This is a genomic window from Pseudomonas sp. MEJ108 (assembly GCF_030208985.1).
GTDB classification, from domain to species: domain Bacteria; phylum Pseudomonadota; class Gammaproteobacteria; order Pseudomonadales; family Pseudomonadaceae; genus Aquipseudomonas; species Aquipseudomonas fragariae.
In genome coordinates, this window is record NZ_JARVSW010000028.1 from 1 (window position 1) to 56622 (window position 56622).

Annotated in this window: 55 protein-coding genes (1 of these 55 only partly in view); 24 read left to right on the plus strand and 31 right to left on the minus strand. The window is 57.3% G+C overall.

Going from position 1 to position 56622, the window contains the following annotated elements:
• Positions 1-71 precede the first annotated feature (71 nt).
• Positions 72-887 carry an SDR family oxidoreductase gene (locus QRN50_RS14360; RefSeq protein ID WP_096127126.1) on the minus strand — a complete coding sequence of 272 codons (816 nt, stop codon included), beginning with the start codon at positions 885-887 and terminating at the stop codon, positions 72-74.
• 102 nt (positions 888-989) lie between these two features.
• Positions 990-1367 (minus strand): DUF2784 domain-containing protein, encoded by a 378-nt coding sequence (locus tag QRN50_RS14365; protein WP_058398921.1) that lies wholly within the window; start codon positions 1365-1367, stop codon positions 990-992.
• A 316-nt stretch (positions 1368-1683) separates the two neighbouring features.
• Between QRN50_RS14365 and QRN50_RS14370 the strand changes: the two genes are divergently transcribed.
• Positions 1684-1842, plus strand: coding sequence for a DUF3309 family protein (locus tag QRN50_RS14370; protein WP_002552554.1), 159 nt, complete (start codon positions 1684-1686; stop codon positions 1840-1842).
• Positions 1843-1962: 120 nt separating this feature from the next.
• Here QRN50_RS14370 and QRN50_RS14375 read toward each other — a convergent pair whose 3' ends face one another.
• From QRN50_RS14375 to QRN50_RS14385, 3 genes are all read right to left on the minus strand, one after another.
• Complete coding sequence (locus tag QRN50_RS14375) at positions 1963-3621, minus strand: cation acetate symporter (protein ID WP_003402531.1); 1659 nt, start codon at positions 3619-3621, stop codon at positions 1963-1965.
• Positions 3618-3929, minus strand: coding sequence for a DUF485 domain-containing protein (locus QRN50_RS14380; protein WP_003314526.1), 312 nt, complete (start codon positions 3927-3929; stop codon positions 3618-3620). Before QRN50_RS14380 ends, QRN50_RS14375 begins: the two co-directional genes overlap by 4 nt.
• A gap of 234 nt (positions 3930-4163) precedes the next feature.
• Positions 4164-5018 carry a glycine betaine ABC transporter substrate-binding protein gene (locus QRN50_RS14385; protein ID WP_011268630.1) on the minus strand — a complete coding sequence of 285 codons (855 nt, stop codon included), beginning with the start codon at positions 5016-5018 and terminating at the stop codon, positions 4164-4166.
• 40 nt (positions 5019-5058) lie between these two features.
• On the opposite strand from QRN50_RS14385, the gene QRN50_RS14390 reads away from it, so the two are divergent.
• From QRN50_RS14390 to QRN50_RS14415, 6 genes are all read left to right on the plus strand, one after another.
• The gene (locus QRN50_RS14390; RefSeq protein ID WP_003402529.1) at positions 5059-5295 is read left to right on the plus strand and encodes a hypothetical protein; all 237 of its coding nucleotides are present in this window, start codon (positions 5059-5061) and stop codon (positions 5293-5295) included.
• 902 nt (positions 5296-6197) lie between these two features.
• Positions 6198-7496 carry a lipid asymmetry maintenance lipase MlaY gene (gene mlaY, locus QRN50_RS14395; protein WP_011268631.1) on the plus strand — a complete coding sequence of 433 codons (1299 nt, stop codon included), beginning with the start codon at positions 6198-6200 and terminating at the stop codon, positions 7494-7496.
• On the plus strand, positions 7489-8301 hold the full coding sequence (locus tag QRN50_RS14400) for an MlaA family lipoprotein (protein ID WP_003402525.1): 813 nt from the start codon (positions 7489-7491) through the stop codon (positions 8299-8301). The genes mlaY and QRN50_RS14400 overlap by 8 nt, the downstream gene beginning before the upstream one ends.
• Positions 8302-8435: 134 nt before the next feature.
• Positions 8436-9026 (plus strand): DcrB/PsbP domain-containing protein, encoded by a 591-nt coding sequence (locus tag QRN50_RS14405; RefSeq protein WP_024659541.1) that lies wholly within the window; start codon positions 8436-8438, stop codon positions 9024-9026.
• Between the two features lie 203 nt (positions 9027-9229).
• Positions 9230-10432 (plus strand): MFS transporter, encoded by a 1203-nt coding sequence (locus QRN50_RS14410; RefSeq protein ID WP_024650560.1) that lies wholly within the window; start codon positions 9230-9232, stop codon positions 10430-10432.
• Positions 10433-10732: 300 nt separating this feature from the next.
• Positions 10733-11809 (plus strand): diguanylate cyclase, encoded by a 1077-nt coding sequence (locus QRN50_RS14415; protein ID WP_011268632.1) that lies wholly within the window; start codon positions 10733-10735, stop codon positions 11807-11809.
• A gap of 4 nt (positions 11810-11813) precedes the next feature.
• Here QRN50_RS14415 and QRN50_RS14420 read toward each other — a convergent pair whose 3' ends face one another.
• The 5 genes from QRN50_RS14420 to QRN50_RS14440 all read right to left on the minus strand — a co-directional run bounded on the left by QRN50_RS14420 (position 11814) and on the right by QRN50_RS14440 (position 19129).
• Positions 11814-12683, minus strand: a complete 870-nt coding sequence (locus QRN50_RS14420; RefSeq protein WP_011268633.1) for a hypothetical protein — start codon at positions 12681-12683, stop codon at positions 11814-11816.
• A 692-nt stretch (positions 12684-13375) separates the two neighbouring features.
• Positions 13376-14107: a hypothetical protein gene (locus QRN50_RS14425; protein WP_096127127.1), complete on the minus strand. Its 732-nt coding sequence runs from the start codon at positions 14105-14107 to the stop codon at positions 13376-13378.
• Between the two features lie 182 nt (positions 14108-14289).
• A complete protein-coding gene (locus tag QRN50_RS14430; protein ID WP_003402518.1) occupies positions 14290-14559 on the minus strand; it encodes a helix-turn-helix domain-containing protein in 270 nt (89 codons plus the stop codon).
• A 458-nt stretch (positions 14560-15017) separates the two neighbouring features.
• Positions 15018-16334, minus strand: coding sequence for an MFS transporter (locus QRN50_RS14435; RefSeq protein WP_003402517.1), 1317 nt, complete (start codon positions 16332-16334; stop codon positions 15018-15020).
• Positions 16335-16954: 620 nt separating this feature from the next.
• Positions 16955-19129 (minus strand): TonB-dependent siderophore receptor, encoded by a 2175-nt coding sequence (locus tag QRN50_RS14440; RefSeq protein ID WP_096127128.1) that lies wholly within the window; start codon positions 19127-19129, stop codon positions 16955-16957.
• A gap of 302 nt (positions 19130-19431) precedes the next feature.
• Here QRN50_RS14440 and QRN50_RS14445 point away from each other — a divergent pair, with 302 nt between their 5' ends.
• Complete coding sequence (locus QRN50_RS14445; RefSeq protein ID WP_096127129.1) at positions 19432-19740, plus strand: PepSY domain-containing protein; 309 nt, start codon at positions 19432-19434, stop codon at positions 19738-19740.
• 93 nt (positions 19741-19833) lie between these two features.
• Here the strand turns inward: QRN50_RS14445 and QRN50_RS14450 are convergent, their stop codons facing one another.
• The 8 genes from QRN50_RS14450 to QRN50_RS14485 form a co-directional block, all read right to left on the minus strand.
• On the minus strand, positions 19834-20997 hold the full coding sequence (locus tag QRN50_RS14450) for a PQQ-dependent sugar dehydrogenase (protein WP_003402514.1): 1164 nt from the start codon (positions 20995-20997) through the stop codon (positions 19834-19836).
• Between the two features lie 55 nt (positions 20998-21052).
• Complete coding sequence (locus QRN50_RS14455; RefSeq protein ID WP_003402512.1) at positions 21053-21373, minus strand: hypothetical protein; 321 nt, start codon at positions 21371-21373, stop codon at positions 21053-21055.
• A 249-nt stretch (positions 21374-21622) separates the two neighbouring features.
• Positions 21623-22807, minus strand: coding sequence for a GAF domain-containing sensor histidine kinase (locus QRN50_RS14460; RefSeq protein ID WP_024638951.1), 1185 nt, complete (start codon positions 22805-22807; stop codon positions 21623-21625).
• Between the two features lie 113 nt (positions 22808-22920).
• On the minus strand, positions 22921-24108 hold the full coding sequence (locus QRN50_RS14465; protein WP_003402508.1) for a PAS domain-containing sensor histidine kinase: 1188 nt from the start codon (positions 24106-24108) through the stop codon (positions 22921-22923).
• On the minus strand, positions 24098-24919 hold the full coding sequence (locus tag QRN50_RS14470) for an alpha/beta fold hydrolase (RefSeq protein WP_057458046.1): 822 nt from the start codon (positions 24917-24919) through the stop codon (positions 24098-24100). Before QRN50_RS14470 ends, QRN50_RS14465 begins: the two co-directional genes overlap by 11 nt.
• Positions 24920-25211: 292 nt before the next feature.
• On the minus strand, positions 25212-25649 hold the full coding sequence (locus QRN50_RS14475; RefSeq protein WP_024638948.1) for a nucleoside deaminase: 438 nt from the start codon (positions 25647-25649) through the stop codon (positions 25212-25214).
• A gap of 30 nt (positions 25650-25679) precedes the next feature.
• Positions 25680-26180 carry a hypothetical protein gene (locus QRN50_RS14480; protein WP_003402502.1) on the minus strand — a complete coding sequence of 167 codons (501 nt, stop codon included), beginning with the start codon at positions 26178-26180 and terminating at the stop codon, positions 25680-25682.
• A gap of 131 nt (positions 26181-26311) precedes the next feature.
• Positions 26312-27325: an ABC transporter substrate-binding protein gene (locus QRN50_RS14485; RefSeq protein WP_058398712.1), complete on the minus strand. Its 1014-nt coding sequence runs from the start codon at positions 27323-27325 to the stop codon at positions 26312-26314.
• A gap of 122 nt (positions 27326-27447) precedes the next feature.
• On the opposite strand from QRN50_RS14485, the gene QRN50_RS14490 reads away from it, so the two are divergent.
• Positions 27448-27858, plus strand: a complete 411-nt coding sequence (locus QRN50_RS14490; protein WP_024638946.1) for a GNAT family N-acetyltransferase — start codon at positions 27448-27450, stop codon at positions 27856-27858.
• Positions 27859-27882: 24 nt separating this feature from the next.
• On the opposite strand, the gene def is transcribed toward QRN50_RS14490, so the two are convergent.
• The 3 genes from def to QRN50_RS14505 form a co-directional block, all read right to left on the minus strand.
• Positions 27883-28422, minus strand: coding sequence for a peptide deformylase (gene def / locus QRN50_RS14495; RefSeq protein WP_096127130.1), 540 nt, complete (start codon positions 28420-28422; stop codon positions 27883-27885).
• Positions 28423-28472: 50 nt separating this feature from the next.
• Positions 28473-29438 carry a YihY/virulence factor BrkB family protein gene (locus QRN50_RS14500; protein WP_011268643.1) on the minus strand — a complete coding sequence of 322 codons (966 nt, stop codon included), beginning with the start codon at positions 29436-29438 and terminating at the stop codon, positions 28473-28475.
• 223 nt (positions 29439-29661) lie between these two features.
• Complete coding sequence (locus tag QRN50_RS14505; protein ID WP_003402493.1) at positions 29662-29853, minus strand: CsbD family protein; 192 nt, start codon at positions 29851-29853, stop codon at positions 29662-29664.
• A gap of 212 nt (positions 29854-30065) precedes the next feature.
• Between QRN50_RS14505 and QRN50_RS14510 the strand changes: the two genes are divergently transcribed.
• Positions 30066-30446, plus strand: coding sequence for a hypothetical protein (locus QRN50_RS14510; protein WP_003363371.1), 381 nt, complete (start codon positions 30066-30068; stop codon positions 30444-30446).
• A gap of 77 nt (positions 30447-30523) precedes the next feature.
• Here the strand turns inward: QRN50_RS14510 and QRN50_RS14515 are convergent, their stop codons facing one another.
• Complete coding sequence (locus QRN50_RS14515) at positions 30524-30925, minus strand: DUF2177 family protein (protein ID WP_024652792.1); 402 nt, start codon at positions 30923-30925, stop codon at positions 30524-30526.
• Positions 30926-31069: 144 nt separating this feature from the next.
• On the opposite strand from QRN50_RS14515, the gene QRN50_RS14520 reads away from it, so the two are divergent.
• The gene (locus tag QRN50_RS14520) at positions 31070-31702 is read left to right on the plus strand and encodes a DsbA family oxidoreductase (RefSeq protein ID WP_096127131.1); all 633 of its coding nucleotides are present in this window, start codon (positions 31070-31072) and stop codon (positions 31700-31702) included.
• A 69-nt stretch (positions 31703-31771) separates the two neighbouring features.
• On the opposite strand, the gene QRN50_RS14525 is transcribed toward QRN50_RS14520, so the two are convergent.
• A complete protein-coding gene (locus QRN50_RS14525; RefSeq protein WP_011268646.1) occupies positions 31772-32608 on the minus strand; it encodes a CvfB family protein in 837 nt (278 codons plus the stop codon).
• A gap of 306 nt (positions 32609-32914) precedes the next feature.
• On the opposite strand from QRN50_RS14525, the gene QRN50_RS14530 reads away from it, so the two are divergent.
• The 4 genes from QRN50_RS14530 (at position 32915) to QRN50_RS14545 (ending at position 35589) form a co-directional block, all read left to right on the plus strand.
• Positions 32915-33103 carry a PFL_1563 family small protein gene (locus QRN50_RS14530; protein WP_002554403.1) on the plus strand — a complete coding sequence of 63 codons (189 nt, stop codon included), beginning with the start codon at positions 32915-32917 and terminating at the stop codon, positions 33101-33103.
• A 167-nt stretch (positions 33104-33270) separates the two neighbouring features.
• Positions 33271-33783 (plus strand): hypothetical protein, encoded by a 513-nt coding sequence (locus tag QRN50_RS14535; RefSeq protein ID WP_003412760.1) that lies wholly within the window; start codon positions 33271-33273, stop codon positions 33781-33783.
• A gap of 144 nt (positions 33784-33927) precedes the next feature.
• Positions 33928-34656: a TorF family putative porin gene (locus QRN50_RS14540; protein ID WP_011268648.1), complete on the plus strand. Its 729-nt coding sequence runs from the start codon at positions 33928-33930 to the stop codon at positions 34654-34656.
• Positions 34657-34725: 69 nt separating this feature from the next.
• Positions 34726-35589, plus strand: a complete 864-nt coding sequence (locus QRN50_RS14545; RefSeq protein WP_003425465.1) for a DUF6279 family lipoprotein — start codon at positions 34726-34728, stop codon at positions 35587-35589.
• 291 nt (positions 35590-35880) lie between these two features.
• Here QRN50_RS14545 and QRN50_RS14550 read toward each other — a convergent pair whose 3' ends face one another.
• The 4 genes from QRN50_RS14550 to QRN50_RS14565 form a co-directional block, all read right to left on the minus strand.
• Entirely contained in the window at positions 35881-36183 is a 303-nt protein-coding gene (locus QRN50_RS14550) for a hypothetical protein (RefSeq protein WP_003402479.1), read from the minus strand.
• A 184-nt stretch (positions 36184-36367) separates the two neighbouring features.
• A complete protein-coding gene (locus QRN50_RS14555) occupies positions 36368-37705 on the minus strand; it encodes a DEAD/DEAH box helicase (RefSeq protein WP_003402477.1) in 1338 nt (445 codons plus the stop codon).
• Positions 37706-37855: 150 nt separating this feature from the next.
• On the minus strand, positions 37856-39091 hold the full coding sequence (locus QRN50_RS14560) for a HAMP domain-containing sensor histidine kinase (protein WP_192873860.1): 1236 nt from the start codon (positions 39089-39091) through the stop codon (positions 37856-37858).
• Positions 39092-39102: 11 nt separating this feature from the next.
• Positions 39103-39792 (minus strand): response regulator transcription factor, encoded by a 690-nt coding sequence (locus QRN50_RS14565; protein WP_011268650.1) that lies wholly within the window; start codon positions 39790-39792, stop codon positions 39103-39105.
• A 216-nt stretch (positions 39793-40008) separates the two neighbouring features.
• Here QRN50_RS14565 and bamA point away from each other — a divergent pair, with 216 nt between their 5' ends.
• The gene (gene bamA, locus QRN50_RS14570) at positions 40009-42381 is read left to right on the plus strand and encodes an outer membrane protein assembly factor BamA (protein ID WP_096126645.1); all 2373 of its coding nucleotides are present in this window, start codon (positions 40009-40011) and stop codon (positions 42379-42381) included.
• Positions 42382-42500: 119 nt separating this feature from the next.
• A complete protein-coding gene (locus QRN50_RS14575; RefSeq protein WP_011268652.1) occupies positions 42501-42914 on the plus strand; it encodes a hypothetical protein in 414 nt (137 codons plus the stop codon).
• A 19-nt stretch (positions 42915-42933) separates the two neighbouring features.
• Here the strand turns inward: QRN50_RS14575 and QRN50_RS14580 are convergent, their stop codons facing one another.
• A complete protein-coding gene (locus QRN50_RS14580) occupies positions 42934-43833 on the minus strand; it encodes a LysR family transcriptional regulator (protein ID WP_024650581.1) in 900 nt (299 codons plus the stop codon).
• Between the two features lie 88 nt (positions 43834-43921).
• Here QRN50_RS14580 and QRN50_RS14585 point away from each other — a divergent pair, with 88 nt between their 5' ends.
• Entirely contained in the window at positions 43922-44704 is a 783-nt protein-coding gene (locus tag QRN50_RS14585; RefSeq protein WP_096126646.1) for an NAD(P)H-dependent oxidoreductase, read from the plus strand.
• Between the two features lie 60 nt (positions 44705-44764).
• Here the strand turns inward: QRN50_RS14585 and QRN50_RS14590 are convergent, their stop codons facing one another.
• Positions 44765-45793 carry an alpha/beta hydrolase gene (locus tag QRN50_RS14590; RefSeq protein WP_096126647.1) on the minus strand — a complete coding sequence of 343 codons (1029 nt, stop codon included), beginning with the start codon at positions 45791-45793 and terminating at the stop codon, positions 44765-44767.
• Complete coding sequence (locus QRN50_RS14595; RefSeq protein WP_096126648.1) at positions 45790-47052, minus strand: MFS transporter; 1263 nt, start codon at positions 47050-47052, stop codon at positions 45790-45792. Before QRN50_RS14595 ends, QRN50_RS14590 begins: the two co-directional genes overlap by 4 nt.
• Before the next feature lie 106 nt (positions 47053-47158).
• On the opposite strand from QRN50_RS14595, the gene QRN50_RS14600 reads away from it, so the two are divergent.
• Positions 47159-48052 carry a LysR family transcriptional regulator gene (locus QRN50_RS14600; RefSeq protein WP_024650586.1) on the plus strand — a complete coding sequence of 298 codons (894 nt, stop codon included), beginning with the start codon at positions 47159-47161 and terminating at the stop codon, positions 48050-48052.
• A gap of 15 nt (positions 48053-48067) precedes the next feature.
• Here the strand turns inward: QRN50_RS14600 and QRN50_RS14605 are convergent, their stop codons facing one another.
• Positions 48068-49180, minus strand: a complete 1113-nt coding sequence (locus QRN50_RS14605) for an XAC2610-related protein (RefSeq protein WP_096126649.1) — start codon at positions 49178-49180, stop codon at positions 48068-48070.
• A gap of 159 nt (positions 49181-49339) precedes the next feature.
• Between QRN50_RS14605 and QRN50_RS14610 the strand changes: the two genes are divergently transcribed.
• From QRN50_RS14610 to QRN50_RS14630, 5 genes are all read left to right on the plus strand, one after another.
• Positions 49340-50650, plus strand: coding sequence for a mechanosensitive ion channel family protein (locus tag QRN50_RS14610; protein WP_096126650.1), 1311 nt, complete (start codon positions 49340-49342; stop codon positions 50648-50650).
• A 660-nt stretch (positions 50651-51310) separates the two neighbouring features.
• The gene (locus QRN50_RS14615) at positions 51311-52840 is read left to right on the plus strand and encodes an SIR2 family protein (RefSeq protein WP_096126652.1); all 1530 of its coding nucleotides are present in this window, start codon (positions 51311-51313) and stop codon (positions 52838-52840) included.
• A gap of 160 nt (positions 52841-53000) precedes the next feature.
• Positions 53001-54401, plus strand: coding sequence for a hypothetical protein (locus QRN50_RS14620; protein ID WP_141251108.1), 1401 nt, complete (start codon positions 53001-53003; stop codon positions 54399-54401).
• Between the two features lie 58 nt (positions 54402-54459).
• Positions 54460-56025: an ATP-dependent nuclease gene (locus tag QRN50_RS14625; protein WP_096126654.1), complete on the plus strand. Its 1566-nt coding sequence runs from the start codon at positions 54460-54462 to the stop codon at positions 56023-56025.
• Positions 56010-56622, plus strand: partial view of an AAA family ATPase gene (locus QRN50_RS14630; RefSeq protein ID WP_096126655.1) — the 5' portion only. The gene runs 419 nt beyond the window's last position; only the first 613 of its 1032 coding nucleotides appear in the window; it begins with the start codon at positions 56010-56012; its stop codon lies beyond the right edge, outside the window. Before QRN50_RS14625 ends, QRN50_RS14630 begins: the two co-directional genes overlap by 16 nt.

Genomic DNA, 56622 nt, shown 5'->3' on the forward strand with positions numbered 1-56622 from the left:
CTCACGCTCCAGCGTGGGAATGCAGGTCACGACGCTCTGCGTCGCAAGAGGACGCAGCGCTTCCGGGTTAGTCAGGCATGCCCCTTCTGCGCCTTGGCGCGCATCTTGGCGCACATGACGGTCATTTCGTCGTACATCGCCTGCGGTTGCTTGCGCTTCATTTCCCAGGCCATGCGGCCTTCTTCATGAGGCAGGATCATGAACTCGCCTTCGCCAACCTGCCTGAAGATGCAGTCGGCGATATCCCCCGCGGTGATCGGCGACTTCTCCAGCAACCTGCCGATCTGCGCCTTCATCGCGGGCGTGGGGCCGCGGAAGGAATCCAGCAGATTGGTCTGAAAGAACGACGGGCAGACCACATGAACACCAACCCCCTGGTCATGCAGTTCGACCAGCAGGCTCTCGGAAAGCGCGACGACCCCGGCCTTGGCGACGTTGTAATTGCTCATCGCCGGGGCCTGCATCAGCGCTGCCATCGAGGCGATGTTGATGATCCGGCCCTTGCTGGCCAGCAGCATTGGCAGGAACGCCTTGCAGCCCTTGACCACCCCCATCAGGTTGATCGCGATCTGCCAGTCCCAGTCCTCCAGCGACAATTCGTTGAAAAAGCCCCCCGAGGCCACCCCCGCATTGTTGACGATGATGTCGATGCCGCCAAAGCGCTGTTCGCACGCCTGGGCAAACGCGGTGAGCTGGCTGTAATCGCGAACGTCGCAACGCTGCACGAAACCGTCACCGCCCGCCTTGCGTACTTGCACAAGGGTCTCCTGCAAGCCGGCATCGTTGATGTCCGAAAGTGCCAGCCGCCACCCTTCGCGTGCCCAGCGCAGTGCAATTTCACGACCCAGACCTGAGCCGGCGCCAGTAATCATGATGCGGTTTTGCATAGCGAGTGCCTTGTGATGTGCAGGAGTTGCCTGAGTGTAATCACAGTAGAAGCGCCGCAACCCCACCATCAAGACGCTGAATGCCTGGAGCAAACCGCAGCCCTATGAACGCCTGGACCGGGCCACATAGCGCACCAGCAACAGGCCATATACCGACACATTGAGCAGCACGACGATGCCGCCCAGCCAAAGCTGTATGCCCGGCGTAAGCCCGGCCGGGTAAATCAGCGGGAGCAGATAATGCTCAACGAAGCCCCCGCTATAGCCCTGCCCTCCAGCGTTGCTGCGCAGGGTGTTTTCCAGCGGTGTCAGCGGGCAATACAGGTGCAGAAACTCAACCGCAGTCCCCCAGGCCGCCGCTGGAACGTGCAGCAGCGCCAGCCAGGGCCTTCTCAATACCAGCAGTCCGCCGAACAGGACGAACACAATGAACAGTAGATGAAACACGACCACGGCATCTGCCGCCATTCGATAAACCATCATTGCGTCCTCTTGTGGCCCATGCCTCAGGTGGAAAGTTAGAAGCGCGCGGAGACTTTTCAGGGCCTTTAGTTCAATTGTTTTTAAGACCGATTCAAACCCATCAGGTTAAAACGGGCCAAGTTATTGTCAGACAAAAGTACGACAAGATGCTGATTTTCAATGTTTTTTAGAAATGTAAGAAATTATTTAAAATAGATCGAACCTTTCTCCAACCCCCAGAGTCCGATGAGTCAAGCAGGCAAACTTCATACCGTCTGGCGTGACGTTTTAACGGCATCTGTTAATTAACACTAATGTAAAGAGGGAACTCACCATGGGCATCGGCACTATTCTTATCATCGTTCTGATTCTGCTGCTAGTTGGCGGTTTGCCAGTATTCCCGCACTCGCGCAGCTGGGGCTACGGTCCGTCGGGCATCATCGGTACGATCCTGGTGATCCTGCTGATTCTGGTGTTGCTCGGCAAGATATGACCTGCTGCTCCACGCAGCAGCGCATGTAGCCAATAAAAAACCCCGCTTTTTCAAGCGGGGTTTTTTATCGCCCATGAAAAAGCAGCCCGAAGGCTGCTTCTCGTTCACAGCAACCTGGCCTTAGTGCGAAACCGCACCGCTGGCACCCAGCCCCGTCTGCGAGCGGACGAATTGCGGATAGAACAGAGCGCGCTCGCCCTCCGCCGCTTTCGACTTGTCGGTGATGGAGAAGAACCAGATACCTACGAAGGCGATGGCGATGGAAAACAGCGCCGGGTATTCGTAAGGGAAAATGGCTTTCTCGTGGTGCAGGATCTGCACCCAGATGGTCGGACCGAGCACCATCAGCACCACTGCACTGATCAGGCCCATCCAGCCGCCGATCATGGCGCCACGGGTGGTCAGGTTTTTCCAGTACATGGAAAGCAGCAGAATCGGGAAGTTGCAGCTTGCCGCGACCGAGAACGCCAGGCCCACCATGAAGGCGATGTTCTGGCTTTCAAAGGCAATACCCAGAAAGATCGCCACGACCGCCAGGGCAATGGTGGTGATTTTCGAGATACGGATCTCGTCCTTCTCGTTGGCTTTGCCTGCCTTGATGACGCTGGCATACAAGTCGTGGGAAACCGCCGAAGCACCCGCGAGGGTCAGACCGGCAACCACTGCCAGAATGGTGGCGAAAGCGACTGCCGAGATGAAGCCCAGGAACAGACTGCCACCGACCGCATCGGCCAGGTGAACCGCAGCCATGTTGTTACCGCCCAGCAAGGCGCCTGCTGCATCCTTGAACGCCGGATTGGTGCTGACCAGCAGGATCGCGCCGAAACCGATGATGAAGGTCAGGATGTAGAAGTAACCGATAAAGCCGGTTGCGTAGAGCACCGACTTGCGCGCTTCCTTGGCATCGCTCACGGTGAAGAAGCGCATCAGGATGTGTGGCAGGCCCGCGGTACCGAACATCAGGGCCAGACCCAGCGAGAACGCCGAGATAGGGTCTTTCACCAGCCCGCCAGGGCTCATGATCGCTTCACCTTTTGGGTGAACCTTGATCGCTTCGGAGAACAGCATGTTGAAGTCGAAGTTGACGTGCTTCATGACCATCAATGCCATGAACGACGCACCGGACAGCAACATCACCGCCTTGATGATCTGCACCCAGGTGGTAGCGAGCATGCCGCCGAACAGCACATAGAGGCACATCAGGATACCGACCAGCACCACCGCAACGGCGTAGTCCAGACCGAACAGCAACTGGATCAGCTTGCCGGCACCGACCATCTGCGCAATCAGGTAAAACGCCACCACCACCAGCGAGCCGCAGGCAGACAGGGTGCGAATTTCCTTTTGCTTGAGGCGGTACGACGCCACATCGGCAAAGGTGTATTTACCCAGGTTGCGCAGGCGTTCGGCGATCAGGAACAGGATGATCGGCCAGCCTACCAGGAAGCCGATCGAGTAGATCAGGCCATCGTAGCCGGAGGTGTAGACCAGCGCGGAAATACCCAGAAAGGACGCTGCCGACATGTAGTCACCGGCGATCGCCAGACCGTTCTGGAAGCCGGTGATCTTGCCACCTGCCGAGTAATAGTCCGACGCTGTCTTGTTCTTTTTCGATGCCCAGTAGGTGATGTACAGCGTGAAAGCGACGAAGACCACGAACATGACGATCGCGGCGACGTTCAGGGGTTGTTTCTGCACTGCACCCGTCAACGCGTCTGCCGCCCAGAGGGTCGGCGCGAAGGCGGCCAGGCCAAGTGCTGCTGATAGGCGCCGGATCATTGCTGAGCCTCCTTGAGGATCGCGTTGTTCAGGTCATCGAATTCACCGTTGGCACGGCGAACATAGATGGCCGTCAATATGAACGCGGAAAGGATCAGCCCGACGCCTATCGGCATTCCCCAGGTAATGGTCGAAGTGGGACTTAGTTTGGCCCCCAGAATATGGGGTCCGTAAGCGATCAAAAGAATAAAGGCCGCATACAGGCCAAGCATGATCGCCGAGAGAATCCAGGCGAAACGCTCTCTTTTGGAGACCAGCTCCTTGAAACGGGGGCTGTTTTGAATCGAGAGGTAAATGCTGTCGTTCATTGTTTTTGTCCTCGCAGCACAGATGAGATGTCACGTAACGCACTTTAGTCGGGTCCGGCGCGCACTCCAGACGACCTTAGTATTAGAACGACATTAGCTGTAGATACCTCTTCTCGCACGGCCTGGACCCGCCGGCAGTCGGTCGCACGGAAAATACTTCGGAGCGGAAAAACGAAAGGCCGTCTGGCGACAACACCAGACGGCCTTGAGAAGGGCTGTTCAGACACTTTGCGACTATTTGGCAGTCCATGCAGCAACGCGATCCGGGTGCTTGGCGACCCAGTCCTTTGCTGCCGCTTCAGGTTTGGCACCGTCCTGAATCGCCAGCATCACTTCACCGATTTCGTCCTTGGATGCCCACTGGAATTTTTTCAGGAAGGCCACGACCTCAGGCGCTTTTTTCTCCAGCCCCAGGCTGGCAACGTTGTCGACGGTTTCAGCCTCGCCATAGACACCTTTCGGGTCGTCCAGGAAACGCAGTTTCCACTTGGCGAACATCCAGTGCGGCACCCAGCCGGTAACCACGATGGATTTCTTCGCCTTCTCTGCGCGGGTCAGCTCGGCGATCATGCCTGCGCCGGAGCTCGCCTGCAGCTTATAGCCGTCCAGACCGTAGTCCTTGATGGCCTGATCGGTCTTGAGCATCACGCCCGAGCCCGCATCGATCCCGGTGATCTTCTTGTTGAAGGAGGCATCAGTCTTCAGGTCTTCGATGGTTTTGGCCTTGACGTACTCAGGCACGATCAAGCCAATCTTGGCGTCCTTGAAGTTGGGGCCGTAGTTGACGACCTGATCCTTGTACTTGGCGTAGTACTCGCCATGCGTGCCCGGAAGCCACGCAGACAGCATCAGGTCCAGCTTGTCGGTTGCCACCGCCTGCCACATGATCCCTGCAGCGACAGACTGCAACTTGACGTCATAGCCAAGCTTTTGCTTGATCACCTCGGAAGCCACGAAGGTGGTGGCGACACTGTCGGACCAGCCTTCCACATAGCCAATGGTCAGGGTCTTGGTTTCGGCAATCGCCAGCGTGGAGCTGACCGCAAGTACCAGAGCGGCACCCGCCCCCAGTATTTTTCGCATCATCATTGTCGCTTCCCCGGAAGTCTGCACCGACGGTTGTCGGAACATGGTTAACGTTGTTCTCCAGACCGCCCTCGCGCCCGACCTTGGGGCACGCGGCGCCTTGCACGTTTTTATCGCTGCCACGCGCAGTCAAACGCACCGCAACGCCACCCTGATCATCGACCTGCGGAACAGGCAGGCATGCTCTGTCTGCGACACTGGGGCAATGGGAAACGACAACAACGAGCCATCAACGACAACGCGCCCCGAAAAACGCCTTGATCCGGCCATCAACAGCTGAGGACGCTGCTTCATGCCTATGGGCGAGCCCCCTTCCCCATACCAACGTCGTATAGACGGTAGAGAACTGCAGCGCACCACTCTGGCTCATGTTTCGAAGGAAACACGATGTGTTACCGCAGCTTCACGATCACCGACGCGAACGGGTAACACGGAAACATTTTTTCCGGCTCCATGACCACCCAACAATCATCAGAATCCGCAACTTACTGATTTTAAAGGTTTTTAAAAAACTGGCACGGGTCCTGCTATATCTCTGGTACAACAAAAACAACAAATGATGCGGCAAACCAATAAAAACAAGACGTAACGGCTTTGACACAACAAGAACAAAACGGACAGAGGCGCAGCTAACAGATTTTTTTGGAGTGGATCAGCTTTACAGAGCCCTTTCAATGAAAGGCCTCGCGACCGGACCGAGAACAATAAAACTACCGTCAGGTAGCTCCAGAACCGGTGGGATCACGCTGTTGTGCAGGCAGGTGATTAAAGCGAATCAGCGCTCAAAAAAATACGTTTGCTCTTGACCCCGATAGGGGTCGCACAACAACGCTGTAAAGGGACTGGTCGCCAACAACAATAACAGGCCGCCCTATAACAATAAAAAGAGCACGTGAACCACATTGGAGGAGAGCTACGGCTCTCCTTTGTGCTTTCCGCGAGCCGGAAAATCCGCCTCCAGGCCATGGTCCGCCAACCTTTACCAGCAGTGCAAACGTCGCGCCGGGGCAGCAAATACGCTAGTCACGCAAAAATAAACCGCATATCTGCATTGCAAAATCCAAAGAACGTGTATTGTTCCGTCATATTTACAGGATTAACCAGTGGATGGGGCACTTTGGCACTACACCTTGGTCATAGCCTGCGTATTTCATCAGCACTTCTTTCCCAAGGGATTTAGTCATGCTCCGTTTTCTGCGCCTCGCCACTGTTATAGGTGGCTTGTGTTTAAGTGCGTCCGCTCTGGCAACCAACGTCGACTCCGCCACCTATGGCTACCCGCTGACTAATCCGTTCGAAGCGACCATTGCGACCACACCGCCCGCTCTGCGCCCCGACCTGCCTGACGATGAAGATATCGATCAGGATGTCTACACCCTGAACCTGCATCCCGAGCGCGAGTTCACCCTGCCCGACAACTTCTGGGCGGTGAAGAAGTTGCACTATCGCCTGGCCAAGCAGGACCACGCTGCCCCGCTGATCTTCCTGATCGCCGGCACCGGCGCGCCGTATAACAGCACGATCAATGAATTCCTGAAAAAGCTCTATTACGGCGCGGGCTACCACGTCGTACAGCTGTCTTCGCCCACCAGCTATGACTTCATGACCTCGGCCTCGCGCTTTGCGACTCCTGGTGTCTCCACCGACGACGCAGAAGACATTTATCGCGTCATGCAGGCCATTCGGGCTCAGCAGGCGCAACTGCCGGTAACCGACTATTACCTGACCGGTTACAGCCTTGGGGCACTGAATGCTGCATTCGTCAGCAAACTGGATGAAACCCGCCGCAGCTTCAACTTCAAGAAAGTCCTGCTGCTCAACCCGCCGGTCAATCTCTACACCTCAATCAGCAACCTCGACAAACTGGTGCAGACCAACGTCAAGGGTATCAACAACACCACCACGTTCTATGAACTGGTGCTGGCCAAGCTGACCCGCTACTTCCGCCAAAAGGGCTACATCGACCTCAACGATGCACTGCTGTTCGACTTCCAGCAGTCCAAGCAGCACCTGACCAATGAACAGATGGCGATGCTGATCGGTACCTCGTTCCGCTTCTCGTCGGCTGATATCGCGTTCACCTCCGACCTGATCAACCGTCGTGGCCTGATTACACCACCGAAATTCCCGATCACCGAAGGCACCAGCTTGACGCCGTTCCTCAAGCGTGCCCTGCAGTGCGACTTCGATTGCTACCTGACCGAACAGGTCATCCCTATGTGGCGCGCGCGCACCGACGGCGGTAGCCTTCTGCAACTGGTCGACCAGGTCAGCCTCTATGCACTCAAGGACTACCTGCACAGCAACACCAAGATTGCCGTCATGCACAACGCTGACGACGTGATCCTGGGATCGGGGGACCTCGGCTTCCTGCGCAAGACCTTTGGCGATCGCCTGACCGTTTACCCGTACGGCGGGCATTGCGGCAACCTTAATTACCGCGTCAACACCGACGCCATGCTGGAGTTTTTCCGTGGCTAAACGTCTTTTACTTCTTGCCGCTCTGCTCTGTGCCGGCACAGTCCAGGCCGCTGACGCGGATACCAGCAACAAGGCTCAGCACCCGGCCACGGTGGCCCGTCAGACCGATGCTGACGGCTTTACCCAGCCGCTGAAGTCGCTGCAATTCAACCCGGGGCTGGATCAGCGTGAGTTCGAGCGCGCCTCCATCAACGCACTGGAAGTCTATGATCCGCTGGAATCCTGGAACCGCCGGGTCTACCACTTCAACTACCGTTTCGATGAATGGGTATTCCTGCCGGTCGTGGACGGCTACCGCTACATCACCCCTGGCTTCGTGCGCAGCGGTGTGAGCAACTTTTTCAGCAACCTGGGCGACGTCTCCAACCTGCTGAACAGCCTGCTGCAGTTCAAGGGCGAGCGCTCGCTGGACACCACTGGCCGTCTGCTGCTCAACACCACCATCGGCATCGCCGGTCTGTGGGACCCGGCGACCATGATGGGCCTGCCGCGCCAGAGCGAAGACTTCGGCCAGACGCTGGGCTTCTACGGTGTGCCGTCCGGGCCTTATCTGGTGTTGCCATTGTTCGGTCCATCGAACCTGCGTGACACCGGCGGCATGCTGTTCGATTACACGGCTGAAAACCAGATCAACTTCCTCAACGTGGCCGAAGTCAGCAGCGACCATCCGGAAATCACCGTGTTGCGTGCCATTGACCGCCGTTACGTCACCAGCTTCCGTTACGGCCAGCTCAACTCGCCGTTCGAGTATGAAAAAGTGCGCTACGTCTACACCGAGTCGCGCAAGCTGCAGATCGCCGAATAAGCGTAACGCAGTAAAACGACGGCCAGCCGGAGTGATCGGGCTGGTCGTTTTTTTATGGGCACTTTTACCTGCCTGGTTAATCACATGCCTCAGGCGCAAACGCCTGCGTCATTAACAGACAAAAAGGAATTTCCATGCGCTCTTTCGGTTTCAAGACAATCGTTGTGTGTATCGCACTGGCAGCGTGCCAGAGCATGGTCAGCGTTCAGGCTGCCACCAAGCCGCAGGCCGCCGCGCCCGCCGCTGCTGCGGTGCAAAACGCTTCACTGCTGGGCGGCAAACTGGCCTTCACCATTCCTGCGGGCTACGTACAAGGCGAGATGCCCGAGATTGACGCAAAGGCCAAGGCTCAGGGTGTGACGGGGTCGCTTTACACCAATGCGGCTGAAAAGCGCGTGTTGATCGTTACCGAAACGCCGATGCCAATGGGCGTGCAGGCCAGCGATAACGATGGCGCAGTACTTGATGGGCTGGTCACCGGCATCCTTGCCCAGCAGAGTACCGGCTACAAGGATTTCAAAAAGCTGGGTGACAAGAAGATCGTCAAGAAGAACGGTCTTGGTGTGCGCCAGCTGGATACCTCGGCGACCATGAGCGACGCTCAGGTGCTGAGCACGTCGATCATCGCGGCATCGGGTACTCGCGCAGCCGTGCTGAACGTGGTCTCCAATGCAAAGAATCCGAAAGAGCACGCCGCGCTGGTGAAGACCGTTATCGGCCAATGATCTGCGGACCGGTCAGCCGGTCCGATGCGACTCAATCCGCCCGCAACACGCCGGACATTCGCTCGCCCAAGGCCGGACCCTGGACAGGACGCAGACGAAATTCCAATTAGTGAATTCCAGTCCACAATAAAGGGAAAACTTGGCAAAGATACAAGCTCATTTCTGCAATAAGCTGGCGGACTTATTTTTAATGGGTCTGCACTATGCCTTCTCTGGAAACCACTGCCTCCGGCGCTCGCAGCGCAAGCTCGACCGGCGCCGGCTTGTCCATCGCGATTCTGGCCCTGGCCGGCTTCGTGATCGTCACCACTGAATTTCTCATCATCGGTCTGTTGCCTTCGATGGCCCGTGATCTGGGAATCTCCATCTCTACTGCCGGTTTGCTGGTGACGCTGTTCGCCTTCACGGTGATGCTCTTTGGCCCACCGCTGACGGCCATGCTTTCGCACCTGGACCGCAAGCGCACGTTCATCGTCATTCTGCTGATCTTTGCCGCCTCCAACGCACTGGCGGCGGTATCGAGCAATATCTGGGTGCTGGCGCTGGCACGGTTCATTCCGGCACTGGCCTTGCCAGTGTTCTGGGGCACCGCCAGTGAAACGGCAAGCCTGCTGGCCGGACCGAAGCGCGCTGGCAAGGCCGTTGCGCAGGTCTACCTCGGTATCTCGGCTGCCATGCTGTTCGGTATCCCGCTGGGTACGGTATTCGCCGATGCCGTGGGTTGGCGCGGGGCATTCTGGGCTCTGACGTTGCTGTCAGCGTTGATGGCTTTGTTGCTGGCACTGTCGATGCCGCGTATTGAACCTACCGCAAAGGTCGGCCTCGCGGAGCAGGCAAAAATTCTTCGGGATCCGTTTTTCCTCGCCAACCTGCTGCTGTCCATCCTGCTGTTCACGGCCATGTTCGGCGCCTATACCTATCTGGCTGATACGCTGGAACGCATCGCGGGCATCGAATCGGCTCACGTGGGTTGGTGGTTGATGGGCTTCGGCGCGGTAGGCCTGATCGGCAATGCCCTGGGTGGACGTTATGTGGACCGCAGCCCGCTCGGCTCGACCATGGCGTTTGCGCTGCTGCTCGCACTGGGCATGACCGCAAGCGTACCCGCCGCAGGCTCCATGCCGCTGCTTGCCGTGGTACTGGTGATTTGGGGCATTGCGCACACGGCGTTGTTTCCGATCTGCCAGATCAGGGTGATGAAAGCAGCGCCTCAGGCCCAGGCACTGGCCGGGACCTTGAATGTCTCGGCAGCCAATGCCGGCATCGGTCTGGGATCGATCATCGGAGGCCTCACCATCGAGCACCTGGGCCTGGGTGCCGTAGGGTATGTCGCCGCTGTTGTTGCGCTGCTGTCCATCGGCGTTGCATGGATGACCAGCATGCAGAAAAACAGGGCACCGTTGTAACCGCCTGACCGTCGCTTTACTGAATTCGCCGGGCAGTGTGTCTGCCAACAACCAGACACCCTGCCCCCGGTTATTCACGGTGTATTAGATTGTAAGTTTCGTCATATTTTTGAACGGGTTTTAGCACTGCTTATGTCATTTAATTGACTTCTAAACAGTGACCCTTCATTAATATGTGGTTATTTGACACCCCTCGGCAAAATACTCTTCCCTTGCCACTAGTGAACGCTCAAACTCCAGCCTTTCGGTCAAGCGGCGTCGATTTCCGACCGATTCGAAAGTAATGTCCGGTAAGAATCTATGAGCACCTATCACCGCCGAGGGATGGCATTCGCCAAGCGGATCTACGCCCCGAGATGCTTCGGTGTCAGCGTTGGCTTTGTGACGGTCGCTGTTTCTTTGTATTACGTGAACACAGCACACTGGGCGTGGTTGTTGGCACTGCTCTACAGTCTGGTATGGCCACATGTTGCTTATCAGCTCGCAAGAACGTCACGCGAGCCCTACCAGGCTGAATGGCGCAATCTGCTGTTCGATTCGATGATGGGCGGTTTCTGGATTGGCGCGATGGGTTTCAGCGCCGTTCCCGGGGTCACGGTCCTCGCCATGATGGCCATGCATAACATGGCCGCCGCCGGGCCACGGCTGATGCTGCAAGGCCTGTGCATGCAGGCACTGGGCGTGCTGATTTCGCTGGCCGCGCTCGACCCTGTCGTCAATCTGCATGGCAACATGGCGCAGATCTACGCCTGCCTTCCGGTACTGGTGACCTACCCTATCTTCATTGGCTGGCTGAGCCATCAGGTCACACTTAAGCTATGGGAACACCGCAACATCCTGCGCAAGGTCAGCCGCACCGACAGCCTCACCGGCCTGCTCAATCATGGTGCGTGGAAGGACCTGCTTGATCTGGAGTACGCCAGTAGCCAGAACGCGTATCAGGAGTGCGTCATCGCGCTGATCGATATCGATCACTTCAAGGTCATCAACGACACTTATGGCCACCTGATGGGCGACACGGTGCTGCAGAGTATCAGCGAAGCACTGATCGAAAACCTGCGTGATTCCGACCTGATCGGGCGTTGTGGCGGCGATGAGTTCTGCGTCATTCTGCCCGACACCAGCTTGCTTCAGGCAAAGGAAATCCTCGAGCGCCTGCGTCTGGCGATAGATGAAATGACCTATACCCTGCATTGCGATCTCAAGGTCAGTCTCAGTATCGGTATTGCCGCCTATTCTCCTGAAATGCCGGATGCCTCGTCGTGGCTGCATGAAGCAGACAAGGCGCTGTATCTGGCCAAAAGCACAGGCCGCAACCGCGTCGCCAGCCCTCAGGATGCGCCGCCAGAACTCCAGTCGCTTGGCGCACAGGCCTGACCTGTCAACGCCTGTCCTTGAACAGCATGTCGAACAGGGATGAGAGACTCTTGACCCCCATCGCTTTCAGGAACGTCTCGCGCATGTCGTTACGCAGGCTTTCCAGGGTTATTTCCTTGGGTTTGGTGGCTTTTTTTACGGATGGCGTTTCTCGAGAGTCTCCTTCGCCGGGAGTGTACGTTTCCTTGGACAGCGTCCTTATGTAGTCACTCTTCTGGCTTTTATAGGTAGTGAAATCTGCCCCCAGTTGCTCGTCTCTTTCCCCCGCCGTTGAAAACCGGTTGATGACTTTTTCCATGAACTCAAAATTATTGTGCCCTATGGAGCCGTAGTCCTTGTCAGTGATGAAGCGAACAAACCCCTGGTCCAGCCGTGTTGTTTTTAGCCCATCGCTCTCGGTAATACGCTTGGCGGTGGCCGCGTGCGGCTCGGTAAAACTGTAGAAAACCTTGTGGCCTTCGAGGTCATATGTTTTGCCCTGGTTCTGGCGGCCCCATATTCTTCCATCATCTTTCTCTCTATATGAGGCCAGCCCAAAAGCCAGATCATCAACATAGCCCAGATCAGCTCCCTGAGCGCTTGCCCATTCATAAACATCACCCAGCAGTCTGCGATCATCCCGGGTTAAAAAAAACGCCTCGGGCATGGACATTCCACATTCGGCTTTCCCGAGCATGGGCGCAGAACGACCAGAGTCCGCGACCCCAAATACCCTATGTTTCAGGAGGGCCTGGCCGCTGATGGTCACCGCAGAGTCTGGAGAGGTTGATCGAAGGGGGGGATTGGCAATTGAGGATATGGTCTTTGCTGCTCTTTTATCATCAAGTTGTTGCGCGGCTATCAGTGCATCTGCTCCGGAACTTATGACTCGCATGACGTTGGCTCCTGCCCCGAAAGATCCCTGACGGTTATCGCCAGGGATTAACAATCAGTACGTTAAATGAAAGGTGACTGTTTCTGGCCCGGCAGGCTTGCTTTGCCAAGGTCCACTTTCAGCGCTGTGCCTGATCATGACGTCGGAGGCATAGCTAAAACCAAGACTGTTGAATCTCTCAGTACTGCCAGGCACGCCTGGCGTTATAGAGATACAATCAGAATCATGTACACCGCCTCTCCTGAAACAAAGATTTGCGCGTTCGTTCACGCTTTCCGGAAAGGTAGTCGCGGTCCAGGAAATCTTTTGCAACCGAGAGTTGTTAGCCGCGCCGCGGGGGTAATCAGCCAATCTCAACTGGTGTCGGGAAAACGCACTGTGACCAGGCCCATTGATAAACGTCGGGGTTCTGGTAGTCGTCACCGAATAGTCGGCCGCCTGGCTGGCAGCCGACACTAACAAGAAAACCAAAGGTGTTATTTTTTTCATAGGTGTTACTCCAATATTTATAAATAAAATTCATCGGCCGTGCAAAAGCCGCAGGCTTGAAACGTCTGCACGAACTGCTATTTCGTATCATTCGCCGGACGCGCTGACGCGCACTGAGCTTGAACGTGTTTTGTTAGAAAAAAACTGAACCGCTTGTAAAACCCTATCAGCCGAGAGGATCAACACCCGCTTCCAACACCTGCTTAGCCACACGCTTGATCAATGGAAAGTTCAAACGAGGACAGGTTATTCAACAGCCACTCAGGCGTATGCATCTCAAGCAATGTACCGATGGGCTGCTCCATCATCAGTGCTCCATAGAGGGCTTCCTCATTATCGAGGTGCGCTTGCTGGACAGCGCGATAGTTGAGCGGATAGATGCTCTTCTCAATGGGCAGTAATCGGTCGAAGTGTTCGAGCAGACCATGGAAGACGATTCGCCGCTCGACGGTGTTGCGCGTGGTGGCAATGAGTTTGACGAAGTACTCACTGTCCTGAGCCCGCAGCGCTTCGCTGGCGGTATAACGCTCGACCAGCGTGTGCGTTGAGGGGTCATCGAACACGATGCAGCACAGGTCTTCGCGCACCAGGCCTTTGAACGGGTTCTCGACTTCTGGCCGACGGCCGTGCAGGCCCAGTGCGAATTGTACGGCGCGCTTGGCCAGCCATTGACGCTTGCGGCCCTCAAGCCGGGCAATGTCTTCGAGTAAGGGTGACTGACGCCCATGCGAACGAAGCTGCCGACAGAGTTTGGCAAACAGGCCAACGGGGCCGGACAGCTTTGCCTGTTGCTCGGCCAGTTGCGCCACCGAAAGCGCGGACTGCCGGGTTGCCAGATGATGGAAGTTTGTTGTCATATTAAAACCGGGCCGCTGCGGATCCAGCCGCAACGACACGTCGGCACCTGACTCGCCCCGAACAAAACAAACAGTCATGAGTGGCTCCTTTTTTATTGTTTACAGTTCGTCGTGCGAGCAGGCTTCGGATATTCCTTTCTGCAGCCAGCCAGGAAGCAGTGCCTGATGGGCGTCACAGCGCAGCACGGTATTATTGATGGCACTGCCAAACGTCAGCAGTGCTCATTGCATTAACAAGTTACAGGTTGCGACAAGACACATTATGTATGTGCTGGCTCGCTGCGCAACCCGACAGATGTAGGGGGTCGGGTAATGTTTCCCGGAAGCAATAGAGATACGCACCTGGCCATGAGCTCGGCACGCGTCCTTACCTGGTTCTTTCTCAGCAGCGAAGAGACGTGATCGCGAACTGTGTAGTCACTGATACTGAGTTGCCTGGCAATTTCCTTGTTCGTACATCCCTGCAACAACAGGCCAAGAACCTCCTGCTCTCTCATTGTCACCCACATGATACTTCCCCTTGCCAGCATTTTGCCAAACAGGCAAATTTGTAGGATGTTTCTTACATTCGTCTTCCATGACCCAAACAGTAAGTCGGCACAGAAATCATTTTATTTAATCTTGTTTTGCATTAAAACGACACACCCCTCAAAGTCTCGCAACAAAACCGAAGACTGTAAGAAGAATCGCCGATAATTAAATATCGAGGAAAACTCCTACAACAAACTCGGAATAGTTACACCTATCTATTTACAGACGTCATAAGGGATTCACCTGACGAAACATTTCGCGCAGGCACGAGCCAAGAGCACATTAGATAAACAACGTAAACAATATGGAGAGGCGAAAGATAGACTTGAGGAAACGGAATTACAATCACTTGTTACAAATGAACGCGTCTGCCAGCAGGAACTTTCCGGCCATGTTCGAGCTGCCACTCACCCCACAACAGAGGTGAGCAGCGGGCGTTGCGCCACACGGCCCGGAGTTATCCGGCGTTACCGCTTGCCAGGTCATCCACCACCACGCCCCGGCGCAGGCCGAATACCGCTGCGGTAACCAGGCCCGTGGCGCCCATGATCAGGCTATAGAACACGCACACCCAGATATTCCAGGGCATCAGGGTAATCAGCATCAATGGCGTGGTGCTGGCCCAGAAGGCGTAGGCGATGTTGTAAGTGAACGAGATGCCTGACACTCGGATGTTCGCCGGGAACAGGCCGACCATCACCGATGGCACCACACCGACAATCCCGCACGCCAGCCCGGCAATCGCATAGGCGATGCCCAGTGGCATCCATTGCTCGATGAGGCTGGTGTAAAGCACGCCGATGCCTATCGGCATCAGCAGGCTGTAGAACATGATGCCGCGCCAGGCGCCGATGCGGTCGACCAGCATGCCTGCCAGCACACAACCTATATTGAGAAACACGATGCCGACGGCGCTCAGGGCAAAGGTGTCGCTGGCGCTGATACCAAAGCGCTGCTGCATGACCGTCGGGGTAATCACCACCAGTACCACCACGGCGGAGGTCAGCACAAAGGTCAGCAACGCAGCAGGCAGCAAGGATTGGCGGTGATCACGCAGAACCTGGCCAAGTGGCAGCGCCGGCAGATGTTCACGCTGGGCATGCATGGCGATGAACACAGGGGTTTCGTTCAGCCAGCGGCGTAGCCAGACCCCCACCACGCCGAATACGCCACCGAGCAGGAACGGAATACGCCATGCCCACTCAAGGATCTGGTCAGGGCTGAAGACTCGCGCCAGCCATGTCGCGGTCAGTGCGCCAAGCAGGTATCCGAACGTCAGGCCGGCTTGCAGTACGCCCAGTGCATAGCCGCGATGCCCCTTGGGCGCGTGTTCTGCCACGAATACCCAGGCACTTGGCACTTCACCGCCCACGGCGGCTCCTTGCAGGATGCGCAGCGCCAGCAGCACCAGCGGCGCCCAGTAACCGATCTGTGCGTAGGTGGGCATCACGCCGATCAGCAGACAAGGCAGCGCCATCATCAGAATGCTCAGGCTGAACACCCGCTTGCGGCCCAGCCGGTCGGCGAAGTGCGCCATGAGTATCCCGCCCAGCGGGCGTGCCAGATAGCCGGTCACGAAGATCCCGAAACTTTGCAGCAGACGCAGCCATTCAGGCATGTCCGGGGGAAAGAACAACTGGCTGAGGGTCAGCGCAAAGAACACGAAAATGATGAAGTCGTAGATTTCCAGTGCCCCACCCAGCGCCGCAAGGCTCAGGGTCTTGTAGTCGGCTTTGCTGAAGGGCTGGGAGTGGGAACGTACGATGTCCGTCATGAGGCATCCGAAACATGGCTTGAAAGAGCGCCTGGCGCTCACAGGGCGCGAAGAATAGCAAAGCTTGCGGGCGCACTGATACCGAGCTGACGCCTGCAACGGGAACGATCATCTCAACTATCGTGCCACGCTCTGCGTCGCATGCCGTTCCGGTTGACCAGATCAGACGCTCCGCGTCCTCTTGACGACGCGGAGCGTCGAGAACTGCATTCCCACGCTGGAGCGTGCGGAACGATCATCTCAACTATAACTATCGTGCGACGCTCTGCGTCGCATGCCGTTCTGGACGCTTCGCGTCCTCTTGACGACGCAGAGCGTCGAGACCTGCATTCCCACGCTGGAGCGTGCGGAACGATCATCTCAACTATCGTGCCATGCTCTGCGTCGCATGCCTTTCCGGACGCTCCGCGTCCTCTTGACGACGCAGAGCATCGAGACCTGCATTCCACCGCTGGAGCGATCAGTTTAACTATCGTGCGACGCTCTGCGTCGCATGCCGTTCTGGACGCTCCGCGTCCTCTTGACGACGCGGAGCGTCGAGACCTGCATTCCCACGCTGGAGCGGGCGGAACGATGATCTCGACTGTCGTGCCAATACTCCGCGCACTAAAGCCCTCCCGCTAAAAGTTGACGGTAGCCGACAATCTCGCCGTTCTGGGCGCGCCCATGAACAGGTAGTCGTCACCCAGATACTCCCCGGCATCACGCCAGTAGCGTTTGTCGAACAGGTTGTCGACGGTCAGGCGCAGTACCGTGTCGTAACCGCTGATTCGGGTGCTGTAACGGCTGCCGATATTGAACAGTGCGTAGTCATTGACCTGCACGGTGCCTTCACGGTCAGCGTACTTGCTGGCGCTGTACTGCACGCCTCCGAGCAACGCGAGCCCGGGCACCGGCAGGCTGTAGTCGGCTTGCAAGGTGCCACGGTATCTGGGCACATTGAGGGCCTGATGATCATCGTAGGCCTCGGTGCCGCTGTCTTCAACGCGCGCCCGGATGGCCGCCGCACTGGCGGATATCTGCAGGCGGTCAGTCACCCAGCCACTCGCCCCCAGTTCAAGACCGGTGTTTTTCTGCTCGCCTTGCTGCACATAGGTAAACGTACCGTCATCGTTGGGCCTGGAGTACTGGTACGCCTGGCGGGCCTGAAACACCGCGGCGGTCAGGCTCATGCGCTGCCAGTCATACTTGATGCCTGCTTCGAGCTGTCGGGAGACGGTCGGCGCCAGAATTTCACTGGCATTGGTGGTGAACCACGCTGCCGTCCCGCCCAGCGACAGGCCCTTGCTGTAGCTGGTGTAGAGCGAAACATTGTCCACCGGCTTGTAGATCAGCGCCGCCTGGGGCAGAAACACATAGCGCTCGGTGTGTCGCGCATCGCTGCCGTCCTCGTTGAACGCCTGCTCGTCGAGCCGCACCCCGCGTCCGCCCAGCACGGTTTGCCAGTGCTCGTTGAGGCTGATCAGGTCAGTGGCAAACAGCCCGTACTGGCGGCTGTCCAGGCGGCGCTTGGTATGTGGCAGCGCCAGGGTCGAGGGGACCACTTGCTCAGGCGCCTCATCGATAGTGCCCGAGCCGACGAATTCGTTGAAGGTCCCGCGCGTATCAACCGTACGGCGGTAGGCACTGCTGCCGAAGGTCAGCTCGTGCCCAAGCGATCCGGTAGTGAAGGTGCCGGACATGGCCGCTTCGACTTCGTCATTGCGACGCGTGTCGTCCGGGCTGCGGAAATCATAGATGTCATAACCCCCTTCGGCACTGAAGTGGTTGGGCACCGCCTGCCCTGCGCAGCTGGCCGAACCGTAGCAACCCCACGCAAAGGCACTGTAGTCATCAATGACTACGCGACTGCGCGACGCACTGAGGCTGCCCTTCCAGTTGTCATTGAAGCGGTATTCGAAACGTCCGTTGATGTTCAGCGAGTCGATACCGACCGGATTGGACCAGTTCTGGTAACCCAGCAATTTGCGCGGCGAGGCATCGTGAGGCAGCGTGGTGCCGCCCAGAAGCTGATAACCGGGCACCGAGCGCTGCTCTTTGCTCTGGTACTCGACATCGAGTTGCAACAGGGCGCGCTCACTGATGTTCCAGTCGAACGCCAGCGAGGCAAAATCGCGCTGGCCATCGGCGTGTTCGACATACGAACGAATGTCTTCATGGGCAAGGTTGGCGCGCAGGCCGAATTGCTGTTCACTGCCGAACCAGCCACCGACGTCGGTCGCGATGTAGCGCTCGCCGTGTTCGTTGGTAGAGACTGTGACCGACCGGACGTCCTGCGCCCGCTTGGTCTGATAGTTGATTACGCCACCGGGCTCGGCCAAGCCGCTCTGCAGGCCGGAAAGCCCCTTGAGCAACTCGACCTGCTGCTTGTTTTCCAGCGCGACGTTCTGCTCGCCGGCAATGCTGCGACCGTTGATGCGATAACTGTTGGCGGCGTTCAACGAAAACCCGCGCACCACAAAGTTTTCGTAATAGCCCACCGGGGCATAGCCGTCGCCGACCGACGCGTCGTTGCGCAGCACTTCACTCAGCAACTTTGCCTGCCGGTCCTTGATCAACGCAGCGTTGAACACCGACACCGAGGCGGGCGTATCCAGCAGTGAAGCCTGATCGAATCCGAACATCGACGCCCGCTCGGCTTTATAGTCGCCGGTGCTTTCCGGCTCGCTGAACCCAGTGACATTGACCGCATCCAGGCTGAGCACCTCTGCGGCCAGCAACGGCGAGGCAACGACCATGCCCAACGGCAACAATCGCCAGGCGTGGCGCATGGCAGGTCGGTAAGGCGTTCTCATCGATCAGACTCCGCAAGGACAGCTGCCTGGACAGACGCGACGCACCTTCCGGCAGAGGGCCAACCTTTTACGTTCACTGCCGGTTTTTTTCAACCTTTACGTGATGCTTTGCCTGTAAACGAAGTGCAGGGGAAAACTTTACTTACGAATCGGCAGAGCGAGACCGGCTTCAAAACGCTTCGCACACTTGAATAATTAAGCGTGAATTAAGTAAGCGCGGATAATCTGAGTTCAACAAAACCGCTGAACCAATCAGCGTGTGATGAATCAATCAAGACAGATCAATCAAAAAGGAATACCCCATGAAACTTATGCCTGCCGTTTTCGCCGCTGTTGCCCTCACTGCTGTTGCAGGTGCCGCCCAGGCTGACGTTGGTCCCGATGAAGTGATCCGCCTGTACAAGTCTCAGGCGTTGGGTGACTTTGAACAGTTCAACAAGCAGGCCGTTGCCAAGCACACAGGCTTCACGGTCCACGATACCGAACTGGACAAGGACCGCACCGGCCGCCTGATCTATCAGATCGAACTGAAAGACGTCAAAGGTGTGGAGTGGAATTACGACGTCGATGCCAAGACAGGCGAAGTGGTACGTGACGCAAAGGATAATTGATCCGACTGCTTTACCGGTTACCACCGCAAGCAACTCATAAGAAAATCCCCACAATATTGTGGGAATTTTCTTTTTCAAGCGATTAGCAGTTTATTACTGGGCCAAGCCGACTTTCAGCAGACTTCCCTTATCGTCGTCGGTCAACAGATACAAGTAACCGTCCGGTCCCTGACGCACATCCCGTATGCGCTGTTTCATGTCTTTCAACAGACGTTCTTCATGAACGATCTTGTCATTTTCGAACTGCAGTCTGATCAACTCTTCAGTGGCCAGGGCACCGATGAATACACTGTGATCCCATGCCTTGAAAAGGCTGTGATCATAGAACGCCATGCCACTGAGGCCCGGTGACACTTCCCAGACCTGGAACGGAATTTTGGTTCCTTCGACAACCTTGCCTTTCGACTCCGAAATCGGCTGACCCGAGTAGTCGATACCGTGGGTCGCGATCGGCCAGCCGTAATTCGCGCCACGCTCGATGATATTCAGCTCATCACCGCCCTTGGGGCCATGCTCGTTGGTCCACAACGTCCCGGTCCAGGGGTCGAGCGCGGCGCCCTGCTGATTGCGATGGCCATAGGACCATATCTCGGGGCGAACGCCCTTCTGGCCCACGAACGGATTGTCTTTCGGTACGCTGCCGTCCGGATAGATGCGCACGATCTTGCCCTGCAGCTTGTCCAGATCCTGCGCCGTGGGGCGCTGATTGTTTTCGCCCAGGGCGATGAACAGGTAGCCGTCGCGATCGAAGACCATCCGCGCGCCGAAGTGGTTGCCCACCGACAGTTTCGGTTCCTGGCGGAAGATGACTTCGAAGTCTTCCAGACGGGTCATGTCCTTGGACAGACGACCACGCCCTGCGGCAGTGCCGGCGGTATCGCCTTCGGCGGCGGTCTTGCCGCTGCCCTCGGAGTAGGTCAGATACACCATGCGGTCCTTGGCGAAGTCCGGTGACAGCACCACATCAAGCAGACCGCCCTGCTTCTGCGCCCAGACTTGCGGGACACCGGAAAGCGGTGCGGACAATTTGCCATCCGCCGATACCACGCGCAGGTTGCCCGAACGCTCTGTCACCAGCATGCCTTGCCTGTCAGGCAGAAAGGCCAGCGCCCACGGATGATCCAGACCTTCGACAACAGGGGTCACCGTGACGGTGCCCAGTTCGCTTTTGTAGGTTTCCGTAGCGGCGCTGGCCGTCAGTGGCAGGCTCAGAATGGCTGCAGTACACAATGTCGCGATCAGGTTTTTTCTAAGCATGAGCGTTTCCTTATGCATTGAGTCGACGTCCACACGGGTTCGCCGGGTTGAAAATTCAGTTGCCGCGCTTGGGGTCGGTTATCGGTGTAGAAGGACGTGGCGTGTTCTGGCGCGTAGGGTAGCCGTTACCAATGCCACCGTTTTCCAGAGTGGGCTTGCGCACCGGCGGCGCGATGTTGGGGCCACGGGACGGTGGCACGCTGGACTCGGTGCCCTGGCGGCTGTTGGGGTTGGCACGGTGGATCGGGCTGTTATACGGGTTGCTGCTGGCACCGTTGTTGAGGGTGCTGTTTGGCAGCGTCTGCGCCTGGACCGCACCGATGCAGCATGACGCAACAAGCACGCCGCCGACAAGATTACGCACAAAACTGTTCATCACTACCTCTGGGCAAGGTGAAAACTTCGGAGTAACCGTGAAGACTCAGGCCTTTGATGGCAACCCGGGCCTCAGGTTCGACCCGGCACTGCCGATGAGCAAGCAAAGCGGTAGGAGAGTTTGTAACAAGGATGGTCAAGGCTGTCGCAGCCGAACGACGCGACGGCCTGCACCCGCGGTTTGCGGAGCACAAAAAAGCGCCTGGCGGGCAGTCTGTGTGATCACAGGACACAGGCTGACGCAGGATGCCTATGCAGACTTCAACGGCATACTGAAGGTAAAGACCGTGCCCTGCTCTCGCGTCGAGCACACCTCGAGCGTACCTCCATGAGCAATTGCGATCTCGCTGGCGATGTACAGCCCCAGCCCGAGCCCGGCTTGCGGCTCGTCGGTGATGGGTCTGGAGTACGGCAGGAACAGTTGCGCACGAACCGATTCAGGTATCGGCTCTCCCTGATTGGTAACGCTGAGCACAAACACATCGCCATGCACGCCTGCCGTCACTTCGACCGGGCTCTCGGCATCACCATGGCTGATCGCGTTGGACACCAGATTGGAGAGCAATTGTGCGATCCGCTCGTGATCGCAGCGAATACGCTCCAGCGCGCCTATGTTCGAGTGAATCGGCCGCGACGGGTGAACGCGTTGCACCTCTGAAATCACATGCTCCAGGGTTTTATCCAGACCGTGTGCCTCATGGATACTCAGAGGAATGCCATGCCCCATACGACCACGGGCAAAATCGAGCACGTCATCGACCAGCTGCGAGGCGCGCTGGCCAGAGGTCAGGATGTGTTGCACGATCTGCTGGGCCTTTTCATCCAGCGGACGACGCAGCAGCAATTCGGCACTGGCATTGATGGCAAACAACGGGTTGCGCAGGTCGTGCCCCAGCACCGCGATAAACTGCTCGCGCAGCTCAGCCACCTCACGTTCGGCGAGCAGGTCTTCACGCGCCTGTTGCAGGTTTTCCTCGGCCTCGATCTGCAGCGCCAGAAGACGTGCGAACGACACCATCATGGCCTCGATGGGCGTCCCGATCAGCTTTGCAGGCTTGGGATCCAGCGCGCAGATAGTGCCGAAAAAGGAGCCGTCGGAAAGAAAGATCGGCACCGAGATATAGCTCTGGAAGCTGTACAGACGTGGTGTGTCATGCGCACAGAACAGCGGGTCCTCGGCGACATGGTCAATCACCACAGGCTTGTGGGAGCTGCGAATCTCGTGGCAGATGGTGCTGCTCAGCTCCAGCTCACCGCCGGGCTTCAAACCGAAGTCGAGCTTGTCCAGGACCGCACAGGCCGTCCAGCTGGTTTCGGTTACACGCGCCACGGCGGCGAAACCCAGCCCGGTGGATTCGGCAATGACCTGCAGGATGGCCGGCACTGCGCTGATCCGGTTGATCGTGGCCACATCATTTGAAATGGATCGCCGCATGTAGAACCTGTATGAGCCTTGAGGTGATGACGCAGCACGTTAGTTTAGGACTGTAACGATTTTTCTGCACCCGTGAATAACACGGGTTGCTCGTCAACCTGTACGAAACCTGATCAAACCTCGGATTTCGCCGGGGGACGCGGAAACGCCACCGTGAACGTCGTGCCCTCTTCAGCCGAAGAGCGAACCGTCACATCGCCCAGATGGGCTCGAACGATCTCGCGCACGATAAACAGGCCGAGCCCGACGGTGCGGGTCTCGTCACTGTCGCTGACCACGCGTACGACGGGCTCGTACAGGTCGTCTACCTTCTCCATCGGTATCGGTTCACCGAGGTTGTGCACCGACAGCTTGATCATCCAGGTGTCGAACGACGACGTAATCAAAACCTCACCGTCGTCGGCGCCGTAATTGATGGCATTGCTGACCAGATTGCCGAGCATCTGCAGCAGGCGGTCAGGATCCGCCGAACAGGCGCCCTGTCCTTCGCTGCGATGGGTCAGCACCCGATCCGGGAAAACCTGGCGCAGTTCTTCGACGCCCCGGGCGACGACTGCGTGAAAGTCGATAGGCTGAGGAACGACGGTAATGCCACTGCCCACCCGGGCGTGAGTGAAATCCAGCAGGTCGACAATCATGCGATCGGCACGGTCGGTGGAATGATTGATGTGTCCCAGAATCCGCTCCTGCCGCGACTCCAGTGGGGTGCGCTCCAGCAGTCCGGCGGCCATCTTGATCGCGGCCAGCGGGTTGCGCAGGTCGTGGCTGACGATGCCAATCATCTGCTCGGCAAAAATAGCCCGGATCTCCGCCTCGGCATGCGCCAGACGCAAGCGATTGCGCGCCGAGGTCAGCTCGCTCTGCACGGTCATCTGCTGTTGCAGGAGTTCTTCGGCAATCTTGCGGGCAGCCAGTAGTTCGCGCTCGTACTTGTTGCGCTCTTCGGCCAGGAACACGGCCACTTCATGCAGATACCCCGACGGGTACTCGCGGCGTACGGCGTTGAGCATCATCGGGATGGGGCGGCCATCGGCATGAATCAGCTCGACCTTGACCTCGGCAATTGACCCTTGCGACTGCAGCGTGGGCGCCCAGTGAGTCTGCAGAAAGGCCTTGCCTGCCAGGCTCAGCAAATCCTGAAAGCGGCGGCCCACAACAGCGTCGCGCTCCAGACCCAGCCATCGGCAGAACGTCAGATTGGCGCGCTCGATGGTGCCGTTGGGCAACGTGATCAACAGACCACAGGGCGCATGCTCGTAGAGGTCTTCGGTGACGGGCAGGCTCACCTGTTCAACGGTCATGGGCGGCACTCTCGCAAGAGGCCAGAAACTGATTCATCGCAGTAATGCATTCCTGTGCTGCGCTCATGTGCGGGTAGTGCCCTACGTTGTCGATCATGTGCAGGGTGCTGTCGGTAATGACGCGGTGCAAGTACTCACCCACCTCGACCGGCACCACCATATCGTCGCTGCTTTGCAGAATGAGTGTTCTGCTCTTGAGTTGCGCGACATCGGCACGATGGTCGGATAAAAACGTCACGTGGGCAAACTGTCTGGCAATCTCCGCATTGGTGCGACAGAAACTGTTGGCGAGTTCTTCGCTCAGCTCAGGTCGATCCGAGGCACCCATGAGTGTCGGCGCGATGGTGCTGGACCAGCCCAGATAATTGCTTTCCAGCGTCTCAAGCAACGAATCGACATCGGCGCGAGTGAATCCACCCAGGTAATCTTCTTCGTTGAGGTAACGCGGGGACGGACCAATCATGATGTGACTGTCGAACCGACCGGGAGACTGAAGCTCGGCCAGCACGGCAATCATGCAACTGACCGAATGACCGACGTGCACCACCGGCCCCTCTGCGGCGAACTCGTTGACCACCTCCAGCAAGTCGGTTGCGTAGCCCTTGAGCGACGAATACTTGTGCGGATACCAGGCCGATACGTCCGAATTGCCGTTGCCCACCAGGTCGAACAGCACGACTTTGAAGCGCTCTGCGAAGTGCGGCGCTATAAAACGCCACATGTTCTGATCGCAACCAAATCCATGAGCGAAAATCAGAGTGATCGGTCCGTCGCCCATAATGTTGACGTTGTTGCGCTGCTGGACCGACATATCGGGCTCCGAAAATGGCCAGGTAAACGGCTGGGTATGTGCATACCGTGATAACGATGAGAGGAGGTTATCACCGTTAAAGGCACATTAGTGGCACAAACCGCACTTTAAGGCAGGAGCCAAAGAAGATTAATGATGGGCAGTGTTCTGAGGCGCGCCTGAACTTCGCAGGTATCGGAGCGGTGTCAGGTGACGCAGAGCGTCACGAACTGCATGCCAACGCGGTGCATTGGCACGATAAGCCGTCAGATTTACGATGAGCACGGCGCGTGGGGCTGACGAGAAGCGGTCTTTACTCGCCGATGTCTTCGTTCCACAGCTCTGGCTTGCTGGCAATAAAGTCTTTCATCATGTCTGTGCACTCACGGTTATGCAGCACCTCGATCTGCACGCCACGCGAGCGCAGCAGTTCTTCCTCGCCCATGAACGACTCATGCTCACCGATGATCACTTTGCGAATACCGTAGAGCAGGATCGCACCGCTACACATCGCACAAGGCGACAGTGTGGTGTAGAGCACGGAGTCACGGTAGACACTGGCCGGCTGGCGACCGGCATTTTCCAGCGCATCCATCTCGCCGTGCTTCGTCGCACTGCCCTCTTGTACACGACGGTTATGGCCTCGACCGATGATCTCGCCGCCGTGGACGATGACCGAGCCGATGGGGATTCCGCCTTCCTTCAGCCCGAGTTGCGCCTCATCGAATGCTGCCTGCATGAATGCGTCCATGTTTTTTGCCTCGTCTCGTCAAAATAGCTGTCAGTGTTGCAGTGCTGCCTCGGCATTGCCCAGCGCACGACTGACAAATTGTCCCAGCAGCTCCGATGATCGGGCTTTCATATCGGCGCTGACCTGGGTGTTTCTGGCCCTGAAGCTGTTCCCCAATGAAGGCGAATCCCCGCCCTGATTGAGCGAGCGCAATTCCTCGGCGGTAAATGAATGAGCATAAGCGGCTGCCAGATTGCGGTCCCACTGCGCCTGATATTCCGGTTTGAGGCGCTGTAATTCCTTCTGTACCAGTTCCTGCGCTTCAGTCTTGCCGACTGCCTGCACGATACCGGCAAACGTCGCCGTGCGCGAGGCGACCTGATACCCCAGCCAGGCAAGGCCATCGCCCAGGTTTCGCTGCTCCACCAGCGCCAGCGCCATGTCGTCGGCTTCTTCGGCGCAAGCCGGATGCATTGCGTCCAGGCACAGACAGGCCAGCAATGCCAGGCAGGTCTGCCACGTGCCGCGCGAGCCCCGAACATGATCAGTCATGACGCCTCCCGCATCGATTGACCCAGACCTGAACTTATCAGCTCGGCGGGGCTTTACCACTCGGCGCGTCGCATACCGGTCATTGATGCCGTTATCAGCTATGCGCCTCGCGTCATGCAGCAGAGTCATAGTTAAAGACTGCTGCTGACCCGGGTGGCAACATCGGCAGGTAACCAGGCTTTCCAGACCTCGGGATGCTGCTTGAGAAAGCGGGCAGCCACGACCTTGGCATCCTCATGCTTGTCACTCATTTCGCCCAAGGTCTTGTTCAGCAGATCAATCGGGAAATCCACGCCTTTGAAGACACTCACCAGTTCGGGGTACTGCTTGCTGAATTCTGCCGATACGCCAATCGACAGCGTCGCCGCCAGCGAAGACGTGCCGCGTGGGTTGGGGTTGCTGGCGTCAGTCAGGGTTTTCCAGGCCTCGGCATCAAAGGCGGGCTCGTCCAGTTTGATCAGCTTGTACTTGCCCAGCAGGGGCGTAGGCGACCAGTAGTAAAACAATACAGGCTTGCCACGCCGGATAGCGGAGGCGACCTCGGCGTCCAGCGCTGCGCCCGAGCCGGTACGGAAGTTGACGAAACTGTCGGCCAGGCCATAAGCCTTGAGTTTCTGCGTGTTGACGATTTCCGAGGTCCAGCCGCTCGGGCTGTTCAGGAACCGGCCTTTGTCGGGCGATTCAGGGTCTTTGAAAACGTCCTTGTAACGCGCCAGATCCGCGACAGATTTCAGGTCAGGCGCCAGCGGCTTGATGCCTTTGGCGGCGTCGCCCTTGATTACGTACTCCGGCACCCACCAGCCTTCGGTGGCGCCCTTGACGATGTTGCCCAGCCCGAGCACCTTGCCCTCCTCTTCAGCCTTGACCCACACCGGGCTGCGTCCGGTCCATTCTTCGGCGATCACCTGAATGTCATTTTTTGCCAGCGCGGTTTCCAGGCTGACCGTACTGCCGGGCAAGGTATCGGTCGGGTAGCCATAGCCCTTCTCGACAATGGTACGCAGGACTTCAGTGATCAGGCTGCCGCTTTCCCAGGTCAGTGCGCCAAACTGGATAGGCTTGGCTTTTTCAGCCGCTGTGGCTGTCTGGCCAAGCAGGCCCAGCGCCAGAAGTGAACAGCCCAGGAGTCGTGTTATTGATTTCATGCTCACCTCAAATGGCGCGGAAGAAACGGGTCTGAAACTATCGACACCAGCCTGCGCCGATTAGTTGTCACGGCTTGGGCCTCTGTATGATGCAGGGCTCCTATTTTTCAAGCGCACCTGCGATGTCCGAAATCCAGTTCTACCCGCTGCCTGATGAATGTCGCCCGTTGCTGGGCAAGTTCTACCGCGAGCACCAGTCGCCAATGCGCGCTGCCAGCAAGGGCCAGGCCTGGGTTGCAAAACGGGCAGAAATCATCGGTGCGTTGTGCCTGACGCCTGTCGCAGAGGGGCATTGGCTGACCGGGCTGTTCGTCGCGCCGGCGGCTCGCGGGCAAGCAGTGGCGCAGGGCCTGATCGAAGCGGCATTGCAACCGCTGAACGGGCCGGTGTGGCTGTTCTGCCATCCGGACCTGCTGGGCTTTTATCAACGTTCAGGGTTCGCGACGGCCCGGCGTCTGCCACAGGCCCTGGGTGAACGGTTCATGCGTTACAGCCGCAGCAAGCCGCTGATCGCACTGTGCCGCGAAACCTGATGGCGTCGCAGCACAACACGACGATCACTCGTCGGCGTTGGGGTCCATGTCCGGAAACATCACGTCCATGAAGCCGAATTTGCTGAAATCGGTGATGCGCGACGGGTAAAGCCTACCGATCAGGTGGTCGCATTCATGCTGAACGACACGCGCGTGAAAACCCTGGGCAACACGCTCGATGGGCTGGCCCTGAGGATCGAAGCCTTCGTAACGAATGCTCTGATAACGGTCCACCATGCCGCGCAATCCGGGCACTGACAGACACCCTTCCCAGCCCTCTTCCAGCGTCGGGCTCAGCGGGGTAATCAGCGGGTTGATCAGGATCGTCTGCGGGACCGCCTCGGCCTGCGGATAGCGCTCGTTGCGCTCGAAACCAAAAATCACCAGTTGCAGATCGACGCCGATCTGCGGCGCCGCCAGGCCAACACCGCCGACACTGTGCATGGTTTCGAACATGTCGGCAATCAGCGTATCGAGCTCGCTGCTGCCGAACATCTCTGCGGGTACCGGAGGGGCGATGCGCAACAAGCGCTCATCGCCCATCTTCAGGATTTTGTGGATCATGACTGCGTGTCTCTTGCCGACTTAAAAAGCGATCTTGCCACACAACACGATCAGGCTTCGTCCGCCTTCTGCAACGGCACCGAATGGTCGCGGCCCAGACCGGAGACATGCTGCTTGACTGTCTCGCTGCTCTCTTCGCCGCCGTCACCGGCTTCCTTCTCGCCTGCGTCCTTGCCTTCGGCGGACATGTGCTCGATCACCGCATTCATTTCCGCACCCAGCAACAGCACCGCCGCGGAAATATAGAAATACAGTAACAGCACGATGATCGCGCCGATGCTGCCGTACATGGCGTTGTAGTCGGCAAAGGTCTTGACGTAAAAACCGAAAGCCAGGGAAGCAACGATCCACACCACCACGGCCAGCACCGAGCCTGGGGTGATAAAGCGAAACTCCTGTTTGACGTCCGGCATCACGTAATAGATCAGCGCCACGGCGACCATCAGCAGAATAATGATCGCGGGCCAGCGCAGGATGGTCCACAGCGTGACGATGAAGTCTTCCATGCCGATCTGCGCGGCAATCCAGTTCATGACCTGCGGCCCCAGCACCATGAAGGCGGCTGCCGCCAGTAACATGCCGGCAATGCCTACGGTGTAGAGAATCGACAGCGGCAGGCGTTTCCAGATAGGACGCCCTTCGACCACGTCATACGCTGCGTTCATGGCGCTCATCATCAGGCGCACACCCGCTGACGCGGTCCACAAGGCGATGACGATACCGATCGACAGCAAGCCGCCCTTGGACTGCTGCAACTGGTCGATGACCGGGTTGACCTGCTCGAGCGCCTGCGGCGGCAAGAGAAACTCCGACTGCAGTCGCAACCAGGAAAAAAAGTCCGGCAGATGCAGAAAGCCGATCAACGCGATCAGAAACAGCAGGAACGGGAACAGAGAAAACAACATCTGGTAAGCCAGCGCCGAGGCATAGGTGGACATCTCGTCATCGAGGAACTCGTTGACGGTTCTCACCAGCACTTTGCCGACTTTCAATTTACGCAAATGGGGGAAAATCATGGCGCTTCCTCTCGCTCCCTTACTGGAAAACCTTACATCCTGAAAACCGGCATGTCATAGATGACGTGTCGCGTTGACGAACCGATACGCGAATACCGATGGCACATTGACTGGACAGGCCATGAAAGGTTTCAGTCCCGCAGAGCAGAAAGCATAACGGCCATCCGTGGATGACCGTTATCGGTAAAACTGCCCCGGCGCCAGGGCGCCGGGAACAATCGACTCAAGCCTTGTCCACGCCCTTCTTGATCGCGTCCTTGACCTTGCCTACGGTCTGCTGGCCTTCGCCTTTCAGCTCTTGTACCTTGCCTTCAGCCTGAAGTTTGTCATTGTCGGTAGCCTTGCCAACAGCCTGCTTGACGTTACCAACTGCTTCGTTGGCCATACCTTTGGCTTTATCGCTGGTGCTGCTCATCGAAAATCTCCTGGGTCTGAAGACCGCGCTGGAATCGGATGTCGTACTCGACAGAAGATTGACCTGTGCCGGTGGCCAAGAGTTTCAACTATTTTCCAGGCCACTCGTCTGCCGAGCATTTGGGCAGGTTTGCGGCAGAGTTTGTGCGAGAATGCGCGCCACCGTTGTCCGGCAGGGCCGACACGCTGAACACACCGATTCACAGGAACGTTATGAAACTCGATAAAAAGCTGGCCATTGCACGCAGAAACCAGGATCTGGGTGGCGCAGTGCTGGGCGTCAACAACACGCATTTCGCCGTGCTGGACCACAAAAGAAACATCTGGTGGTTCGACCTGCCTGTCCCGCGCCTGCAAGTAGGCCAGTACGAGTGGCTGCACCTGCTGCTGCACACGCCTGAAACCGACCAGTTACTGCATTTGAAAGTGACCACGGTATTCATGCGCGATCACATGGAAGGCCTTGAAGTGCGCAATGCCGACAAGCGCAAACCGACCGTCAGCCTGGAGCTGAGCGCCGACAAGGACTCTTTCCTCAAGGACATGCGCCCCAAGGGCAGCAACCTGAGTTTTGCCGGCTTCCTGCAGAAGTAGCGGTAAACCCGCCACCAGATTCGCGCACTGCGCCGGGTGAGCGTTGCGAGCAGCCAACCCTCACCCGGCACACCGCTTCAGGCAAATCGACGTACCGCCAGATAGCCCGCCGTACCGGCCAGCGCCGACACCACCGTGCCCCACGCATGATCCACCAGCGCCAGCTGCGCCGGCCAGCCCTGTAAGGTGGCCCAGTTGGTCAGGTCATAGGTGCCATAGGCAATCAGCCCCAGCAGCCCGCTGCACAATGTCGCGTGGCTCAATCGTTGCGCTCTGAGCGCAGGCATGACGCCGAAAAACACCACCCCCGCCCCATACAGCAGATAAAACGCAATGGCAGGCCCTAATACGGGCGTTTCGAGCATCAGCGGCCCGAGCCATTCACGGTAGGTCGGCCCCATCAACACGCCCAGCCACAGTCCGTCGAGGATCAGAAACGCCAGCAATGTGCCGAAGTAAGCGATCAGTATTCTTTTCATGGCGCGTCCTTGATCAAGTTTCAGGGCCGGGAAAGCCCGCTTGAGGGTATGACCGACCAAAGGTAGACATTGATCCATCCAACTTCAGGACTTTTAAAAGGTGAAGGGAGTCAGTGTTAACGAGCGTTATGGAGTTTCAAGCACATGAACACTGTTGGTCCCCTGAAAATAGATGTCTGGAGCGACTACGTCTGCCCGTTCTGCTACCTGCAACTGGCCGTCCTGGAACAGCTTCAGCAAACCTACGGTGAGCGGCTCGAATTTAACTGGCATGCCTTTGAACTGCGCCCTGACCCATTGGCACTGCTCGACCCGAGTGCTGATTATCTGCGTGAAACCTGGTCACGATCTGTACTGCCGATGGCCGACAGGCGTCAGGTGATGATGAAGATGCCCAGCGTTCAGCCGCGCAGCCGCAAGGTTCTGGAAGCCGCAGTCTTTGCCAGGAATGCAGGAGGTTTTGAAGCGTTTCACAAAGAGGCTTACCGGGCGTTCTTCGAAAAGGGGCTGGATATCAGCGAGACGCACACGCTGCTCGAGCTGGCCACCACCACCGGACTGGATCGGCAAGCGATGGAGCAGGCACTCAATGCCGGTCATTTTGAAAAGGCCGTGTTGGACGACCGGCAACTGGCACAGAAGCTTGGGTTGAGAGCGGTGCCGGTCGTGCTGCTGCGACGCAGCGACGAGGCGCTGGAAGACGCGCGGGTATTCAACGGCACCTTGCCGTTTGAGCGCCTGAGCCAGGAAATAGACGCGCTCGCCACTTGGGTCTGAGGCATCGCGAGCTGCATTGACTGCAGCTCACATCAATTGCCGCTCAGGCACCCAGGCTGCGACGTGTTGTCAGACCAGCTCGATACGGTCGGCGTGAATCACGATCTGGCCCTGCTTGTACAACGCACCAATGGCCTTTTTGAAGTTGCCCTTGCTGACGCCAAACAGGCCGCTGATGACCTGCGGATCACTTTTATCGCTGACCGGCAGCGTGCCGTTGTTCTCGCGCAGCTTGGTGAGAATCTTCGAGTTCAGGCTGCTCGCGGCCTCTGCACCGACGGGTTGCAGGCTCAGGCTGATATTGCCGTCGCTGCGAATTTCCTTGATGTAACCCTTTTCCTGCTTGCCGGCGCGCATGAACTTGAACACTTCGTTCTTGTGAATCAGGCCCCAGTGCTTGTTGTTGATGATCGCCTTGAAGCCCATGTCGGTCGCTTCAGCCACCAGCAGATCGACTTCCTGGCCCACGCTGTAGTTGGCGGGAGTCTTGTCCAGGTAGCGATCCAGACGCGCAGTCGCGGTAATGCGCCGTGTGTGTTTGTCGAGGTAGACGTGAACCACGCAGTAATCACCGGCCTGCAAGGTGCGCTTCTCTTCGGAGTACGGCAGCAACAGGTCCTTGGGCAGGCCCCAGTCAAGGAATACACCGATGCTGTTGACTTCAACCACCTTCAGGCTGGCGAACTCACCGACCTGCACCTTGGGTTTTTCAGTGGTGGCGAGCAGCTTGTCTTCGCTGTCCAGATAGATGAACACATTGAGCCAGTCCTCATCTTCCGTAGGAACGTCCTTGGGGATGTACCGATTGGGCAGCAGGATTTCACCATCCTGCGCACCGTCCAGATACAGACCGAAGTTCGTGTGCTTGACGATTTGCAAGCTGTTGTAACGCCCGATTAAAGCCATTTCCAGATACCCTCATTACGTGGGCGGCATTCTACCCGACTTTGAGTCCGGGTTCGCGTTGCGTGGCCGAAGGTGTCGATACAGCCTCCACTCGTCAGTTTCCCCGATCCCCGTCGATCGACCTTGCTGCACTGCGGCGCAGCGCCACGTCGAAATTTTGTATCTGAAAACAGGCGCTTAGCGGCTTCCGGAATAAATTCGCCAAGCCACCGAGTGCAGGTTCGGCTCGGGCGAATGCCATATTCACCAAGCAATAATCAAGCGTTTCCTGTACTCTGGCTGGCCGTATTACGTTTATGAAGGTAAATGGCAGCCATGCGTATCAAAGCATCCCACTCGAAAGCCAAACCCGCCCCAGCCGTTGAAACGAGCGACTCGATCAACGCGCAGATTGCAGCTTTCCTGAAGTCCGGCGGTGAAATCCAGCAAATTGCCAAAGGCGTGAGTGGCCAGACCTTCGCACCTTCCAAGCAGATCAATCTCGGTAAAAAGTAAAACCGCGTCCTGCCTGTCGATCTCTACGCGCCTTGACGCTCAAGGCGCTAGATTGACCATCCTTCGCTGGATATTCTTCCGGTCACGCTGCTACTCTCTCCTCTGATATCACTATGACCACGAGCTGGATCACGCTCTGGACGTTATCTTCTTTGTGGAATGCTCGAATGAAGAACTGGATGCTTTTCGGTGCACTTGTCTACCTTGGCGGCTGCGCGTCGCACCACTGCGAAAACGGCCCCAACGACAGTCAGCTCACCGACAGCCCTTGCCGGGCGGAGCATCTGCTCTATCAGAACGACATGCTGCAGGCCAAACTGCTGATCAGCGAAGACAACCGCGAAAACTATGAGCTGGCCGAAGCCATGCTGCGCCGTGCCGCACTTGACGACGCGTCGGGCGAAGCCGAGTTCTATCAGGCTGTATTGCTGATTCGCCAGCAGGCCGACCAAAAGCAGATCATCGATTTGCTGCAAACCGCCGCGAAACACAAGCATCCACTGGCCATCGCCCTGCTCTCCCAGCAACTGAGTGTCAGCGATCCAAAGCTTGCCGAACGTTATCAGTCTGAATACGCCCAACTGGACGTCGCCAAGAGTGGCTACCCGTCGTTTGAGCAGGCGCTGGTGGTGATTCGAGGGCTGATCATCCCGTCTGCGCGCACCACTGCGGCCAACTGACACACGACGGATCGACGAACGGTCCGCCCCGAGCTCATTTCAACGGTATGCTTGCGAGGCTCTAGCTCGCGGCTTGTGTCGGCTCCTGAGCCATTTTCGATACGCCATCCCTGACCACACTCCTCGCAGATCAAGGAGTGAGCCATGCTCAGCCATCGCTTACACGTGCTGTCTTTCAGCGCCATGCTTGTTTGTCAGTCCGTCTCTGCCCAGGTTCTGGAGCGGGATCTGGGCGACTTCGACCTGAAACTCGCCACCACGCCTACGCGCAGCATGGCCCAGGGTCTGGTGACGCCCACCGGCGGTTCCGGGTCCTTTCATGGCGGCATGGACCTGACCCACGAAAGCGGTTTCTACTTCGGGCAGTGGGCGCCCAACATGGGCCTGGCCTCCGATACCGGGATGGAGCTCGACTCCTACATGGGCTTCAAGAAGCCCTTCGATAACACCCTTGGCTACGAGCTGGGGATGATTCGTTACAGTTACCCCGACACCAGCCAGATCGACAGCCACGAGTTCTATGCCGGCCTGCGCATGCGCGACAGCCGGATCGGCGCGGCCTTCAGCAACGATGTCGGCACCCGCGACAGCACGGTATTCGTCGATCTGGGCGCCATCGAGCAACTCGGCGTCGGCGTGCGCATGCAGTACGCCAATCACCAGTTCGATACCCCGCAGTCCGCCGCCGACGGCGGGTTGATCAACGGCTTCAACGACTGGTCGCTGAACCTGTCACGCCCCTGGCTGGGCATCGACATGAACCTCATCTATAGCGGCTCAAGCCTGAGCGGCGGCGATTGCAGCGTCTACAGCGGCCACAACGCACGCTGTGACGGGACGTTCACCCTTAAAGCGGTGCGTTCATTCTTTTAAAGGCCCAAACCGGTTGAACTGCCAGACGCTACACTCCTCTACTGCACGTCAGTACGCCAAGGAGATGTCATGCAGTCTTTATTCAAAGCATTCGTCACACTGTTGATGACCGTTGCACTGCTCGCAGGATGCAATCAGGTAGGACTGGCGTACCGCAACCTCGACGTGATCATTCCGTGGACGCTCAGCGACTACCTGGACATGAATTCGGAACAGAAAGGCTGGCTGGACGTGCGCCTCAAGCAACACTTGAGCTGGCACTGCAGCACCCAGCTGCCGGAGTACCTGACCTGGCTGGACAAGCTCGAGGACATGGTCAAGACCGATCAGGTGACCTACGAAGGGCTGCAGGCTCGTACCAGCGAAGCCAAAGAAGCAATCGCCAAGATCTCGAAGGAAATCACGCCCTCTGCGGTAGAGTTGCTGTCGCGCTTTGACGACAAGCAGGTGCAGGAGATGCAGGAGTCGTTCGCCAAGGATCAGCGCAAGCGCGAGAACAAATACCTCGACCAGCCACTGGAACGTCAGATCGCAGAGCGCGCCGACCGTATGCAGAAACGTGTGACGCCGTGGGTCGGCAAGCTCAATCAGGCGCAGAAAGACCGCATTCAGGCCTGGTCTGCATCGCTCGGCGAACAGAACAAGGCCTGGATCGAGAACCGTACGCGGTGGCAGAACCTGTTTCTGGCCACGGTCCAGCAGCGTCAGGCCAGCGACTTCCCGCAACGCATCGCCGCGTTGCTGCAGGACCGCGAGACGTTCTGGACCCCTGAATACCGCAAGGCCTACGACCAGACCGAGAAGGCCGCGATATCGCTGATCGTCGACATCACCGCCCTGAGCACCCCGGAACAACGCGCCAAACTGCTGAGCCGCATCGCCGACATGCGCAAGGACTTCACCGACCTGGACTGCCTGAAGTCGCAGAAGTAGTTCGATAGCCCTCTCACCACAACTATCGTACCCATGCTGCGCATGGGTATGCCGTTCTGGACGCTCTGCTTCCTGCCTTGAGTACGCGGGCGCGGCGCAGAGTCGTGACGCGGAGCGTCACCCAAGGCATTCCCACGCTGGAGCGTGAGGAACGATGGTCATCTCAGCACAACTATGACTATCGTGCCCGCGCTCCGCATGGGTATGCCGTTCTGGACGCTCTGCCTCCTGCCTTGAGTGCGCGGACAGCTCTCTGACTATCGTACCCATGCTCCGCGTGGGTATGCCGTTCTATGCGATCTGGGGCTTTTTGGCGATGATGTCGAAGAGCGCGGGGTCAAGCGGGTCGCCGGCCTGCTCATTGAGAACCTGACGTGGGTGATCATCCCCCGGAATGCTGCTATCGATCAAAGCCAGCAGGCTCGCGCCGCGCTTTGTCAGCATGTAGGTCGAGCCATCTCCGCCTTCCTCGCGAGGACGCGGTTCGATGTAGCTGCGATTGAGCAGCGTCTCGAATTCCGTGGATGTCGATGGGCTGCGGTTGTTCTGCACATCGTGCAGCAAACGCTCGATAAGGTCCCATTTGTAAGTCATGTCTATACACCTCCGTCCAGCATGGAATGATCACCCATGACCTCCAGCCACGGGCATGCGACTCAAAGGGTGTGACCTGCGAGGTGAATGACGGTTCAGAGAAGCTGGCGGACGGTGTAACGAGGCGTTATCAGTACTGTAAAGAGATTGATCGCTCCCGAATGCTCGGGAGCGATCACGGCAATCACTCGGCAGCCGGGGCCGGGGTGCTGCGTTTTTTCAGCGGGGCCATGCCGTCCTGGCTGACCAGGTCAGACTTGGGACGGTTGACCGTCTTGCGTTTGGTCGGCCCTTTGGCCGCGACCTTCTTCTTGTCGCCCTTGGCGTCGGTCTTTTTCTTCTTGACGCCGACTGCCTTGCCGGAGGCCTTGACCTTCTTCGGCCCGCCGTAGGTGCCTTTGACTTCCTTGATGACGCGACGCTCGAAGCTCTGCTTGAGATAGCGCTCCACGCTCGACATCAGGTTCCAGTCGCCATGACAGATCAGCGAGATCGCCAGGCCGTCGCTGCCTGCCCGGCCGGTACGCCCGACGCGGTGGACGTAGTCATCGCCGCTGCGTGGCATGTCGAAGTTGATCACCATGTCCAGACCTTCGACATCAAGGCCACGAGCCGCCACATCGGTGGCAACCATGATTTTCGCGCCGCCCTGCTTGAGACGGTCGATGGCCGCCTTGCGGTCCTTCTGGTCCTTGTCGCCGTGCAGCACGAACGCCTTGTATTCCAGCGCTACCAGGCGGCCATACAAACGGTCAGCCATGGCCTTGGTGTTGGTGAAGATAATGGCTTTCTGGTAGGTCTCGTTAGCCAGCAGCCAATTGAGAACCTGCTCTTTGTGCACATTGTGATCAGCAGTGATGATCTGGTGGCGTGTGCCGGAAGCCAGCTCGCTGACGCTGTTGACTTGCAGGTGCTGTGGATCCTTGAGCACCTTGCCGATCATTTCCCGCAGGCCAGCGCCGCCGGTGGTCGCCGAGAACAGCATGGTCTGCTCACGACCGGCACATTCGCCGGCCAGACGCTCGACGTCTTCGGAGAAGCCCATGTCCAGCATGCGGTCGGCTTCGTCCAGTACCAGCACTTCAACGTGCTTGAGGTCCAGGTTGCCTGCGTTCAACTGCTCCAGCAGGCGACCCGGCGTGCCGATCAGAATGTCCGGCACCTTGCGCAGCATCGCGGCCTGAACCTTGAAGTCCTCGCCACCGGTGATCAAACCGGCCTTGACGAAAGTGAACTGCGAGAAGCGCTCGACTTCCTTGAGCGTCTGCTGAGCCAGCTCACGGGTTGGCAGCAGGATCACCGCACGGATGTCGACACGGACCTTGGCCGGGCCGATCAGACGATTGAGGATCGGCAGCACAAATGCGGCGGTCTTGCCGCTACCGGTTTGCGCAGTCACCCGCAGGTCGCGCCCTTGCAGTGCGAGCGGAATGGCGGCCGCCTGCACAGGCGTAGGCTCGACAAATTTAAGCTCGGCCACAGCTTTGAGCAGGCGTTCGTGCAGGGCGAATTCGGAAAACACGGGTGCTACCTCGACGAAAAACAAAAATACAGCTGCATAGCGTAACGGTTTCGAGCGCCGGGGCCGAGTTTCTTTACCACCAAAGGCCGATTTTGTTTACCAACGGGCGGATAACGGCTATTCGAAACGCTGCAAAACCATTGAGCGCCGTCACGACACCGGCAGCAGCACATCGACCACCAGACCGCCGCCCGGCCGATTGCGTGCGGCGATCTGCCCGCCGTGCATTTCGATAGCCCGCAGGGCGATGGCCAGGCCCAGGCCAAAGCCCTGCGCGGCATTCTCCGGGCCGCGCTCGAAGGGCTGGAAAATCCGTTGCAGGCACGCCTCGTCCACGCCCGGCCCCTGATCGATGACATTGACCATCAGGCACAGCGGCTGGGCCTGAACGTTGGCGACCACCACCACATCCGTGCCGACCGCCGTGTGGCGAACGGCATTGCGGATCACGTTTTCGAAGGCCCGGTAGAGCAGTTCGCTGTCGACCTGTGCGACGAACGATCCGGGAGCCTGCAGCCTGACCCGACACTGCTTCAGTCCGGCCTCGAATTCGGCATCTTCGACGATGGCCGCCAGCAGGCTGATGACATCGACCTTTTCCCGCGTCAGGCTTTCGACATCGCTCTGCATGCGCGCCAGGGTCAGCAATTCTTCGATCAGTGAGTCCATGCGCTCCGATTCGCGCTCGATGCGTTCGAGCATGTCCAGTTGGCTCGGCTCCTGGCGCAACAGGCCGATGGCGGCGCTCATGCGCGTCAGCGGCGAACGCAGTTCATGGGAAATGTCATGCAACAGTTGTTGCTGAGAGTCGGCCATGACCTTGAGCTGATTGGCCATGCGGTCGCAATCCTCGGCAAGGTCGACGATTTCATCGCGCCGCTGGCCCATGTCGGGTTTTACCCGTGTGTCGAAACGGCCTCTGGCGACCTTGCCCATCGCCTCCCGCAATTTCATCAGCGGCGCCACCAGATAGCTGCTGAGAAACCAGCTGAACAGCGCACTCATGACCGTGCCGGTGATCAGCGGATTGAGGTGAGAGGGTTGATCGTCATGGTTGGGGCGCTGGGTAGAGCGGATGTGCACGAGTGCGCCTTCGCGTGTGTGCACAGCCAGTTCGAAGCGAGGATTCTCCAGCGCCTCGCCCGCCAGCAGCAGACCCTGGTTGTCGTATAGCCCGACCCTGCCTTGCCCCTCCGGCTGCCAGGCATCGAGCAACGCCCGCCCTGCGGCAATGCCCGACTGCTGCAAAATGCGCACTTCGTTGTCGAGCACCGTGCTGAACGAAGGATCGCCCCGCCCTGACTGGGTGAACATGAACAGCCCGGCACCGACCATGAAGGTCAGGCTGGTCGCCAGCCAGAATGCCAGGAACAGCTTCCAGAACAACCGGTTCGGCCTCATGGCGTGAGCAACATATAGCCCAGATTGCGCACGCTCTGTATCCAGCTCTGGTTATCGTTGCGCGGCCCGAGTTTGTGGCGAATGCTGCTGATGTGCACATCGATACTGCGATCGTAGCGAGCCAGCGGCCGTCCCAGCGCGTTCATCGACAGGTTCTGCTTGCTGACCAGTTGCCCGGCATGCCGCGCCAGCTCTTCGAGCAGGCAGAACTCGTTGCCGGTCAGTTCAAGCGTCACGCCCTGCCAGCGCGCTTCACGCTTGCCTGGCCAGAGCATCAGCTCTCCGGCCTGAATCACATCCCTGACCGCATCGACTACCGACACCGCGCGCACCCGGCGCATGATCGCCCGCAGACGCGCCACCAGTTCACCCGGCGAGCTGGGCTTGGGCACGTAATCGTCGGCGCCCAGTTCCAGCCCGGAAATACGGTCGATATTGTCGCCGCGGGCGGTCAGCAGAATAACCGGCACCTGGCTTTGCGCACGGATCCGCCGCAGCACTTCGATCCCGGAGATGCGCGGCATCATGATGTCCAGCACGACGATGTCGTGACGCCCGGACAAGGCTTCAATCTCGCCCTCTTCAGCGCTGTTGGTGCAGGTCACGTCGAAGCTTTCACGGGTCAGGTACTGGCTGAGCATTTCCGTCAGTTCCCGGTCATCGTCGACAAGCAATACGGAAGTCATGGCAGGCCCTTGATTGGTGGTTGCCGATTATCCCGACGCTGCTGCGGCGTGTCAGCCGGGCTCGATGATCTTTACCTAACCTTACACGGCGTTAACCGTCCCCAACATGCCCTCGCCCTATGCTGCGCAGCCAACAGCGCCCGCCGGACCGGCCCTTTCTGGCGTGTCATCGGCAGCGCTCAAATGCCTTTGTCGCAGCTTTCTGGAAAGGGTTTGATGATTTCTTCGCGTCTGCTTCTATCGTTCTGCCTGTTAATCAGCGTCCCGCTGGCACACGCCGACACTTTTTCCATCTCGGACATCCGCGTCAACGGCCTGCAACGCGTATCAGCCGGCAGCGTATTCGCTGCGCTGCCGCTCAATGTCGGCGATCAGGCCGATGAGCAGCGCCTGGCCGACGCGTCGCGCTCACTGTTCAAGACCGGTTTCTTTCAGGACATCAACGTTGCACGCGATGGCAATATGCTGGTGATCAATGTAGTCGAACGCCCCTCTATCGCCAGTATCGAGATTGTCGGCAACAAGGTCATAAGCACCGACGACCTGATGAAGGGGCTCAAGCAGTCGGGGCTCAGTGAAGGCGAGATATTCCAGCGCGCCACGCTGGAGGGCGTGCGCAATGAACTGCAACGCCAATATGTCTCCCAGGGCCGCTACAGTGCCTCGGTCGATACCCAGGCGCTGCCTGCACCACGTAATCGCATCGCCCTGAAAATCACCATCGACGAAGGCACGGTGGCGTCGATCCAGCACATCAATGTGGTCGGCAACACAGTGTTCTCCGATGAACAGCTGGCCGACCAGTTTCAGCTAAAGACCAGTAACTGGCTGTCGTTTTTCAAGAACGATGACAAGTACGCCCGCGAAAAACTCTCCGGCGACCTGGAGCGACTGCGCTCCTGGTACCTGGACCGTGGCTACATCAACATGGATATAAATTCGACGCAGGTGTCGCTGACGCCTGACAAGAAAGGCGTGTTCATTACCGTCAATATCACCGAAGGCGACCGCTATACCGTGGGCAGCGTCAAGCTGGGCGGCGACCTGAAAGTGCCGAAGGACCAGCTCGAACAACTGATTCTGGTCAAGCCGGGCCAAGTGTTTTCGCGCAAGGTCATGACTGACAGCAGCAACCTGATCACCCGCCGTCTGGGCAACGATGGCTACACATTCGCCAACGTCAACGGCTTGCCGAAAGCCAACGATGCCGATCACACCGTTGATATCAGTTTCGTGGTCGACCCCGGCAAGCGCGCCTACGCCAACCGCATCAACTTTCGCGGCAACACCAAGACTGCCGATGAGGTGCTGCGCCGTGAAATGCGCCAGATGGAAGGCGGCTGGGCATCAACCTACCTGATCGACCAGTCGAAGGTGCGCCTCGAGCGTCTCGGTTTCTTCAAGGAAGTGAACGTCGAAACGCCAGCGGTCCCCGGCACCGACGATCAGGTCGACATCAACTACGCCGTCGAAGAACAGGCCTCGGGCAACATCACCGCCAGCGTGGGCTTTTCGCAAAGCGCCGGGCTGATACTCGGCGGCTCCATCTCGCAGAACAACATCCTCGGCACCGGCAACTTCGCCAGCCTCGGCATGACCCGCTCCGAGTACCAGACCAAGTACAACTTCGCGTTCACCAACCCGTACTTCACGCCTGACGGGGTGAGCCTGGGCTACAACGTTTTCTACAACGCAACTGACTACAGCAAGTATTACGATGACGACGACGAGGTCTCGTACTACTCGCTCAACAGCGTGGGCGCCGGGGTCAACCTCGGCTATCCGATCAGCGAAACATCGCGCCTGACCTACGGGCTGTCGATCCAGCGTGACACCCTCGACCCCGGCAGCTACAGCGCTGACGAGATCTATGACTTCATCGAGCGCGAGGGTGATGCGTTCACCAACCTCAAGGCCAGCGTCGGCTGGTCGGAATCGACCCTCAACAAGGGCGTGCTGGCCACCCGCGGTCACTCGCAAAGCCTGACCCTGACCAGCACCGTGCCGGGCAGTGACCTGCAGTTCTACAAACTCGACTATAACGGTCAGACCTTCCTGCCGCTCAGCGACACCACCTCGCTGCGCCTGCATACCAAACTCGGCTACGGCAACGGTTACGGCGATACCGACGGCCTGCCCTTCTACGAAAACTATACGGCGGGCGGCCAGGCCACGGTGCGCGGCTTCAAGGACGGCACGCTGGGGCCACGCAATACCCCGGCCACCGGCACCTACGCCAGTCAGGGGCAGATCTACTATTCGGACCGCGACACCGAAGCCCTGGGCGGCAACATCCTGATCTCCGGCGGCATGGAATACCTGTTCCCGATGCCCTTCGTCAAAGACCAGAAATCCCTGCGCACCTCGCTGTTCTGGGACTTCGGCACGGTTTACGCCGACAAGTGCTACCTGACCACCACGCAGAACTGCGGCAACATCAATATCGACCAGATGGCCAGTTCGGTCGGCGTCGGCGTGACCTGGTACTCGCCGCTCGGCCCCCTGAGCTTCGACCTCGCCGTGCCGATCAAAAAGCCCGAAGACGCCGAGACCCAAGTGTTCCAGTTCTCGCTGGGCCAGACCTTTTGAGGCGGACCTTTTACAGCATGAACAAGTCGGTCTTTACCCAGCATTACCTGGCCCGGACCGCGCTTTACATCCCGTCGTTGAATACTGCCTGCACTACTCATCAGGTCAGGAGTCGTTACATGAGCCGCGAAGTCAGACAGATCACCCCCGATGTGCAGGAAATCATCCAGCACGCCTTGCGCTCGCTGCTGGGCAAAGGCTTCGTCATCGCGCTGTTCGGCAGCGAAGATGCAACCGGGGCCATGCACTACCACCTGCGCATCGACCACGACGCCACGGGGCTGGGCATCGAGCATCACGACCACGTCGAAGACGGCTTCATCGACGACATCTTCATGCTCGCCACCCGCATGAAAGCCATGCTCAAGCAACGCGAAACCCTGTCTCGCATGCACGGCGGCAGCCAGGCGACGGGCCAGGTGCGGCTGCTGACCTGGATCACCGAGGACAACAGCCAGACGGTCATGCAAACCGCCGAGGCTGCGGGGCGCGAGTGTTTAAGTGCGTTGCGCGAGCGCAGGCTGCGGGCTTGAGTCATAGGCGCCGCACGGCTTAATCGATGGCCGCGACCATCAGTTCTCGCAGCCACCTGTGAGCCGGATCGCGGTGCAAACGCTCTGGCCACAGCATGAGCATTTCAAACCCGGGAATCGAAAGCGGCGGTTCCTGAACCACGAGCGTCGGCTGATTGCGCACCAGCCGTTCAGGCACTACCGCAACCAGGTCGCTGCAGGTCAGTGCAGACACCAGCGAACCGAAATGCGGAGCCGACAACACCACCCGCCGGCTTAACCCCAGCGCCGCCAGAGCCTGATCGGTGCTTCCAGCGAAGCCGCCGCCGTTGGGAGACATGACCGCATGCTCCAGCTCACAGAAACGTGTCAGCGACACAGGTTGCGCGAGATCCGGATGATCATGCCGGGCAGCAAGCACATAACGCTCATGAATCAACGATCGCTGGCGCAGCTTGGGCGGTGCCTCGTCGCGGGTGTGCAACGCCAGATCCAGTCGACCGCTTTCAAGATCCGCGGCCAGGCTGACCGGGTGCTTGTTCAGCATGGCCAGACGTGTGCCCGGAGCACTGTTGCGCAACCTGCCGAGCGACGGCCATATCAATGCGATGGTCGCGTAGTCGCTGGCAGCCACACGCCAGGTGTGATCGGCCGTTGCCGGATCGAAATCCCGGCCGGGCAGCAAAGCTGACTCCAGCGCTGCAAGTGCCTGACGGAGTGGTTCGCGCAGTTCTTCAGCCCGCGCAGTCGGGGTCATGCCCCGCGGTCCCGGCAGCAACAATGGATCCTCCAGCACCTGCCTCAGCCTGCCCAATTGCAGGCTGACGGTGGGCTGGGTCAGGTTCAGCCGATGCGCCGCGCGGGTCACGTTCTGCTCCGAGAGCAATGCATCCAGCGTGACCAGCAGATTGAGGTCGATACGTCGCAAGGTATTATTCATGCACATACCCAGTGTTTGGGAGATTGATTTCCAGCATACCCGAGCGAGTCTGTAGCGTTGCGTCATTACAGACAAACCGGAGCCCCTCATGAACGTACTTATTGTCTACGCCCATCCTGAACCGCGCTCGCTGAACGGGTCGTTGAAAGACTTCGCCGTCGATCATCTGCAGAACAACGGCCATCAGGTGCAGGTGTCCGACCTTTACCAGATGGGCTGGAAGCCGATCATCGACGCCAACGATGCACCCGGTCTCGAGAGCAGCAGCCGCTTTGACCCTGCCCTTGAGTCGCAACGCGTATTTGCCGCCGGTATTCAGCCGCCGGACATCGAGGCCGAACAGGCCAGATTGCTCTGGGCAGACGCCGTCATATTTCAGTTTCCGCTCTGGTGGTTTTCGATGCCCGCGATCATGAAAGGCTGGATAGAGCGGGTGTACGCCTGTGGTTTCGCCTACGGCGTGGGCGAGCACAGCGACCAGCACTGGGGTGATCGCTACGGTGAAGGAACGCTGGCAGGCAAGCGCGCCATGCTGACGGTGACCATGGGCGGCTGGGAGTCCCACTACAGCGAGCGTGGCGTAAACGGGGCGCTGAACGATGTGCTCTTTCCTATCCAGCACGGCATCCTGTTCTATCCAGGCTTCGATGTGCTCGCGCCCTTCCCCGTGTACCGGGCAGGCAAGGTGGACAGCGCAACCTTTGCGCGGATTTGCGCCGACTACGGCAACCGCCTGGATACCCTGTTCACCCTTGAGCCCTTGCCATTTCGCAGGCAGAACGACGGCGACTACGAGATCCCGGCACTGACCTTGCGTCCTGAGCTTGCAGCGGGTCGGCAGGGACTGGACATTCACCTGCGCGATCAGTGACTGATAACGAAAAGGCCCTGCTTGTGCAGGGCCTTTTCATGCGTAGTGCTTTTTGGCGGACTACTTCAGGTTGTTCTTGAAGAACTCGCCCAGCTTGTCGAACGGGATCAGATCGACCCGATCGTACAGATCCACATGCCCGGCCTCCGGCACGATGATCAGTTGCTTGGGCTGGCCGGCCAGTTTGTAGGCTTCCTCGCTGAACTCCAGAGAGTGCGCCTTTGAACCGGCGATGAACAGCATCGGCCGTGGCGAGATGGTCGCGATGTCGTTGAACGGATAGAAGTTCATGAACTTGATGTTGCTGGTCAGCGTCGGGTGAGTGGTCAAGTCGGGGGACTGGCCTTCGGGCGTGAACTCGCCGCGTGGCGTGCGGTAGAAGTCGTAGAACTCACGTTCGATCGGGGCGGATGTGTCAGTTAGCTTGTGTAAGGTGCCGCTGGTGTAGGCCGTATCACCGCCGCTGTATTCCACGTCGCGCTGCAGTGCCGCCTGCTCGATGATCTTCTTGCGCTGCGCCAGCGTCTGCGAATGTTTCAGGCCGTTGCGGTTGGCGGCGCCCATGTTATACATGCTCACCGTGGCAATGGCTTTCATGCGCGGGTCGATCTTCGCGGCACTGATGACAAAGCTGCCACTGCCGCAGATCCCCAGCACGCCGATTCGTTTTTTGTCCACGAAGGTCTGAGTGCCCAGGAAGTCCACTGCGGCACTGAAGTCCTCGGCGTAGAGATCGGGTGAAACGGCGTTACGCGGCTGGCCTTCACTGCCGCCCCAGAACGACAGGTCCAGCGACAAGGTGACAAACCCTTGTTCGGCCAGTTTCTGCGCGTACAGATTGGCGCTTTGCTCCTTTACCGCCCCCATTGGATGGCCGACGATGATGGCCGGAGCTTTAACGTTCGGGTTCGAGCCTTTGGGTATAAACAGATTGCCCGCGACTTTCATCTTGTACTGGTTGTTGAACAGCACTTTTTGCGCAACGACCTTGTCGCTTGTGTAGAAATTATCGGCGCCGTGAGACATGTCTGCTCCTGTCGCAGCGTATGAGCTTATTAAAAGCCCAAGCATCAAAAGAATCTTTTTCATGGCGTGTTACCTCGTTGAGAAATTGACCCGCGTTTATCTGCCCGGCCCTGACCGGTGTTTTTTTCCTGCAGTAACGCGTTGTCGCGTGCCGTCCAGGCCAGCGCGGCCGAACACGCCAGTAACACGCCACCGAATGCGAACGGGCTCCACCAACCGAGGCTGTCGAACAGCGCGCCGCCGATGCCGGCCCCGGCGGTGATCGCCAATTGAATGGTCGCCACCATCAGGCCGCCGCCTGCCTCGGCATCGTCGGGCAGCGTGCGGCTCAACCACAGGCCCCAGGCGACCGGTGCAGGCGTGGCAATCAGCCCCCAGACGGCAAGCACCATGGCGACGGCCTGAGGTGAGTGACCCATGCCGGTCAGTGCCACGGCCAGCACCGCCATCAGCAACGGAATGGCGATCAGGCAGGCATACAGGCCTTTGTGCAGCAGCCTGCCGATCAGGTAGGTGCCGACCAGCCCGCTGGCCCCCAGCGCCAAAAGCATCAGGGACAACGTGTTGATGCTGACCCCGGTGATCTCTTCCAGAAACGGGCGCAGGTAGGTGAAGACGGCAAACTGGCCCATGAACAGCAACAGGATCGCGCTCATGCCGACGGCCACTTGCGGGTTGCGCAGCAGGCGGAACGGATTGCGTGCCCGGTTGTTCGGCTGACTGCGCATGGCCGGCAGGCTCAGCCACTGCCAGGCAAACGCCAGCGCCGCGAGCGGGATGACCAGGAAAAACGCCCCGCGCCAGCCGATGTATTGGCCCATGAAGCTGCCCAATGGCGCGGCGACCGTCGCCGCCAGCGCATTGCCGCCGTTGATCAGCGCCAGGCCCTTGGCGACCGATTGCTTGGGCACCAGCTTCATCACGGTGGCGGTCGACATCGACCAGAAGCCGCCAATGGCGATCCCGAGCAGTGCACGGCCCGTCATGAACAACCAGCCGTTGGAGGCCAGCGTGACGATCACGCCAGACACCAGCAACAACAGGCTGAAGCCCAGCAGGACAGGCTTGCGATCCAGATGCCCGGTCAGCGGCGTGTTCAGCAGACTGGTCAGCACGGCAAAAAAGCCGGAGATCGAAATCGCCTGCCCGGCCTGCCCCTGACTGATGCCCAGATCCTGCGCGATGGGTGTCAGCAGGCTGACCGGCATGAACTCCGACGCAATCAGCACCACCACACACAGCGCCATCGAAAACACCGCGCCCCATGCGGGCGGATAAGTAGTTATTTCGGACTGCTTCAGAGTTGAATCAGATGCTTGCATGCGTCCTGACCTGACGACGTTAAAAATTAGTCGGCACAGGTTAGGGCAAAGGTATTAGGATGATTAGACACCACAATTTAAACGCGCTTGTGAGAAGGATTCAGCAATGAGCACACCCAAACTCAATGATCTGCAAGCCTTTCTGCAGGTGGCGCGCGATCAGAGCTTTACCAAGGCCGCCACCAAACTCGGCGTTACGCCTTCAGCCCTGAGCCACACCCTGCGCGGCCTTGAAGAGCGCATGGGCCTGCGCCTTTTGGCGAGAACCACCCGCAACGTAGCCCCGACCGAAGCCGGCGAACGGCTGATGCGCTCGATCGGGCCGCTGCTGGATCAGATTGCCGCAGAAGTCGAAGTGCTGGGCGAACTGCGCGACAAGCCCGCCGGCACCATTCGCATTACCTGCTCCGATGACGCCGCAGAGGGCATTATCCGCCCAATGCTTGCAGGGTTTCTCGCACAGTACCCGGATATCCAGGTCGAGATCTGCATCGACTACGGCTTCACCAATATTGTCAGCGAACGTTTCGATGCCGGCATTCGCTTGGGTGAGTCCATCAGCAAGGACATGATTGCCGTGCGCCTCGGGCCTGACTGGCGCTTGTCAGTGGTCGGGTCGCCTGCCTACTTCGAGCGACACCCCGTCCCGCTGCAGCCTCAGGACCTGACCCAGCACACCTGCATCAACATCCGTCACTCGCCAAACGGCAGTTGCTACGCCTGGGAGTTCGAGAAGGGCAGCCGCAAGCTCAACATTCGGGTCAACGGGCAATTCACGTCAAACAGCATGATTCATGTGCTCAACGCCGCACTGGACGGCGTAGGCCTGGCCTACGTGCCGGACTCCATGGCCGAGCCGCACATCGCCAGCGGCCGCCTGAAAGAAGTGCTGGTCGACTGGAGCCCGTATTTCGAAGGCTTTCACTTGTACTACCCGAACCGGCGACAGGCGTCGCCGGCGTTCAGTGCGTTTGTTGAGGCGGTGAGGTATCGGGGCTAGTCCCCCGCCGCCTTATTACTGCGCGGCTTTCAACGCATCCGCGACCTTGTTCAGCGAACCTTTAGCGGGCTCGGCAAGCAGTTTCAGCTCGCTGGTTTTGCCACGCACCACCACTTGCATGGCGGTGGGCGCACCCTTTGCGTCACCCACGATCCGGTAAACGGTGTCGCCGCGCACGAAGCTCAATACGTGACTGGCAGCGTCGTACTTCAGTTGCTCACCTTCAGCCTGGGGAAACAGCAGCCCGACCTGATTCTTGCTGTCTACGGCCGCGTAGAAGACCGGGCTTGCGTCCCCTGAACGGAACAACACAATGCGCTTGCCGGACGGCGCGAGCCTGAACGACAGAAGAATCTCACGCTGCTCGTCTTCCTCCCAGACGATGCTGGTGGTGTGCGTCATCTTGCCATTCTGATTGAGACTGACTGTTTCAGTCGGCAGTCCCGACCCACCGGTATGGTCAAGGACCGTCTGCGTTTCCAGAACCGGCTCGCCATTACGGATGCTGTAGGTAGACGTCTGGTGCCAGCAGCAACCGTCCTTGGTCATGGTCTCGATCTTGCGGGCTTTCTCATTCACGCTGAACAGGCCGCAGTTGTTTTGCGCCAGTTGGGTAAACGAATCGCTGTGCCGAAAACCATCGGCCGTGCCGAGAAAGACCTGATACGAGGGACCGTGATAGCAGCTGTTCTGCCCGTCCATCAAGGCCAGATCCTTGATGCCATCGAAGTTGAAATCCTGATAGATCAGTACGCTTTGTTCGCCATAGGGCAACTCGTGCACATTGGTTTTGACCTTGCCGGTTTTGGGGTCAGTGCCAAGCACCAGTTCATCGGACTGCACGCGGATCAAGGCCGCACCGCTCGCCTTGTCGTACACGTTAATGACGCCGGGACGAAACACATCGTCTTTGGCGGAAATATCCAGCGTCGCACGGTATTTATCGGAAAAATCCTGCAGGGTGTAGCTCTCTCGGGGAGCGCCCGCGAACCCTGCTGCATTCATTTCCCCGTAGGTCGGTAACGCACCGGCGGCACTGACCAGTGTCGACGAGGCCAGGCCGAGCAGTACCAACAAGGCTTGCAAGCCGAGACGTGACGCACAGCGTTGAACGATGGATAGGTGCAAGACGCAACTCCTTTGATAATGAGCGATGAGTCTACTTCAGCAATTGATACAATTTGAAATCATTGCTCAACGTGCACTTCGTGCTCACAGGCCGCCCCGTCCGACCCGGTAAATGTTCTAATCACGCCCCCCTCTTCGCTCAACGGGCCCGATGCTTTTATGGATATTCACTCGCTTTGGCTCAAGACCCAGGAACTCTGGGACATGCTCGATCAGCACCCGTGGGTACGCACCGGGCTGGCCCTGATCCTGTTGCTGACCGCCGCACTGGTGCTTGGCCGCGTGGCGCGCTTTCTGGTGCTTTACGCCGTCAGGATGCTCGGCCGTCAGCCGTCCCTGCACTGGGTCAACGACTTCCGCCACAACAAGGTTTTCCATCGCCTGGCGCAGATGGTGCCGTCGCTGATCATCCAGTTCGGCCTCACCCTGGTCCCGGGCCTGAGCACTGCGGGCCGGAACGTGATCGGCAACATCGCCATGGCGTTCACCATCCTGTTCATGACCCTGGCCATCGGCACCCTGCTCAACGCCCTGCTGGACATCTACGCGCGCACCGAACACGCCCGCACGCGCTCCATCAAGGGTTACGTGCAGCTGTCGAAAATGATCCTGTACGTCTTCGCCGGGATCATCATCGTCGCCACCCTGATCGACCGCTCGCCGCTGTTACTGCTGTCCGGCCTCGGCGCCATGTCGGCGGTCATCCTGTTGGTCTACAAAGACACCCTGCTCTCCTTCGTCGCCAGTGTGCAGCTGACCAGCAACGACATGCTGCGCGTCGGCGACTGGATCGAAATGCCGCAAGTGGGCGCGGACGGCGATGTGGTGGACATCACCCTGCACACCGTCAAGGTGCAGAACTTCGACAAAACCATTGTCTCCATCCCGACCTGGCGCCTGATGTCCGAGTCGTTCCGCAACTGGCGCGGCATGCAGCAATCAGGCGGACGGCGCATCAAACGCAGCCTGTTCATCGACGCCAGCGGCGTGCGCTTCGTGCGCGACGACGAAGAACAGCAACTCATGCAAATCCACCTGCTCACCGACTACATCGGCCGCAAACAGGCCGAATTGCTCGCCTGGAACCAGGCACAAGGCAACGTCGCACAAATGTCCGCCAACCGCCGACGCATGACCAACATCGGCACCTTCCGCGCCTACGCCCTGGCGTACCTGAAAAGCCACGTCGACATCAACCCGAACATGACCTGCATGGTTCGCCAGCTGGAACCCACCTCGCAGGGCATCCCGCTGGAAATCTACTGCTTCACCCGCACGACGGTGTGGGTGGAGTACGAGCGGATACAGGGGGATATTTTCGATTACCTGATTACGGTGATGCCGGAGTTCGGGTTGAGTTTGTATCAGCAGCCTAGTGGGGCGGATATGCGGGTGGGGTTGAGGGGGGAGACTGCTCGGGTGGGGGCTACACCGCTGGCAGAGCCGTTGCCTACAGAACATTCAGGCTGAACGGCGCAGACAATGCGTAACTGAATGCTCAAGATGGATTCACACCCCGTAGGGGCTGGATCAGCAGCGATGAGAAACTTTTCACTGTGGTTCCAATTCCGACCATAAACCACTGCGTCCAATCCCGGCCATTAACGTTCCGTAGTCTTCAAAGTTACAGACATTCACCTCAGCCTGGCTCGTCCACGTGGCTTCACATTCTTCACACACCCACAGCAAAATTTGTGCAGAGCGGACACGCATTGCTCGAACGTAACCTTGGCCGCACCCTTGGCACTCAATCAGCATGTAAATAATCTCTGACAGAACTTCTGTGTAGTCTAATCCTATAGGCCGCTTTTGGCGGATAGCAGTCGGTTATCACTGGTCGTTCTCGACTCATAGCTGCCTTCCACCGGAATGCAGGAATCGGCCAGATGCAATGCGCGCCTCAAAACCTTGAGCTCGCTGGGGGGGGGGGGTGAGTAGATACATCATTTTCACCTCCGTAGAAAGCCCAAGGATAATCAGCGTCTTTCCTAGGCTGCAATATGAACAGCGTGCCCCCTCAGAGCCAACAGATCAAATAGTTCACGGCTTGGCTACAGCAGCTATCACGAGATAGCCATCAGCCACCACTGTGCTAAGATACGCGCTTGAGGTTCACGCCAAGGATGAAACATGCGTATTGAAAGTATACTAAAGAATATTGACGAACAAGGCACAAGAAGAGGCTATTCGTTTGAAACTTTTGTACTAAACTTATTAAAATATCACTTATCAACTCAAAATAAAGAGCTTGAGATAGGAAACACCCTGACATTTTTCGATGCCATTGCGCCCAATGGTTTTGATGACTACCGGGGAAAAGTCTGCTTTGAAGTAAAATACGACGCTAAAGGACTACTTTACAAATCATCATCATTCTTATCAAAATTTATAACACAAGTCGAATCAATACCCTTCGACGCTCGCCCCAAGACACTAATAATAATATCTGCAACCAGCATCCCGGATCAAGTAAAGGCTTCTATCCAGCGAGTTGGGATCCCCAACTCCAAAAGCACTTGCCGCATAGTGTTTTGGGGGCCAGATGAATTAAATAAATTAGTAACAAAGCACCCAGCAAAAGCTAACGAAATAAGCAATAACTTATTCACCCTGAGATTAGAGGCCGCAGTAAATCCCATAGAGCAAGACTGGCGCAAAAAACGAGACACTATTGTACAGAATCTGAAAGACAGTTTCGACAGAGGGCAGCTTTCATTATTTTTAGGCGCCGGAGTATCAAGCAGTGCAGGAATGCCAGGTTGGGGAAATCTGCTCAACTCACTCTTCATATCCTATCTAACTCAAGAATTTGACACTGACAAAACAATAAACATATCTGAAATCCCAGAAATGGTTGATCGCCTAAACAAAGTCTCTGAATCCTCTCCACTTATGGGTGCGAGATATATTAGAAAGGGGCTTACTGGAAAAACCCCTGCAACTGACAACTTTGTAAATGCAATCACCGAAAGCCTTTATGAACTCAGAAATAAAAGCTTTAACATCAGCTCACCGCTCATCCAAGAAATCGCCACAATGTGCATGCCTAGACGCACAGGAGCCAAAGTTAAATCCGTAGTAAATTATAACTTCGACGATCTACTGGAGAGACAGCTAACAACATCGGGCATTTCTCATCGTAGCATTTACACCGAAAGTGAGGCATACGACCCTGAAGAACTACCCGTATACCATGTTCACGGTTTCCTCCCTGAAAAAAGAAAAAACTACAACTCCCTTGAGAAGTCTACATTAGTCTTTTCCGAGGAAGGATATCACCACATCTATACAAACGCATATCACTGGTCAAATCTCGTCCAACTCAATTGCTTGCGAGAGAACAATTGCTTAATGATCGGCCTGTCAATGACCGACCCAAATTTGAGAAGACTCCTTGATATTTCTGCAAGAAGCGTTGAACAGAATAAACATTTTGCATTTATGAAGCGGCTAGACCTTCATGAGTTTTGCTATGAAGTTACGAACGGGGAGCAAAGCACGATTTTAAAGAACACCAAGGGCGCGCAAAAGTTTCTGGACACTCATCACGCACTGAATGAAGAGTTAATGTTGGAGCTGGGTGTCAACATCATATGGTACGAAAATTACGGTGAGATTCCAAAAATTCTGCATATCATCAGCCGCGCACGTGGCAGTTGACTAAATAGCCGCATTGGGCATTCCTACGAGCGCAGGGTAAAGAAGGCTCCAAGGCCAGAAGTACCCGCCTTGAGGTTTGGCTCACAATCTCCTAGAAAGGATTAACCTGTGCTGCTTCGAAGTCCTCGTTGTGACCGGTTTCATCGCCATGGAGGTAGGAGTGAAGAATCATTACGGAATAGAATTTCCTGCCATAGAAAAGCTAGCCACCAAAGCGTTCCCAAAGCTTGAACTGGCTCATCCGCTCTACCAGCGCTTTCCTCGCGAGCAAGTGGGTTTTAGACTCGCGTCTACCCTGCTCCACTCCATTGCTGCAGATCCCGACAGATTAGACGTCGTACTGGGGCTGCAGAACCTACTGATCCTCAAAATCGCCACGTGCGACATTCGAATATCCCGGTTGCGGAAGGCGCAAAATCGCGTTCCTCGTATCCTCGCCCAACCGAAGTACCGCAGCGGTGGCGCTGCTGTCAAAGCACGCTCCACAATGCTCAAGGATCTTCGCAAAGGCATCATGGCGAGACTGGACGAGATCCGCCAACTTGCCTACCTGTGGCGATGCTTTGGGGACGGAATTGCTGCGATTTACCAAAGCCAGCATGCCCTGAGACATCTGCTTTACGACGATAGATATCAGGTGAAGCAGACCGCAGGGGCCATATATGGCAAGGAAGGTTTCGGCCACGAGTACGCCAAGCTGAAGCAGGGCATCGAAATGGGCGTACCCGTGGTGATGTCCGACCTCACTAACATCATTCGTCATGGAGATTTGTGCGCGCTCGCCGGCCCAGATCCAGTTCCACTGGAATTGAAATCGTCCAAGGTCACAGGTGGGCGCGTAGCAAGACAAGCTGAACAGCTCGGTAAAATCACAACCTTTTTCGAACAGGATGAGGCCCGCAATTTTAGGGGATCTATCCGAATCATTCGCACAGAGATGGCGAGCGAAGAGGTCGATCATCGGGAGTTTTTAAACCACGGAATTCAGCAAGCGCTTCGGACTGGCCTCTGGAGTGGAGCTCCCGAGCCGGGACTGCGCTATGTCTGCTATCAAAACGCGATCCTAGAGAATCGCGATTTGGTGTACTTAGAGATTGATAAGTGGGCCACAACCTCTACGTGGGTTACACCGTTGGGCCCTGAGCTATCCTGGCTACCCGCGTACCCATTCACACTGTCAATGTCCCCTCAAAATGCCACCCTCTTCATGCAAGAAGCTTTCGGCATTTTCGTACTCATCGATCTCGAGCTAACCAAACAGCTTTTCAAAAATCTGGATGTTCATTGTGTTTGGCTAATGGATGGCACTCACTCCATGCAAATCTGTCGCGACTCCAACGACCTCATGAAAGGCGCCTACAGGGTAAGTGAGTGTCTGTTTGATCGCGTATCAAAAGAATTCCTGTCCCTATCATGGTTTGTCCAAGAGCGCTCAAGCATCTTTGATGACAGTTGCATACCAGTTTTCACAGAGATAAGCTCAGAGGAAATCATTGCTAAGCATATGGATGGTTGGGCAGACGCACAAGATTTCTACAAGTACCAAGAACCGAAGGTCTAAGCAGCACCGCTGCCGACAGCTGACGCTGAAGAAATACAAGGTTTAATAAGGATAAAAAATGCCGGCCATCACCAAACTAATGCTTCGCAACTTCAAGCAGTTTCCTGAACTGGAAATGGATTTCAACCCAACTAAAAATGTGCTCATTGGAGACAATGAAACAGGCAAAAGTACCGTCCTGCTCGCTATTGATCTCGTGAACAGCGCAAGCCGGAGCCGCGTGGAAACTCTCGGGCTAGAAGCACTTATAAACCGCCAAGCTGTAATGGATTTCCTCAGCGGCGAGAAAAAAGTTTCTGGCCTACCTGAAGTGCTGGCTGATCTGTTCCTTGAGGATGGTGATGAACCGTACTTCCACGGCAAACAAAATCAACTTGGTGATAACTACGACGGTATACGAATGAGGATAGCCGTTCCAGATGACTACCACTTGGCCATCAAGCAGATGCTGGAGCACGATCCACAAAATTTCCCCTTCGAATACTACGCCGTCACCTTCCACACTTTCGCAGGCGAGGGATTCAATAGCTATCGACGCCCTCTAAGGCACCTCCACTTGGACAGTTCTCGCATAGACAGCGAGTATGCTGCCAGGGAATATACCCGAACAGTCTTCGGACTTAATGCTGAGATTCCAGAGCGGCATCGACTTGAAAATTTATATCGAAGAGGTAAAGAAGGCTTCCGCGACAGCCAACTAGGAGAATTAAACAAAAAGTTTCCGCCGTATGAATTTGGAATTCGTACGAGCACTCGAGCCAATCTAGAAACAGATTTGGTAATTACCAAAGATGGTATTTCAATCGAAAATCGCGGCAAGGGCGAGCAATGCTTCATTAAAACCGAATTTGCGCTAGGTCGTCACGATGCCCGAGGGGGCCTTGATGTTCTCCTGCTTGAGGAACCTGAGAACCATCTCAGCCACACCAACACGAAGAGACTGGTTGAACGCCTCGCACGTACTGAATCGACCCAGCTCTTCGTAGCGACTCATAGCAGCCACATCTGCTCCAGGCTCGATCTCCGACATGCGCTGCTTCTAGGGACATCTCAAAGCACAGGCACGCTCAAAGCACTCTCCGAAAAAACTGCTGGCTTTTTTATGAAGGCTCCTGACAACAGCGTCTTGGAGTTCGCCCTATCCAAGAAGGTCATCCTGGTCGAAGGTGATGCAGAGTTCATTCTCATGGAGGAGCTTTATAAGCGAGTTTCCGGAGGTACAACCCCTCAGGCTGATCACGTACACATAATTTCGATTGGCGGCACTAGCTTCAAGCGCTACTTGGAGCTAGCTAGACTCTTGAGCATCAAGGTTGCCGCGATCAGGGACAATGACAAGAATCACCAACAAAATTGCATTGACAACTATTCAGAGCATATAACCGATAGCGCCAAGATCTTTGCAGATAAAGATCCAAATCGCTATACATTCGAAGTCGGGATGTACCTGGACAACCAGAAGGTTTGCAATGAACTGTTCGGCGAGGATAGGAAGACTCTGACGGTGCAGGAATACATGCTGAAGAACAAAGCTGAAGCGGCGTATGAGCTTCTAGAGGCCAACCATGAGAATCTCTCTGTACCTGGCTACATCCAGGAGGCCGTGACATGGATAAGAAAGTAATGTTCGCGGTAGCTGGCTCTGGAAAAACCAGCGAGATCATAAGAAGACTAGCGGAAAACAAACGCGCGATCATAATCACGTACACTGAGAACAACTTTAATCACCTCCGAAGCAAGGTGATTGGTAAGTTTGGGTACATGCCCAAGCACATTACCGTGATGACCTACTTTTCATTTCTACATAGTTTCTGCTACCGCCCGCTTCTTCAGCAGAAAATGAAAACCAAAGGTCTCTACCTCAAGCTACCCTCCGATAAAGTAACACGCGCTCGGGATAAGATGTCTCACTATCGTCATCCCAGCGGGCGCCTCTACTACAACAGACTGGCTAAATTTCTCGATGAGACAAAATCGCACCCTGAAGTCATACGGCGCCTAGAGCGATTTTATGATCAATTATTTGTCGATGAAGTCCAAGATTTTGCAGCAAACGATTTCAACTTGCTGATGGCGTTATCCCCGGTGAAGGCAGACATTCTCTTTGTGGGTGACTTCTACCAGCACACGTTTGACACAAGCAGGGATGGCAACATCAACTGCAACCTTCACAATAATATTGAAAAATACGAAAAGCGGTTCCGCGATTCCGGATACTTTG

Excerpts from the sequence above, each read along its gene's own strand:
- QRN50_RS14360 (WP_096127126.1), bottom strand. The coding sequence starts at position 887 with ATGCAAAACCGCATCATGATTACTGGCGCCGGCTCAGGTCTGGGTCGT.
- QRN50_RS14365 (WP_058398921.1), bottom strand. The coding sequence starts at position 1,367 with ATGGTTTATCGAATGGCGGCAGATGCCGTGGTCGTGTTTCATCTACTG.
- QRN50_RS14370 (WP_002552554.1), top strand. The coding sequence starts at position 1,684 with ATGGGCATCGGCACTATTCTTATCATCGTTCTGATTCTGCTGCTAGTT.
- QRN50_RS14375 (WP_003402531.1), bottom strand. The coding sequence starts at position 3,621 with ATGATCCGGCGCCTATCAGCAGCACTTGGCCTGGCCGCCTTCGCGCCG.
- QRN50_RS14380 (WP_003314526.1), bottom strand. The coding sequence starts at position 3,929 with ATGAACGACAGCATTTACCTCTCGATTCAAAACAGCCCCCGTTTCAAG.
- QRN50_RS14385 (WP_011268630.1), bottom strand. The coding sequence starts at position 5,018 with ATGATGATGCGAAAAATACTGGGGGCGGGTGCCGCTCTGGTACTTGCG.
- QRN50_RS14390 (WP_003402529.1), top strand. The coding sequence starts at position 5,059 with ATGGTTAACGTTGTTCTCCAGACCGCCCTCGCGCCCGACCTTGGGGCA.
- mlaY (WP_011268631.1), top strand. The coding sequence starts at position 6,198 with ATGCTCCGTTTTCTGCGCCTCGCCACTGTTATAGGTGGCTTGTGTTTA.
- QRN50_RS14405 (WP_024659541.1), top strand. The coding sequence starts at position 8,436 with ATGCGCTCTTTCGGTTTCAAGACAATCGTTGTGTGTATCGCACTGGCA.
- QRN50_RS14410 (WP_024650560.1), top strand. The coding sequence starts at position 9,230 with ATGCCTTCTCTGGAAACCACTGCCTCCGGCGCTCGCAGCGCAAGCTCG.
- QRN50_RS14415 (WP_011268632.1), top strand. The coding sequence starts at position 10,733 with ATGAGCACCTATCACCGCCGAGGGATGGCATTCGCCAAGCGGATCTAC.
- QRN50_RS14420 (WP_011268633.1), bottom strand. The coding sequence starts at position 12,683 with ATGCGAGTCATAAGTTCCGGAGCAGATGCACTGATAGCCGCGCAACAA.
- QRN50_RS14425 (WP_096127127.1), bottom strand. The coding sequence starts at position 14,107 with ATGACTGTTTGTTTTGTTCGGGGCGAGTCAGGTGCCGACGTGTCGTTG.
- QRN50_RS14430 (WP_003402518.1), bottom strand. The coding sequence starts at position 14,559 with ATGCTGGCAAGGGGAAGTATCATGTGGGTGACAATGAGAGAGCAGGAG.
- QRN50_RS14435 (WP_003402517.1), bottom strand. The coding sequence starts at position 16,334 with ATGACGGACATCGTACGTTCCCACTCCCAGCCCTTCAGCAAAGCCGAC.
- QRN50_RS14440 (WP_096127128.1), bottom strand. The coding sequence starts at position 19,129 with ATGAGAACGCCTTACCGACCTGCCATGCGCCACGCCTGGCGATTGTTG.
- QRN50_RS14445 (WP_096127129.1), top strand. The coding sequence starts at position 19,432 with ATGAAACTTATGCCTGCCGTTTTCGCCGCTGTTGCCCTCACTGCTGTT.
- QRN50_RS14450 (WP_003402514.1), bottom strand. The coding sequence starts at position 20,997 with ATGCTTAGAAAAAACCTGATCGCGACATTGTGTACTGCAGCCATTCTG.
- QRN50_RS14455 (WP_003402512.1), bottom strand. The coding sequence starts at position 21,373 with ATGAACAGTTTTGTGCGTAATCTTGTCGGCGGCGTGCTTGTTGCGTCA.
- QRN50_RS14460 (WP_024638951.1), bottom strand. The coding sequence starts at position 22,807 with ATGCGGCGATCCATTTCAAATGATGTGGCCACGATCAACCGGATCAGC.
- QRN50_RS14465 (WP_003402508.1), bottom strand. The coding sequence starts at position 24,108 with ATGACCGTTGAACAGGTGAGCCTGCCCGTCACCGAAGACCTCTACGAG.
- QRN50_RS14470 (WP_057458046.1), bottom strand. The coding sequence starts at position 24,919 with ATGTCGGTCCAGCAGCGCAACAACGTCAACATTATGGGCGACGGACCG.
- QRN50_RS14475 (WP_024638948.1), bottom strand. The coding sequence starts at position 25,649 with ATGGACGCATTCATGCAGGCAGCATTCGATGAGGCGCAACTCGGGCTG.
- QRN50_RS14480 (WP_003402502.1), bottom strand. The coding sequence starts at position 26,180 with ATGACTGATCATGTTCGGGGCTCGCGCGGCACGTGGCAGACCTGCCTG.
- QRN50_RS14485 (WP_058398712.1), bottom strand. The coding sequence starts at position 27,325 with ATGAAATCAATAACACGACTCCTGGGCTGTTCACTTCTGGCGCTGGGC.
- QRN50_RS14490 (WP_024638946.1), top strand. The coding sequence starts at position 27,448 with ATGTCCGAAATCCAGTTCTACCCGCTGCCTGATGAATGTCGCCCGTTG.
- def (WP_096127130.1), bottom strand. The coding sequence starts at position 28,422 with ATGATCCACAAAATCCTGAAGATGGGCGATGAGCGCTTGTTGCGCATC.
- QRN50_RS14500 (WP_011268643.1), bottom strand. The coding sequence starts at position 29,438 with ATGATTTTCCCCCATTTGCGTAAATTGAAAGTCGGCAAAGTGCTGGTG.
- QRN50_RS14505 (WP_003402493.1), bottom strand. The coding sequence starts at position 29,853 with ATGAGCAGCACCAGCGATAAAGCCAAAGGTATGGCCAACGAAGCAGTT.
- QRN50_RS14510 (WP_003363371.1), top strand. The coding sequence starts at position 30,066 with ATGAAACTCGATAAAAAGCTGGCCATTGCACGCAGAAACCAGGATCTG.
- QRN50_RS14515 (WP_024652792.1), bottom strand. The coding sequence starts at position 30,925 with ATGAAAAGAATACTGATCGCTTACTTCGGCACATTGCTGGCGTTTCTG.
- QRN50_RS14520 (WP_096127131.1), top strand. The coding sequence starts at position 31,070 with ATGAACACTGTTGGTCCCCTGAAAATAGATGTCTGGAGCGACTACGTC.
- QRN50_RS14525 (WP_011268646.1), bottom strand. The coding sequence starts at position 32,608 with ATGGCTTTAATCGGGCGTTACAACAGCTTGCAAATCGTCAAGCACACG.
- QRN50_RS14530 (WP_002554403.1), top strand. The coding sequence starts at position 32,915 with ATGGCAGCCATGCGTATCAAAGCATCCCACTCGAAAGCCAAACCCGCC.
- QRN50_RS14535 (WP_003412760.1), top strand. The coding sequence starts at position 33,271 with ATGAAGAACTGGATGCTTTTCGGTGCACTTGTCTACCTTGGCGGCTGC.
- QRN50_RS14540 (WP_011268648.1), top strand. The coding sequence starts at position 33,928 with ATGCTCAGCCATCGCTTACACGTGCTGTCTTTCAGCGCCATGCTTGTT.
- QRN50_RS14545 (WP_003425465.1), top strand. The coding sequence starts at position 34,726 with ATGCAGTCTTTATTCAAAGCATTCGTCACACTGTTGATGACCGTTGCA.
- QRN50_RS14550 (WP_003402479.1), bottom strand. The coding sequence starts at position 36,183 with ATGACTTACAAATGGGACCTTATCGAGCGTTTGCTGCACGATGTGCAG.
- QRN50_RS14565 (WP_011268650.1), bottom strand. The coding sequence starts at position 39,792 with ATGACTTCCGTATTGCTTGTCGACGATGACCGGGAACTGACGGAAATG.
- bamA (WP_096126645.1), top strand. The coding sequence starts at position 40,009 with ATGATTTCTTCGCGTCTGCTTCTATCGTTCTGCCTGTTAATCAGCGTC.
- QRN50_RS14575 (WP_011268652.1), top strand. The coding sequence starts at position 42,501 with ATGAGCCGCGAAGTCAGACAGATCACCCCCGATGTGCAGGAAATCATC.
- QRN50_RS14580 (WP_024650581.1), bottom strand. The coding sequence starts at position 43,833 with ATGAATAATACCTTGCGACGTATCGACCTCAATCTGCTGGTCACGCTG.
- QRN50_RS14585 (WP_096126646.1), top strand. The coding sequence starts at position 43,922 with ATGAACGTACTTATTGTCTACGCCCATCCTGAACCGCGCTCGCTGAAC.
- QRN50_RS14590 (WP_096126647.1), bottom strand. The coding sequence starts at position 45,793 with ATGAAAAAGATTCTTTTGATGCTTGGGCTTTTAATAAGCTCATACGCT.
- QRN50_RS14595 (WP_096126648.1), bottom strand. The coding sequence starts at position 47,052 with ATGCAAGCATCTGATTCAACTCTGAAGCAGTCCGAAATAACTACTTAT.
- QRN50_RS14600 (WP_024650586.1), top strand. The coding sequence starts at position 47,159 with ATGAGCACACCCAAACTCAATGATCTGCAAGCCTTTCTGCAGGTGGCG.
- QRN50_RS14610 (WP_096126650.1), top strand. The coding sequence starts at position 49,340 with ATGGATATTCACTCGCTTTGGCTCAAGACCCAGGAACTCTGGGACATG.
- QRN50_RS14615 (WP_096126652.1), top strand. The coding sequence starts at position 51,311 with ATGCGTATTGAAAGTATACTAAAGAATATTGACGAACAAGGCACAAGA.
- QRN50_RS14625 (WP_096126654.1), top strand. The coding sequence starts at position 54,460 with ATGCCGGCCATCACCAAACTAATGCTTCGCAACTTCAAGCAGTTTCCT.